Source organism: Prevotella sp. C561 (genome assembly GCF_000224595.1).
GTDB lineage: Bacteria > Bacteroidota > Bacteroidia > Bacteroidales > Bacteroidaceae > Prevotella > Prevotella jejuni.
In genome coordinates, this window is sequence record NZ_JH114144.1 from 16760 (window position 1) to 74430 (window position 57671).

Here is a 57671-nt window from a genome sequence, read left to right on the forward strand (position 1 = left end):
CATCCTTGGCCAATACACCAGATATTTGTTCTGGAGACCATTGCTCAGTAATAAGAAGGCGCTTCGCCTCTTCCATGACATCCTTGTCGACTGAACGATTGCCTGGCTTTCTGCGCCTTGTTTGTACTGCATTTGCTTGGGCAGTTTCCCAATTATAGTGTCTTCGGACTCCGCTATTACGTCTTATTTCACGAGACACTGTACTTGCACTTACATTTATCGCCTTGGCAATATCTTTTTGTTTCGTTCTATTTTGGAGTAGCACAGAAATTGTGTACCTTTGCTCCGAGGTTAATTGTTTGTACATTGCAATGCAAAATTAATTAATCTTTGGGAGACAGAGGTCTCCCTTTCTTATTTTTATGCATTGCTTGTTGATTTTCTTCTCATGGGGGCTTCTCGCCCCCAAACCCCTCGGTGTTTTCAGGTATAGATTATTAAGCTACACCAGCACTTGGGATTGCAGTTCTATGTTGAACTTGCGTCAGCGAATTTTTACCACAAATCCTCGACAAATTCATAACTGGGAATATTCTGCAGAGACACAAGGTTATTTCATCTTGATGGAAACTTCTTTTGCTCAACAGTATAATATTGATTTTTCTACTCCCTATCAGGATATTGACAAAGAGGAAATCTCTTTTGTGGAGACTGTTTTGAAGAAAATGCTTGTGGAAGAGGATAAGCAAAAGCAAGAGATAGCCATTTCCTATTTTATTTCTTTGCTTAAGAAAGGGAGAACTATTTATAGGAGTCAGGACACCTTGATTTTTAAGTACAAAAAACTACTTATGGAAAATATCCATACGAATCTACCCATAACAGCCTATGCCGAACGATTGAAAACAACTCCTGAGACACTCAGTGAATTATGCAAAGTGCAAACGGGGCTTTCAGCTAAGCAGTTGCAGTTGGATATGAAAATAACCGAAGCCAAAAGATTATTGTTATACACCACTCTGAACATCAATGAAATCGCTTTTAAATTAGGATTTGAAGACAACTCTTATTTTGCAAAAATATTCCGACAGAAAACATCTTTCTCACCGACTGCTTTCCAAAAGAAATATCTAAAAAAGTCTTAAAAGCACCCAAATAAAGGAGAAAAATCCTATCCGAATGCATTCTTGCCGAATTATCTTTGCTCCAAAAAGATGAAACCGATAATTGGTATTTTGTCTTTATTTATTTCAGTATGTGCAACAGCACAAATAAAAGAAAGAAATATGGAGTCAGAACGTTTTAATAGAGGCTGGGAAAAGCTTAAAGAAATTGATGATGAGGCTGGCAAGAAAGTAATTGAAAGTCTCAAAGAGATTTCTCCCGATTTGGGAAGATTCATTATAGAGTATTCGTTTGGAGATATTTATTCTCGTGACGGATTGGATTTGAAATCGAAAGAAATTGCGGTAGTCGCTGCACTTACAGCCTTGGGCAATGCCCGACCGCAACTGAAGGTTCATCTCAACGGAGCGCTCAATACAGGAAACTCTGTCGATGAGCTGAAAGAGGTTGTTTTACAAATGTCTGTTTATGCCGGATTCCCTTCAGCCATCAACGGGATGAATGCATTAAAAGAAGTCTTGCAGGAACGAAAACAGCATGGTGTTTCTGACAATGAGGGTTTTGAAGAAAGAAAAAACGCCCAAGACCGATTGCAGTTAGGAAAACAGCAATTGTCAGCGATAGCTCCAGGAATGGTGGAGCAACTGCAAAGCACTTACGATGGTTTTGCTCCTGAATTGACACAGTTCATACTCGAATACGGATATGGAGATATTTTCTCAAGAGAAAATTTGGATAGAAAATATCGTCAAATAGCCACCATTGCAGCGTTAACAGCCTTGGGCAATGCCCTACCTCAGTTGAAGTTTCATATCAGAGCAGGCTTGAATGTCGGACTTTCCGAAGAAAGCATCAAGGAAATTATGCTTTTGATGACTGTTTATTCGGGTTTCCCATCCGCCATCAACGGGATGAATGCATTAAAAGAAGTACTTGGCGAAGGTAAATGACCTGTTTCCGCATGGCATGCATATAGCAGAGAGTGCCATTAGAATATGATTCACAGATTTTCCATTCCGAATCTGGCAATTTCATCGATAATCAGCAGCACTTTCTCGCCCAATGGTGTAAGTGAATACTCCACACGTGGAGGCACTTCCGGGTATTGTTTCTTGGCAATCAATCCCTTTTCGCAGAGGAATTTCAATTCGTTTATGAGCATCTTCTCGCCACTAAAAATATAATGGATGCGAACGATAAATTCTTTCATTTTACTTTGTGTATTCTGCCTGTTCTGTCAGCCGACCTTTGCCCAGCGCAGGGTGCGGCTGGCAGACTTGCCACCTTTTGAGCGTGCGGTAGTTGTTGTGAAATATTTTGAGGGACTGCACGGCTGGAAGAATTATCCGTATGTTGGATATGGGCATCAGCTGCAACGGGGAGAGCATTTCACTGCAGATATGACGGAACGGCAGGCAGACTCCCTGCTCCGTGCCGACCTTTGGAAATGTTTTGAACACTTCAAAGGATATGGTAAGGATGCCCTACTACTCACATTGCTTGCCTACAATGTGGGTGTGGGGCGATTACTCGGTTGTGGTAAGCACCCTAAGAGTAGACTACTGCGAAAGATAGAAACTGGAGATAGGAACTTTTATCGGGAGTATGTTTCGTTTTGCCGATACAAGGGAAAAGTTTTGGGTGGGTTGGTCAAACGGCGAAAGGTTGAGTTTGCGTTGTTCTTTATCATCTGACTATATTAAACCAAGAATTATTCCTATGATGTTGTTTCTATTTTGCTGAAAAATTGTAACTTTGTATTACGATTAAATAGGATAAGCAATGAATAAAGAAACAAAAAAGGTACTCTTCGTCTTATTGAATGAGTACACAGATTGGGAAGGTGCTTTTCTCTCTACAGCCCTTCATGTTGGCGTAATACCAGGTAGTGAAATCAAGTACAGAGTGCATACAGTTGCTCCGACATTAGATGCAGTCTGTTCCATTGGTGGATTCAAAACGTTACCTGATTATTCTTTTGAGAATATGCCCAAAGACTATGCAGCCTTAGTCCTTATCGGTGGCAATCGATGGGATTCACCTGAAGCAGAACTTGTTGCGCCATTGGTACAAGAAGCATTGGATAAGGGTAAAATAGTAGGAGCGATATGCAACGGAGCATCGTTTCTGTGTGCTCATGGCTTCTTGAACAACGTAAAACATACGGGTAATGGTCTCGACCAACTTAAACAATGGGGTGGTGAAAGATACACGAACGAAACAAGATATGTGAACGCACAGGCTGTAAGTGATAAAAACATCGTTACAGCAAATATTACTGGTCACTTGGAGTTCACTCGTGAAATGCTCTTACTTCTGAAAGCCAATACCTCGGAAAAGATTGCAGCTTGGTATGACTTTTATAAGAATGGATTTGTAAAATAGTAGTCATACTACTAAATAAAATTGATGCGTGGAGTACATCGTCTCCACGCATCAATTTTATAGTTAGCAATCACACATACATCTTATTTTATGGATGCGGTTCTGGCTGAGGTCCTGGATAGGGATGTTCCTCACCAGACTTCTTGTCAGGTGCTGAAACACGTTCGTAGCTCACGCCAGTAAGTGTAAAATACTTCTTTGAAGGGGTGAGATGTACCACAGGTTTCGTAATATGAACCTTTGGGTTGAACTCCGTTTTTCCCTTCTCAACCAATTTACTCTGGAAAGAAGGTGTAAGTGTCCCGATGTCTCCGAAGTCTACAATGTCTCCGTTCTCAACGTGCTTCTTTGCTATCTCAGCTGCAAGTCTGAGAACAGCCTCGACTTCTGCACCTGTGAACGTTGTAGCGTGTGCCACTTCATCACAGAAACTACGATGATCAACTCTCTTTCGTCCTGTAGGATGAGCCTGCACAACGATTTTCCCTTTCAAATTTCCAACTGTTCCTTTACGCTCCTTTAGCGTATAAGCAATGGGTCTGTTCGCCATAGTCATTAGTGTTGCCCCCGATTGTTAAGCCTTTGGAGGCTGGGGCTTTATCCTCCTCAACTTGTTAATAGATTTATATCACAAAGGTAAGAAATTTCTTGATTATCTCCAAGAAAAGCACATATTTCTTTTGACACTTATCAACCCTTTTTCGCAAAGGGGTTCACCTAAATGAGTAAAACTATCTACCTATTATCAGAAAAGGGTCTACCTTTTTCGTCAAAAGGGTCTACCTTTTCAATTAAAAAGGTCTACCTTTTTTGCCGAAAAGGTAGACCCTTTTTGAAGAAACAGACAAACCTCTTCTGTAGATTTGGATATGGTTAATTAATAACCCTAATGAGAATATGCGGTATTTGGTTTTCACTTTGTCCGCCGATTTTCAATTCGTCCGTATAGTTATAGATGATGTTTTCAATCTCTGTCTTCATATCTCTGATAATTTAATGGTTCATACTTTATGCTGTCGCTTTCATTCTTCGGCTTATAAGACCTCGATTAGCGTTGACAAGGTTTACTATCTGCTCGTGGTATTCTGTGTTCTTGTTGCATACCCCACGACTTTGCACCACCTCCAAAGTTCTTAACGACACTTCAATGGTTTCTATTCGCTTGCCTTCAATGGTAGCCGAAAGGATAAGGGAGTCCTCCTTGAGGTAATAGGCGTTGGAAAATACGCAATGGTGCATTGATACACCTTCTTCCAAATGTTCTTGCACGCTCTCCAATACGTGGACTTGGATAGTGCCGTCCGTGAAACAGATACCGAAAAATTTGGATTTTAGTTCCTTGAAACGTTTTTCGTCTTCCATTGCCTTCTTTTGCTTCTGTCTTATCTCCACCTGTTCACGCTGTCTGAGAAGTTCCTCGTGGCTGCGGTCGTGTTCGCCTTTAAGGTCTGTGGGGCATAAATATTTTGGATTATGAATATCCTTACCTAATCTTCTAAGTGTATCTACATAATCACTCCAAAGGGAAATATCTGTAATATCATAACCCTTACGGACTGCAATCTTGTAGGACTGCCATAGTTCCTCAAAAGTTCTCTTGTTGCCAAGAAAGTAACGTAAGTGGTCTGTGTGACCTGCTTTTAACAATGTTTCCACACGGCTGTCTGTAAGCAATGCAGGAATAAGCTGGGTAGGCACGATGCCATAGAAATTATCCTTAAAACCATTTCTGCGAAGTATGTCTGTAACCTTGAACTTCGGATATATCGGTGAGTAGGCAATATGCTGATAGGCTTCATTATCGTTGCGTATTGCCATAGGACTATAATAGGAAAAGGTATCAACATAGTGTCCCAATACTCTCTGTATGGCAACCACAGTTTTTCGTCCCTGCATATTCCACCAATATTGCCCAATCTCAATTATGGAGGTCTGAGCTTCGTAACCTTTCTCCATACCCACAATAAGCAGGAACATACGTAATACTTGAAATTCTCCGCAAGTGGTAAGTAGGGTGAAATACTGCTTCTGCTGCAACTTGCGTTCGTTGGTTTCCTTGACCTGCAACTTTGCCCTGCAATGAGGGCAAGTGCAAGTTTCTCTATGTTTATTCATTACCCAACTATGCCCACAATCCATACAAGTGGTGCGACCTTTTGGCAAGCGGTAGGCGAAGTGGTCTATGCACTCACGAAATACCCACTTACTTTGTGTCTTAGTTATCGGGCGAAGATGCTTGCTTTGTTCCAAAACCTCCTTTTCAAATTTGTTTCTCGGTTTCATAGGCTTAAAAATCGAATAGTGATGGTTGTACTTGGGTTGCTACATTCTCGGTCTTTTTCACTCGTGCGTTACGGCTCTGTAACTTGGCAAGTTCCTCACGCTGATATTGCTTAATGGCTTCCTGCCTTGCTTCGGCTTTTTCTTCCTCTGTGAGTTCTACAATGTGATTAACGGCAACTTGGCAAGAAATAGCCTTACCCACCTCTATATCGTCCTCATCGTAGTAGTGAACAGCCATAGAGAAGATTTTTTCGAGCTAAGCTCTCAACAACTCGTCATCATCATCAAAGCCGTTGCAACCGCTTTTCTGCACCTCATTAAGAATGTAGGTGATGCACTCCTCGATATTCTTGTTCGGTTTCATCAAGTTAGGGGCAAACAAGGAGTCTGTCATAGCACGCTGATTGAGATACTCGGCTATTGTCCGTGTGAAATGTTCTGTTCCTTTCATTGTCGTATATGTTTTGATGTTGTTAATACTTGGGAATTTCTACTATTTGATTGATGCGCCCATATAGGTAGGCTCTTAGGCTTGTTCTGTCGGGTGCGTAATACCCTGTCCATTGTCCGTACTGATTGACAAGGTATTTCTTCAGTACATCAAAGAAGTCAAAGCGATAGCCTTGTAGTGGAACGGCTGTGCGGAAATAGGTGTTTGAGTTCACTGCTTCACATAGCCAGTTCTTTTCTTCACGGCTCATACACTTGCCACGATTGAGTTTCACACGCAGGAGATATACTTTGCTATTACAAAGGCTCTCCAAAGGGGGAACGTCCCATTGTACAAACTTAATTGCCAACACTTGCTCACTCTTTTCAGCCGTAGGGTTAATGCGGTAATGAGAGGAGGAGCTATATCCTTTTCTGTTCATCGAAGATGTTGTATTTATTTTTTGCTTATCCATAGCGACATTTTTTTTATGCGTCCAAAGATCGGAGTATGCTGATTCCTTTTTGTAGCAAAAAAAGAGGTAGCGGGGCAGGCTTGCACAAGGTTTTGGCGGAAAATACTACCCGTAGGTGTGGAGATTTTCCAGACAAACCAAGCGGCTTAGGACCTTGGGAAAGCCACAAGACCCGTACTACCTTTGCGAATAAAAAGGGAACAGCATCCGTCTCCTTGTCATCGCATATCGTGGAGCATAGGAAAAGAAGCAAAAGTGCAACAGCCGTAGTGGAAAATAGAAAAGGTGGCTATCTCGAAATGTGAGATAACCACCTAATGAAATAACATGAAAGGTATTACAGAGCCGTGCTTTTCAAAGCACGCATAGCAGGATGGCACAGAGTATCGCCAGCCAGAAGAGAATGCTCAGCAGCGTAAACGTCACTTTTAGAATTACCCTGACTATAAAGCGTAGTATCAGAAAACCTGCAATGACAGACACGATAGTTACGACTTGCGGCGTTACTATCTTCGAGATAAGCCAAATGGCACCGATAACGACGGAAAGCAGGATAGCGAGTTCGATGAAGCGTGTCCAAGAGAAGCGGCGGACTTGCTTGAGAGAAGTCGGCTGCTGCTTGTTCTTATCGGTTTTGTTCGATGCGTCTGCCTTGATGAAGGCAGGTGTGTGAACATCTTGATTCATGATGATTGTATTCATATCGGAGCTTTTAATAGTTCAAGAGCAATATCAAGATGCGCAGGCTACACAAAGACAAGTGTTTGCAAAACTCTTGTCGTGTGAAGTGGAGCGTTTATCTTGGCTCTTGACACTACAAAAGCTCCCGATGGTGCTACATCATGTCATGTTCTCACTATCGACGGTTGGCAGACCATTAACCTCGATGATCAGAACGATTGTCCCTGTCAGTTCGGTGTAGAGTTTCTCATACTCTGGACTTGCACCAAAGTCGTCCGTCAGTTCATACTTATCGAAAACGCTTTGCACAGCCTTATTCTTCAAAAGTATCGGTGTTAGTCTTTCAGGAAGAGGAGAAGGGAGTTCTTTCTCGAACTCATTCTCTAAGACAGATACAAGCGTGTCATACTTGGAAAAGTGCAAACCTTGGTATAAGACTTCACTTGCCATTGTCTCCGCCTCTGGGTGAGAAAAACCTTGTGCTATAGCATCGCAGTAAGAAGTTAGGGCTTCATCAGCTCTTGCCGTTATGAATGGTTTGTCACTCAGCATTTCGGAGAAATGCTCACTGAGATAATTCTCTAATTTCAATCGGAAGTAAGATAATTCTTTCTTTGTTTCCATAATCATCTATTATTTTAGGGTTGTACATTAATATATTATATGCCATGGCTGTATTAAACTTACTGAGCTTTCCAGCCAGTTCTTCCATGTCACGTTCAACTTTCTTATTTGTTATTCGTGCATAAATCTGAGTTATTCTGATATTTGTATGTCCAAGCATCTTTGATACAGACTCCATTGGTACCCCTTTGGATATAGACATAGTGGCGAAAGTATGCCTTGCCATGTGGAAGGTCAGATTCTTTTTTATGCCACAAAGGTCGGCAATTTCTTTCAAATATGAGTTGATACGCTGGTTGCTCAACATAGGAAAGACTTTCCCCCCTTTTCTATTGATGTCGTAGTACCTTCTTATAATGGCAAGTGGAATGTCCAGTAACATGACGTTTTCATCTACGCTTGTTTTGTATCTCTTGGTGATAAGCCATTGTCTGTCTTCTACGGTAACAATTTTATCGTAGGTAAGATTATATACGTCAATGTAGGCTAATCCCGTGAAGCAGGAAAAAATAAAAATATTCTTTACTAACTCCAGCCGTTCTATGTCAAAGAGCTTCTTCATAATACGGAGTACCTCTTCTTCTGTGAGGTAGCCACGATCTACCAATTCATAGCGCAGCTTGTGATTCGCAAATGGATCATGCATGATAAGTCCTCTGTTTCTCGCATAGTTCACGACCGTTTTCAGGTTTCTCAATTTTTTGGTGGTTGTGTTATGCACACCACCTACAACAGATGTAAGGTATAATTCGAAGTCCTGAACAACGGCACTTGTCAGTTCTGTCAGTCCAATATCCTTGCGATGATACTTTTCTTGTAGAAAATCCTGAAAGTTCTGCCTCACCACCTTATACTTATAATAAGTACCCTTTGTTAATGTCTTACCAACTTGTTGTGTGATGGAGTCTATATACTTGTCAAAGACTGGCAGAAAAGTGGTATATTCTTTGTCTGTACCAAGGAATACTGACCTGATAAGGTCTATGGAAAGTTCCTCTGATGTTTCATATTTCCTGTAAATCTGCATCAGTGTTGTTGTCAGTGCATCTATAGAAGCATTAATGGAGAGTGCTTCTGCTGTTCTGCCAATCATTCTGCTGGTTTTGTTACTCCACTTGGATTTATCCACAAAAATTTTAGTGGATCCAAGATTTGCCTTTTCGCCACCGAGATATATTCGGAGCATTACAGGTGATTTTCCTTCTTTGTTCTCATAGTTGGAACGTAGGTAGTAGGATACCTTGAAAGTCGTTTTCATAACGCATCATTTTAGTGTAGCTTTTTGGCTACAAAGTTCGACATAAGTTCTTGAAAACGAAAGTTTTGCATGCCGTCAATTTAATAGTCATTTTCCATTCATTGCTACATTTTTTTGAGAGTCTGCTTTTGTGTAGCAATTTCTGTAGCAGAAAATGACCGAATGATGACTATCAAAAGGTATAGTTTGGCAGTCAAACGGATATGGATAAAAACAAAAAATCGCTGTAAAACCTTGATTTTACAGCGATTATCCTTGTTTTGAAGGCTAAAATGACGTGTTGTTTGACATCTTTTTGAAACCTATTTGTGGACCAGCCTGGGCTTGAACCAGGGACCTCCAGATTATGAGTCTGTTGCTCTAACCAACTGAGCTACAAGTCCTGAATTTCGTGAATTCGGCTGCAAAGGTAATCAATTAAATGGAAAAAGGAGAATAGATGATAAAGAAATTTAATGTTTTAACACATTTTGAGTGAGTCGAGGTCGGTTTATGACCGATTTGGTGTATCTTTGCATAAACGTAGAACGATTTTGGAGGGCATGGTTTTTATTGCTTTCATGATTTCGTAGTAGGAACGGGAATGTCGTTTAGATGGATTTACCATTAGGCGATTATATAAGATAAAAAGGATTGAACATTATATATATAAATAAAGGTGAGGCACGAGAGATGCCTGAATTGGTGGCTACCATAGGCTTCTTTGATGGCGTACACCGTGGTCATCGGTTTCTGATAGACCGTGTTATTGAGGAGGCACAACGGTCGGGAATGTCGTCAGCAGTTATCACCTTTGATCGACACCCACGTGAGGTGTTACAGACTGATTATCAGCCTGATTTGCTGTCGACGCTCAACGAGAAACTGCTGTTGCTCTCCAAGACCCATGTCGACAATACTGTTGTATTGCATTTCGATGCTTCTTTAGCCGCACTCACGGCCCATGACTTTATGCGAGACGTCCTACAAGGGCAGTTAAAGGTAAGGAAACTCATCATAGGATACGACAATCGTTTCGGACACAACCGTTCGGAATGTTTTGACGACTATGTGCGCTATGGTAAGGAGTTAGGGATTGAGGTCATCCGTGCCGATGCCTTCCTGCCTGACGACGTTCGTGTAAGCTCTTCAGTCATAAGGACTTGCCTCCGAGAGGGTAGGGTTGAGGATGCTAATCGCCTATTGGGATATGATTACACGATAGAGAGTCGCATCGTCAGTGGCTATCAGAACGGGCGTAAGATGGGTTTCCCAACCGCCAATCTCGATGTTACTCGTTGCCAGCAGCTCCTCCCTGCGTCAGGCGTTTATGCCATTTTGGTGCGTTTGAAGGATTCTGTTGGTTGGAAGCGAGGAATGATGAACATAGGACATCGCCCCACCTTCAACGGCACAACCACCTCGATGGAGGTCAACCTCTTCAACTTCTCTGGCGATCTCTATGGCCAGGAGCTCCTCGTCAGTTTTATCAGTAAGATAAGAGACGAGCGTAAGTTCGATTCTATCGACGCCTTAGCCGAACAGTTGCAGCACGATAAAGTTCAGATTAACAAGCTCTTCGATACGACTTATCATATCGACAACAACCTCATTAATATCCAATAAGATAATGCAAAAGAATACTAAAAACGTGTGGAGCGCAGTATTATATATCATACTGTTTATATCACTTTTCATCTTTATTCAGTCTATCTCTTTGTTAGGAAGCGGCTATGTTTTCAATTTGCTAAGCGGTAATGGAAAAGTTCATAGCGTCATTCCTAATAATTCTGGAGAGTGTATTGCAGTATCAGCAGTCCTAAGTAGTTTTATGACAATTGTCCTTTTCGTTGCAATGCGATGGGCACCTGTCTCCCGCAACTACCTTAAGAGCCGTCCTTGGGGCGTCTTCGTCTGGGCCGCACTATTAGGTTTAGGTTCCATCCTCCCGACGGAGTACCTTGTAGAAAAGATTAATCTGACCATGCCAGACACTACGAGAATGATGTTCGAAGAAGTCATGAAGGTATCTTGGGGCTATGTCGCCATAGGTCTGATGGTACCGATAGCCGAAGAGATAGTCTTTCGTGGTGCCATACAGCACACGCTGCAAGTGGCGTTAGGCAAGCGTTATCCTTGGATAGCCATCGTCATTTCAGCTTTGATCTTTGGTTTTATTCATCTCAATTTAGCACAGGGTGTCCACGCCTTTGTGATAGGTTTGCTCTTAGGATGGATGTATTACCGTACGGGAAGCATACTACCAGGATTCGTTTTCCACTGGGTCAACAACAGTGTAGGCTATCTCATGTTTAACCTACTACCAGAGATGAACGACGGAAAGCTCATCGATTTATTCCATGGCGACGACCGAATGATGTATGGAGGACTGTTTTTCTCACTCTGCATCTTCGTTCCTTCGTTGTTGCAGTTGATGAGGCGGATGACAAGCGGACAGCGATAAGCTCCCACACACTTGTCTTTATGTAAACATTTTTCGTCCCTCACGGACGTAACACATGCCCTTCTTGCATATAGAAGAGGCCTTTCAACATTCCAAAACATGCCCTTCTTGCATGTAGAAGACGCCCTTCTTGAAGCAAGAAGGGTGTCTTCTTTATTGCTATTCGTAACACTTTGATTTCTTGTGGGTTATCCGCTCGGTTTGAGTGGTTGCCATGCTCTTGCTTAGAGGGCGTTTAGCTTGAGTATATGTAATGATTTTTTTCTCACAGAAAAGCACAGATGAACAGAACACACAGCATTCCACAGAGACATTAAGTCAACCGATTTCACAGAACGTTACAGCCAACGTTAGCTAATCATCAACACCTACCACTCATCACCCCACAGCCTTCTTTGGCTATAACGTTCTGTGAATTCTGTATGCCGGAGGCGTTCTGTGAGTTCGAAACTGTGCGCAAAAAGATTCTGTTTAATCTGTGAGTTCTGTGAGAGAAAGAAATATCCTTCGTGAAAGAAGGAACTCCCCACGACAATTCTCCAATATTCTTTTTCTCACAGATAACACAGAAGAACAGAACACACAGCATTCCACAGAGACATTAAGTCAACCGATTTCACAGAACCTTACAGCCAACGTTAGCTAATCATCAGCACCTAACACTCATCACCCAACACCCATCTATAGCAGTAACGTTCTGTGAAATCTGTATGCCGGAGGCCTTCTGTGGGATCGAAACGTTGGTGGAAAAGTTCTGTTAAATCTGTGAGTTCTGTGAGAGAAAGAAATATCCTCTGTGAGAGAAGGAAATATCCTTCATAAGAAAAAGATATACCCTCTGTGAGGGAGAAAGCTCTCACCTTCTGCCCCCTCACCCCCTCCCCCTACACAAATCGACCATTACACCGACTGATGAAAGTCGTGTAATGGTCGATAGATAACGCTTGTTAGGGCGGCAGAAGGCATACTGTTAGGACGACTTTAGCCCTAACAAGTAAACGCAGATAGCCCTTACAATCAATTACTTAGAGGCCGTTTAGCTGATTACATATTGTCGCACTCCTCATTCTCGTGCACAGGAATCTTAGCTTCCTTAGTCGTTTTCTCAGCTTTATAACCAAACTTTTCAAAGTACTTCTTAATCTGCTCCTCGTTAGTCTTCTGTGCATCGTAAGTAACATAGACCTTCTGTTCGTTTACATCAGTCTTGATCTCCTTCACACCCTTAGCGAATCTGAGGTTGTTCTTGACCTTAGCTTCACAGTTAGCGCAGTGCATCTGTGGTGTTGTCGTGTAGATAACGGTCTTAAGATTCTTAGCAGTTGCGATCATGGCAGTCATGACCAACAACATTGTGAAAATAGTTTTCTTCATATCCGAATTGTTTTTATGAATTAATAATATGTGTTCTAATATCCTTATTGTTGATGTTTTCCGAGATTGAGACGAATGCCCACGTATGCCATAGCACCCTGAATAGGTCCGTAGACCATTGTTGGCTCAAAGCTGTTATCCCATGGGTTTTGATAGCCAATGATAGGGTTTTTCTGCTTGAAGTTCGTAAGGTTCTCTCCACCGAGGTAGAGTGAGAAGTTACGGAAGTATCTTGTTATCTGTGCGTTAACCTGTCCGTAAGCCTTATAGTTGCGTTCCCAAGAGAGGTTACCAGTAGCGAGAGTGTAAGGCTCAGGCATACGTCCGCCCCCATTCAAGGCCAAGGTAGCATCAAACTGCCACAGACCTAATGGCGTCTTATAGCTTGCTGTGAGCAGTCCCTTGTATCTACTCTGCAGCGGTTTCCACATCAGTCTACCGCCGTAGGTGGTTTTCACGAGGTTATAACGGTAGGCTGCTGTCAGTTCAAAGCCCTTAAAGAGCGGATAAGACGCATCAATCTGGAACGTATGCGAGTAGCTCTTACCATCGAGATTAGTAACATGAATCTCCTGCGGGTTCGTATCGTAGTCGATAACTGTCTGTGAAAGGAAATCGGTGTAATAGTACTCTGCGTTCAACTTCAGCATCTTCTGTGCGATAGGGATGAGGAAAGCGAAGCTTGCCCCATAGTTCCATGCTGCCTCCTGATTGAGCTTGTCGATGATAAGACGTCTACCAGAAGCCATGAGATAGTTGTTCTCAGCCAGTGCGTGAGGACTCCTGTAGCCCTTACCAGCCGATAGACGAAGGGTGAGGAAATCGGTCGGAACCCACTTTAAGTGAAACCTTGGAGAGGCGAAGGTGCCGTAGACATTACTATGGTCGATGCGTAATCCTGCCATAGCGATGAGCTTATTATGCAGGTTATAAGTGTATTGCACGTATGCGCCCGGTGTTGTCTCGCTCTCAATACCCCGTGTGAGCGGGTAGAGATTACCGTAGTTAGCAGGCACAGCAGAGGTTGGCAGGGTCAGACTCTGGTGCAGGTAGTCATGGTTAAGACTCAGTCCAGCAGAGAGGTTATGCTCATCAGTGAAGTTAGTCTCAAAGATCAACGATGCGTAAGCAGTCTTTTCATTGACGTAATAGTCCTTGATACCATACGAAGCGTTCTGCTGGTGCATAGAAACATTACCCATTAAGGCAATGTTCGTACCGTGTGCTGGGTCTAAGATAAAGGCATTCTTCATGTAAGCCTCATATCTGTTCGTACCGATATTGATGCGATAAGGCGTCATGCCTGCCGTCATAGAGCCATGATGGTCGACCTGTCCGCTCGTGCGATCTTCCTTTAATAGCGACAAGCCAGCGTGCAACATGTAGCTACCCGACTTCCAATACCATCGGTTCTGAAGGTTATATTGCCTTACACGAGGGTCGTCTTGGAAGCCATCCCCATTACCATCATGCTTGCTCCAGTTGTTCTCGAAGTGGGCAAGAATCCCCGTACTAAGGTTCTTATTACCGTTGATATGGATGTTACCATCGGCATTTGCCTCGAATTTACCCATCGTACTACCATAGAGATTGAGCGTTACTCCCTCCGGATCTTCGGGCTTTAAGTATTCAACATTAATCTGTCCGGCCATTGCTTCATAGCCGTTTTTGACAGAGGAGTTGCCCTTACTGACCTGAAGACTCTTCATCCAGCTACCAGGAACATAGCCGAGACCGTAGGGGAGGGCCGCTCCACGGAAGTTAGGAAGGTTCTCTGTAAGCATCTGAACATACGTACCACTGAGTCCAAGCAGCTTCACCTGCTTTGCACCAGTGGCCGCATCAGAGTAGTTAACATCGACTGCAGGGTTGTTTACGAAGCTCTCACCAAGGTTGCAGCAAGCGGCTTTGAAGAGTTCATCTCGTAGGATGTCTTTCCCGTTGATAGCACCTGCGAGCGATCTCACTGACGCCCTTCTTGCGGTGACAGTCACGTCAGAGAGCGTCTGATCTTTAAGTGTTGCGGTAGAGTCGGGGGCAGTCTGCTGTGCTGCAGCTGGTAGGACAGACAATAGGGTCAGTCCTGCTAAATATATAATCTTATTCATTATTGTTTGATTACTTGATGTTTTAGAATTTGTGAATAGATGGGCAATATCAGCATACGGCGTAGACTGATACGGCCTTAGCACCTGTAATCACTTGAGATACAGGTAAGAAGAATCTTCTGTCACCCCATTCTGCGGGCAACAGACACATCAAGAAATCAAATTAAAAGCGTGGTGAGGATACGAAGATATTGTCGTGGCGGACTATGCCAAAGCAACGACAACACCCTCTCTGGTGCCTTTGTCAGAACGGGCAAAGGCAGAAGCTGATTGCAGCTAACCATCTGTGGGAGAAGAGACAACTGTAAGGGTTGGAGCTTAAAGAAGCTACTCTGTGCCGTATTCGTAGGCGATAGCGTCTTTACAGTATACTTCATGCAATGGTCGGCCTTGCTCTCATTGCAGTGTCTCTTAGTCTCCGTCTTGGCAACAGACACATTCCCTGTATGCCCGCACACCATTACCATGATGCCCGAACCAATCCAAAGTATCATGACAGATAGCAGGATTGAGAGTGATATGTTGGCCAATTTCTTCATAAATAGGCTGCAAAGATAGAAAAAATCATTAACTTTGCAAAGTTTTTAAAGGTTTTTTTAATGTTTAGTACGAGCCGTCAGAGGCGAATAAAGTATGTAGGAACTGGTATTTTACTAGCTCTCCTATTTATATATATCATCTTTCGTTGTCTGCCTCCTTCAGTGGAAGAGGTAGATAAATGCGGTGTATCCGTTAGTCAAGAGACGTATTATGCTGTCGAAGCAGACGGCAAGAACGTGGCTTACTTTGCCGATTATACTGACTCATCATTTGTCAGTGGTTCGGTGAACAAGGACTCTATTCCAACACGTAGCGTCCGACAACAAGGCTATTGGGTCAACCGTTGGCCCCTCATACCGTCTTGTCGGGGTCGTATTCTTATCCGATGGGACTATCGACCATCAACGATAGTCAACTTGAAGGGCGTCGGCGTGCAGCAACTCCTGCGTCAGACGGTGGCAAAGATGGACGGAGAGTTAGACGGACTACAGACCAAACGCAACGAGATGGGCTATTATCTGCGTGTTCATAGTGTGCAGGATTATGGCTACAACAAGGTTGCCGACTATAATGCGGAGGTCGTACATGCGATGGACTCACTACGAAGAATTATCAAGGTGTTGGACTCCACGCTCGCTACCTCAGCCCGTCTGCGTATTCTTCAGCTCAATCGTTACACCCTTCTGCCGTCATCAAAGAAAGAGAAAGGCATTGCTTGCAACCGACTTGAGACTGATAAGGAGCAAGGAAGTGTACTCTTACAGACGGAGGATGCGTCAACACCGCTCGGTGTCTTCACTCCTTTGCAGAAAGCGGGCGGTTTAGCGGCATTGAAGCGATACTATACTCGTCACCGCCTGTCAGTCGGCAATCTCTTAGTAGGCGTTCGTTTTGAAGGCGGCCGATACGTGGGCGAGATGGAGAAGGGTGTGCCCAACGGTTATGGAAAGTATTTTGGCGACGATGGAAGCTACTACGACGGTCATTGGACAGGTGGAAAACGGAACGGATTTGGCATCTATGTGGCCCCACATGAGTATCTACAAGTGGGCGAATGGAAAGCGAATGTGTTTAAGGGCGAGCGACTTACGTATAATCCCGACCGTGTCTATGGCATCGACCTGTCGCGCTATCAGCACGAAGACCATGGTAAGGTCTATAAGATACATTGGGACAGACTGCGCATCACCGACCTCGGTACGCTGAGTACGAAGACTATTAAGGGGAGGGTAGACTATCCTGTTTCGTTCGCTTATGTCAAGTCAACAGAGGGTTGTACGGTGTTGAATGCCTACTACGGAGCCGACTACAAGGCTGCACGTGCGCATGGTATTCGTACAGGAACCTACCATTTCTTCTCAACGAAGTCGGCTGGTACGGCACAAGCTAAGTATTTCTTAAAGTACAGTAGGTTCTTGAAAGGCGACCTACCACCAGTCTTAGATGTCGAACCGTCTGATGCGCAGATTGCAGCAATGGGTGGTGCGGCTGTGATGTTCCATCATATTCGAGCGTGGATGAGCTATGTCTATAAGCATACGGGTAGGCGTCCGATACTCTATATCAGCCAAGTATTCGCTAACACCTATATGCCCTTAGCCCCCGACTTAGGTGATAACTATCACGTTTGGATAGCTCGTTATGGCGAGTATAAGCCGAATTTCAAACTTGCCTACTGGCAGTTGAGTCCTGACGGGACGGTGCGTGGCATCCATGGTGGGGTAGACATCAATGTCTTCAACGGCTATCGCAATCAGTATGAGGAGTTCCTTAAACGCCATTGCTTCTAATACAGTCGTACGATAAACCGCTTGTTTACTGCGTGTTGGCAGTGTTGAACTATCTTACTGACGGATGGGTGCAGACAGAGAGATACCTCTGTTCCCTCTATGTTTACGCCTTCTATTGTAAAGAAAATTCCTCTCTTGATTTTAGAAGAGGCTTAACAAGCTTGAAGAAGACGCTCCTCTTGCTCGTAGAAGACGCCCTTCTTGCCCCTTGAAGAGCATGTTCTCGACCCTTGAAGAAGCCCTTCTTTTTTGCAGTTGTGTAACTTGTTGATAACAAAACACTTGTGTGTGGTGTGAAAGAAGAGGTTATAACCCCTTTTTTCAAGTTTTCTCTTGTGTGTTTTGTAATGATATTTCAATAAGGGAGGATATTGAATACAAAGCTAAAACAGCATAGTTAATAGTAGAAAACGATAGGATAAGATTTATTACTCCTATCTGTCCTCGTGGTTAATGAGGTCGCTATCTAATCGACAAACAGTCTGTTAGTAAACAAAAAGAAAGCCGACAAGATATGGGGAGAGCCCCCACACCCTGTCAGCAGAATCTATTGTAAAACTTAAAACACGAATTAGATGATATTAAAACACCATCGTAATTACTTCTTTTCTTTGTAGAGATCTTGGCAAGTCTTCCATCCGAAGTGCTTGTAAAGCTCGTTCAAGCGGGTTTCACGGGTCTTGAAAGAAGCAAAGTCCTTCTTGTTATTCTCCGTCCAAGCCGTCTCTGCCATTGCAGCAACACGTGGGAGGAGCTGGAAGAAGGCGAGGTCGCGACCGATGATATACTCTGTCCATAGGTTAGCCTGAACTCCCTTAACATGCTTCTTCAACTCTGGTGCAGCGTCGTCAGGCACTGGGTTGTAGCTGTAAGTTGTCTCTACAGGGAGCATATTACCGATGAGAATCATGCGATTATCTGGCTTCTGATAGAAATCAAGGTAATAGTAAGTGGTTGGAGTCATGATGGCATCCAATCCACGCTTAGCCGCTTCAATACCGCCATTGACGCCACGCCAACTCATGACAGTTGTCCCCTTGTCTACATCACCCTCTAAGATCTCATCCCAACCGATGATGTTACGACCCTTAGACTCCAAGTGCTTGGCCACTTGATTCATGAAGTAAGCTTGCAACTGAGCCTCTGCAGAGAAACCATTAGAGCCTTTCAAGCCTAAACGCTTAATCTCAGCTTGGCAGCGAGGACAGTGTTGCCAACGCACACGTGGGGCCTCGTCGCCTCCAATATGGATATACTTAGATGGGAAAATATCAACGATTTCGTCTAAGACATTGTTTACGAACTCGTAAGTCTTAGGGTTTCCAGCACAGAGAATGTCTGGGAATACACCCCATTGCTCGGCTACCTTGTATGGACCACCCGTACATCCAAGCTCTGGATAGGCTGCCAATGCACCGAGCATGTGGCCTGGCATGTCGATTTCAGGGATGACTGTGATATATCGATCAGCAGCATATTTGACAACCTCACGCATCTCGTCCTTTGTATAATAGCCTCCGTAAGGTGTGTCATCATAGAGTCCTGTCATACGGCCGATGACAGTCTGCGCACGCTTTGAGCCTATCTCAGTCAACTTAGGATAGCGGTCAATCTGCACACGCCAGCCCTGGTCTTCTGTTAAATGCCAATGGAAGGTGTTGATATTGTGGAGGGCCAACATGTCTATGAACTCTTTGATAAAGTCCATCTTGAAGTAGTGACGAGCACAGTCGAGCATCGTACCGCGATAGCCGAAGCGTGGATAGTCAACGATACGGGCTGCAGGGAAGGTGACGCTCTTGGCCTTCTCTAATGGTAAAGACTTGCGAAGGGTCTGCACACCATAGAATACACCACGTGGCGTCTTGCCCTCTATGGTGATAGTGTTAGCCTTGATGGTGATGACATAACCCTCTTCATTCTCAATCTTTGGGTTGAGCTTTAAGGTTATAGTGTTCCCCTTCTTGTTCTGATCATCGAGAGTAATACCCGTAGCCTCCGTGATATACTGTTTCAAAAACTCACCATTACGGCGCATAGCATCATCTTTGCTGGCTACGTTGATAGAGGTGAAAACTTCTAAAACGAATGGTGCACCCTTCTCAGCAGTGACACTCTGTGGGAGAGGAACTACCTGATAGTTCGCATCTGTGGCATGAAGCGAGATGCTCGCTACCATCAATGCCACTGATAGTAAGATTTTCTTCATCTTGATAAAACGAATGTTTTGTATTTAGGTTTTTATATTCTGGATTCTAACTATCCACGGACAAAGATACAAAAAATATCTGATAAAAAGCTTAATGAGGGTGAAAAGTGTAGAAAAACTACTTATTTAACTAAAATAAGAAAGCCTTGTCCGCTTGGGACAAGGCTTTCTCTATGGTTTGGCGGGGCTATTCCTCTATTTCAGAAAGGCTTCTAACGAAGTTGCGAAAGAAGTTACTTGTCGTCTCGATGGGTGCATATTTAACGTAGCGAAGACTGCGTCGTACGTTGCGTTGGAGCACTGTGTTGTTGTTTTGAACAAACCCTGCAGCGTTTTGTTTGAAGTGCCATTCATGCGCAGTGTCCCTTGCCAAGTCTGAAATACTGCGTAGTGTGAGTCGATAAGCATTAGGGTCAGTCTTCGTGACAAAGGGTATCTCGTCTTCATCAAAGCCAAAGACGGAGATGAGTACATTGCCTTGTAGCTCTGCCATCGCACTTAGTTTCAAGGTGTTCAGCCAGTTCTCAAGCTTCACGAAGTCTACCTTGTTGCCACGTGTCCTTAGGTATTCGCCCATCGTGATGATACCTCCTAAGTTCATGCCACGTGTGAACATGGTCTCTGAATTAGACACAATGAGCTTTAAAAGGTCAAGGGCTTCGATGGAGGTATCGATACTGTGGATCTCATTATAGATGAGACTCTTTAGTCGTCGATTAAGTAGTGAGTTGCTAAGTCTGACGGTCTTCGGTATTCTTGCAGTCAGTGTCTTGCGCTCTTCTTGCTTTGCTTTGATGTCGGTAATGATGCTCTCTGGTAGGTTAAGGCCTTCGTCCATGGAGTGACGAGCGATACCATTAGTGAAGATGGGCATTACCTGTTGTGCTTCCACCATCTGTATGAGTCGTCTCCACTTGAAGGCTGACATCGGTTCGAGGCTCGACTGTGTGCCGAAAGCGCCTGAACAGAGGATACGAAAGAAATTGCGTTGGATGATGTCCATCCCAGATGATTCTATTGGTTGCATGGGATTGGGTGTTAGGTGATGAGTGTTGGGTGTTGATTGATGGGTGTTGATGCTATGTTATGAGTATCGTCGGGGGTAATGGAAGAGGATGGATAGTAGGGCGGTGATGCCTAATGCCATCGGATAATATAGGAAGGGAACGATGCTAACGGGGTTGATTTTGGCCAAGCCAGCCGCCATCAGTATCTGAGCACCGTAGGGTATCAGACCTTGAACACAGCAAGAAAAGGTGTCGAGGATGCTGGCTGCCTTGCGTTTATCTACTCCGTAACGGTCGCCAATCTGCTTGGCTATACCGCCAACGGTGAGGATTGCGACTGTATTATTAGCCGTACAGATATCTACTAAACTGACGAGGAAGGCTATTGTTAACTCTGCTCCACGCTTGCTACTGACGTGACGTGTGATCTTCTTGATGAGGTAGTCGATGCCACCATTCTCTCGGATGATCTCTAACATACCGCCTGCCATCATCGTGATGATTATTAGCTCGCCCATGCCGGTGATACCTTTGCCCATACTACCAAACCATCCGTAGAGGTCGTAACTGCCATCAATGATGCCAATAGCGCCTGTGAGGACAAGACCAATGGTCAGAACGGCCATCACATTCATACCGAAAACAGCACAGATAAGCACAGCCATGTAAGGAATAACCCTATAGAAATCGACGTGTGAGGCCTGTCCTACGGTGTGGATGTCCCTTCCCATGAATACATAACCTAATAGGATGAGGACGGCAGCAGGTGCTACAATGAAGAAGTTGACCTTGAACTTATCTGCCATCTTGCACTCTTGTGTCCTTGTAGCGACGACTGTTGTATCGCTGATGAACGATAGGTTGTCGCCAAAGAACGACCCTCCGACCACGATAGCGACCACGAAAGGCAGCGAGCTGTTGGTTGACGTGGCTATACCTGCGGCTATTGGCGTTAGTGCAACGATAGTTCCTACACTCGTTCCGATGCTTATCGAGATGAAGCAAGCCGCTAAGAAGAGTCCTGGAAGCAGCATGTTGTCGGGCAGAACAGAGAGAGTTAGGTTGACTGTAGCGTCGATGCTCCCCATATCCTTTGCCGAGTTAGCGAAGGCACCAGCAAGTACAAATATCCATAACATCATCATCATGTTGTCTGTGCTGGCTCCCTTAGAGTATATCTCAATACGTTTAGCGAGCGGAAAGCCCCCTGATATGGCGATAGCAAAGATACTCGATATCATGAAGGCAACGGTTATTGGCACCTTATAGAAGTCGCCTGAAATGATTGAGGTGACTAAGTATAGAACAATGAATACCAGCAATGGACTCAAAGCAAGGAGTCCTTTCTTATTTTCTGTCATGCTTTCTATTGCGTATTTAATGCTTTCTATAGAGGTTCTTGTGCCTCTATTGAATGATAGCGTGTCGTTGACTCGTGCCAACTGTCGCCTATTGATGTGTCATGTCTGGGCAGTCTTATATCCATGGTGATGGTCTTATAGTCTTATCAAAACCTTCGAAACGGCCCTAATCTGATGTCCCCTCCTTTCGTACTCGTGCTTAACAGCTTTCATACTCATGCTTAACACTTTTCGTACTCCTGCTTAACAGCTTTTGTACTCCTGCTTAACAGCTTTTGTACTCCTGCTTAACACTTTTCATACTCCTGCCTAACACTTTTCGTATTGGGTCTACGCTTTTCTCGTACTAAGCGTTACCATCTCTTGCATCAAGCGTTTACACTATCTTTTATTATATCTCCTTCCACCTTTCTCCACCCTCCTTTCAGTCTTTGGCAGGCTTGTTCTCCCCTCCTTCGGAGGGGTCGGGGAGGTCCCAACTTACCCCCATTCCCTATGATAGAAGTCTATGTTCTCCCTTGTCAACAGGTCGATAGGCATATAGTTGACTGGTTCAACCTTCTTCTTCAGCACCAACGCACGGAAAAGGGAGTCTACACTGAAGTAGCCTTGTTGGTAGGCATGCTGCGCAATAAGGAACGATATGGAACCATCTCGCAGACAGTCAGCATTCTTATGCACCACGTCATAGCCCATAATCTGCACGTTCTTGCGACGAGTCTTCAGTAGGAACTTACCGACGATATGTGCTTTAGAATTAAAGGTGATACAATGGTGCACCTCAGGATGCTCACTAAAGAATTTCTCTAAGATATGGTCATAACGCTTCCTCTCCTCATCCAAGGGTAGATTAACCTCCAGTATCTTAATGTCAGGATAGTTCTCTTGCATATAGTTGCGGAACCCCACCTCACGATTCGCCTGTTGTCTACTTGCCATTTTCCCATCTTTTGTCTGCTTCATGAGCATGATGCTCTTCTCTCTCTGTGCTATGAGCATAAGCATCTTGGCTGCGAAATGACCGCTCTGAATGGAGTCCTGCCCATAAAAGGACAGTGGTTGCAGCGATGGCATAAAGGAGTCAAGCAGAATGAAGGGTATGTTCCTATCGTGTAACTCCTCTGTGAACTGCCGTGTAAGTTCTAATGTTGTAGGCACGAGGATTACTCCGTCTGGGTTCTTCCTTAGGCATTTTTGATAGGTCTCGACAAACGAGTGGGAGTCAAGACGGCTGTAATACATAATCTCTAAGTCAACATAAAAGTCCCTGCGAGCCTCGACTGCCTTCATAGCCCCTATCTCTATCTCTTCCCAATAAGCCTCACTACTATGTTTGGGGATTAGACAATAGAACTTGTAACTCTTGTTGTAAGCGAGTGCACTTGCATATACATTCGGTTGGTAATTCATCTCCTTTAGCACCTTCTCTACCTTCTTCAGTGCTACTTCCGATACGTTCGGACGTTTATGTAATACCCTGTCAACCGTTCCTACACTTACTCCTGCGCGTTCTGCAATGTCCTTTATCCTAATCTTTTCTGCCATAAATAGGGGAAATGAATATATTACTTTTTACCGTGCAAATTTACTAATAATTGTTGGAATGTGCGAAAGCACAACTGTAGAAATTGTGCTTCTCTTCCCTTTTTTACTATATATAAGGATAGGTTTGGGGGTTATTAGGAAGATTTTACTTACTTTTGTAGCTTGAAATTTGTCCAAGTCTGTCAAGGTGGGGATTATCAGTAAGAGACGTGTTATGCGTTGTCTACTTTTGACAGAACGGTTTATATGGTTCGAGCAGAATATGTCTATTAAGAGTAAACTTCAACAACTATCGTTTCGCACAGGGGTTATCGTACTGCTGATGTGCCTTCCTTTCTATGCACTCTCCTTTGTGCAAGTGTTCTTCCCAGTGTCTACAGCGACAAAGGGCATACTCTTTACCGTGTTCTTCGGACTGGCGAAAACCTTTCAATACACTGGTGTTGCGATTCTTGGTAAGGAGGGTTATAAGCGGGTGAAGGACTATCTTAAAAGGAAGAGACTGACTAAGTCGAAGGCTGTTGAGGCTGTTGACGAAGCAAGGCCACGCTGTTGTCCAGACCTGTTCACGAACCCCAATATCCTTGCAGGTGTACGTCTTGTCATCTTCGACTTTGATGGTACGCTCGGAGACTCCCAACAGTTGATTACTGATACGATGCTTGCAACGATCGAGAAGTTACACCTTCCGAAGCGAACACGTGAGGAGTGTGCTCGAACCATTGGTCTTCCACTGAAAGAATGTTTCTCTTCTATCATCCCAATGACCGATGAGAAGGCGGAAGAGTGTGCCGAAGTGTATAGCGAAATATTCAATATAAAGAACGTGCCGGGCGCTGTCACGATTTTCCCGGGGGTCTTTGAAACGCTTGATAGGCTGATTGCTATGGGCATTAGGATGTCGGTAGCGAGTAGTCGTAACCGTAGTTCGCTTGTTAAACTGATGACTGATTTGAAGCTCACAAACTATATTAGCGCTCTTGTTGGTGCTGACAATGTGGTCAATAAGAAGCCCGCAGCCGAGCCAGTGCTCCTCACCTTGCGTTGTTTCAACGTCGAACCGCATGAGGCACTCGTGGTAGGTGATACTGAATTCGACATCCTTATGGGACGCAATGCTGGTACACATACGTGCGGAGTAACCTATGGAAATGGGAGTCGTGAGAGCCTTGAAGCGGCAGGGGCGGAGTGGATAGTATGTTAAATAATGTATAATTCTTTGGCAGTTTGGCATTAAATGCCTACCTTTGCACTCGCAATTCGGAAATACACTACGGTTTATTGAAGGATTGACAATGGTTAATATCGCGGGTTGGAGCAGTTGGTAGCTCGCCAGGCTCATAACCTGGAGGTCGCATGTTCGAGTCCTGCACCCGCAACTCACAGCTTAGAAACGCTTAGTAATAAGGTTTCTAAGCTTTTTTTTTGGTCCTTTGTTTGAGTCCTTGTAGGGGTCTCTTGATACCGAAAAGAGCTGGTCTGCCTCTCTACCCCAGCAGGTTCTTCTTCCTTCCCCAGCTGGCCCCTCCCCCTTCCCCTCCCCCGTAGGGAGGGGCGTAGTATGTGAGGTTACCCCTATTGGGCTGCTAACAAGGTTCTTGGGTTGTTCTTTCTCTCACTGAGGGTAGTTTTTTCTCTCACAGAGCGCACAGAGTTCACGGAGGTTTTTGGCGCACATTTCGAGCCCACAGAAGGCCTTCGGCATACAGAGTTCACAGAGCGTTACAGCCATTGTAGATATAAATAAGGTACAACATGAGGCCTACATCCTTCTTATAGGGGTATCTCGGTGATCACTCCCCTTCCCTTCGGGGGAGGGGATGGGGGAGGGGCCACTATCTTCTATGAGCCTGTGTGTTCTGTTCTTCTGTGTAATTCTGTGAGAAAAAGAAATGTCCTCCGTGGGAAAAGGAACTGTCCTCTGTGGGGGAAGAGACGCTAATCAAATAGATAGAAGCTGTCAAGATATTTCAGCAGCCACGCTTCTTTCTTTTCAAAGACACGCCCTTCTCCGTTGAAGAAGACGCCCTTCAATAATCGAGAACATGCTCTTCTTGCCCCAAGAAGGGCATGTTCTACAAGCAAGAAGAGCATGTCCTTAAACGATGAATGTAATGAACTGATTTCGTGAAGGTTATGGTGAGTGTTGTGGCGGATGTGTTCCTTTCGTGTAGGGGGTGGAATGCTCGATGGAATGTAAGGATTTTTCGTTTTCTTACTGATGATTTAGAATAGAGGAGGGCATCCTCTTAACGTAACGACAGAAGGGGTGGAGCGCAAATTGCGTGTACATCTTGTTGAGGCTTAAAAAGGGCAGCTTGGCTGTCAGATTTTGGCATTTAGAAAGTTTTTTGTATATTTGTACGATAAATGATAGGGCACCCCTCCACACCTTATAATATATAGGTAGGGGGATGAAAGGTAAAGGAACGCTATCAAACAAGGTTATGTAGTAATAACAGGAAACAACAACTATGGCAAAATTAACAGTTAACAATTACGAAGAGCTTGCTGCCCGACTGGGCGAGAAGCTTGGTGAAAGCGAGTGGTTACTCGTCGATCAGGAGAGAATTAACCTCTTTGCTGATGCAACACTCGACCATCAATGGATTCATGTCGACACTGAGAGGGCTGCTGTCGAGAGCCAATACAAGAGCACAATAGCCCATGGCTACCTGACACTGTCGCTTCTTCCGCACATGTGGCAGGAGATTATCGAGGTTAACAACCTAAAGATGATGGTCAACTACGGTATGGATAAGATGCGCTTCGGCCGTCCTGTCCTCGTGAACTCACGTATCCGTCTTGTCGCTTCACTCGATAGTATCGAAAATCTAAGGGGTATTTGTAAGGCTGGAATCAAGTTCCAAATAGAGATAGAGGGCGAGCGCAAGCCTGCTCTTGAGGGTATTGCTACCTTCCTTTATTACTTTGAATAAACGGCCTTCGGCATTTAGAATAATCGTAGGTGACCATGGATGAGTGCTGCTTGTCTGTGGTCACCTCTTTTGTTGATGGTTGGCAGTGGGGTAGGCGAGGGTTGCGAGAGGAATAGACAATGTCGCTTTGACCTTGACTATAAGTGGGTTATGTTCGGAGAAGATAAGAGGAAAGATTAGAAGAAAAAGTCAAAAGAAGCCTTAAAACTATCGTGTTTCAACGTAATTAATGTTAAATAAGATGCAAGACAATTAACGAAAAATATAATTTATTGTACCTTTGTACACCGAAAAAGATTATTTTAGGAAACATTAGAACTCAAGACCAAAAAAGGGATTTGACGTTTAACAGAACATTATTAAGTAAATAAAGTATGGTATATAACCAACTCAAATTGCAGAGTCAACTCTGTTTTAGATTGTACACAGCGAGCAGACTTGTTACACAAACTTACTATCCATTGCTTGACGAGTTAGGTCTCACCTATCCTCAGTACCTCGTTTTGATGGCTCTTTGGGAAGAGGATCATCAGAAGGTGATGGCACTTGCCCACCGACTCTACCTTGATTCCAACACGATGACGCCACTTCTTCAGCGCATGGCTCAGCTCGGTTTGGTTGAACGTGTCAAAGGTGAACGCGACGGAAGAGAGACTTTTGTGTCGCTGACTGAGCATGGTAAGGAACTACAAGAGAAGGCTAAGGATATCCCTTCTTGTATGGTCAATAAATTGTTTGAGGATGAGGAGGAGTTGAATAGATTTAAGGAAATAGCCTTAGACCTCGACCGCTTGATCGCTCATCTGGCTGAACAGCGTGCGAAAGAGAAGGAGGCTGTGATGGAGAAGATGCGCGAAGAGCGTTTAGCCTCTAAAAGACGTAGATGGTAAAGTGCGTTAATAGTTTATTAGAATATATGCCGAAGGTGTATCATGGATGGTTTTCTCCGTCCTGATACACCTTTGTTGTGTATCTACCCTTTGCCCCCTTGCTGTGTCGGGGATGGTTTTTTCTCTGTCCGATACACCTTTGTTGTGTTTCGTTCGTTGGGTCTGTTACGTTGTTATGGGGCGGTAGATACTGTCGGTAAAGGGCTGATTTCTAATAGAATACAAGTTCAAGAAAGGTGGTGAACGACATCGTGTATCGTTGAGGTAAGTGTTTTCTCTCGATTTATATTGTTTTCTGAGGGATGTCCTACACAGTCCTCATTTTTATAGCGTCAGTTTCGCTATCCGTCTTATTCGTATTTGTAATGCTATGAAAAACCTTTACATGCGATAGAACTAATGCTCTATGAAATAGAAGTATATTCTCCTCTCTCTTCGAGTTTGTAACCCGCAAGTAATCAGAATTTTACGAATAGCGTTCGAGAACATGCCTTTCTTGCCTCAAGAGGGGCATGTTCTTGTCCCTTGAAAGGCCTCTTCTCGATTGCAGAAAGGCGTCTTCTTCAATGGAGAAGGGCGTGTCCTCGAAAAGAGAGGGGTGTAGCTGCTGAAATATCTTGACAATCTCTGTTCGATTGGTTAGCGTTTCTTCCTTCACATAGGATATTTCTGTTTCTCACAGAGGACTTTTCTTTTTCTCACAGAGAACACAGAAGAACAGAACACACAGCATTCCACAGAGACATTAAGTCAACCGATTTCACAGAACCTTACAGCCAACGTTAGCTAATCATCAGTACCTAACACTCATCACCCGACACCCTTCTTTGGCTATAACGTTCTGTGATATCTGTATGCCGGAGGCCTTCTGTGGGATCGAAACGTTGGTGGAAATGTTCTGTTAAATCTGTGAGATCTGTGAGAGAAAGAAATACCCTTTGTGAGAGAAAAGCTTCCCCAGCGAGTTGCTTGTGTGTCATCTCATAGGGTGGGTGCGTTCTATTTCTCACAGAAAAACACAGAAGAACAGAACACACAAGCTTTCACAGAGACATTAAGTCAACCGATTTCACAGAGCCTTACAACCAACAGAAGCCTCACCCCCAGCCCCTCTCCGAATGGAGAGGGGAGTGATCACCGAGATACCCCTACATGTCCTCCAGATGTTTAGCGGCCCATTTCCTATCAGTAGCAGGCCAATAGGGGTAACCTCACATACTACTCCCCTCTCTATTCGGAGAGGGGCTGGGGGTGAGGCCTCTGTGTTCTCTGTATGCCGAAGGCCTTCTGTGTGCTCGAAATGTGCGCCAAAAACCTCCGTGAACTCTGTGTGCTCTGTGAGAGAAAAACCTCCCCAGCGAGTTGTTTGTGTGTCATCTCATAGGGTGGGTGCGTTCTCTTTCTCACAGATTTACACAGAAGAACAGAACACACAAACTTTCACAGAGACATTAAGTCAACCGATAACACAGAACCTTACAGCTAATGTTAGTTGAAAGGCCTCTGTGTTCTCTGTATGCCGAAGGCCTTCTGTGGGCTCGAAACGTGCGCAAAAAGGCTCTGTTAGATCTGTGAGTTCTGTGAGAGAAAAACTACCCAAGAACCGTGTTAGCAGCCCAATAGGGGTAGCCTCACATACTAACTGCCAGCTGGCCCCTCCCCCTTCCCCTCCCCAAAAGGGAGGGGCGTGATCACCGAGATACCCCTATAGAGTGGATATTGGCTTCGTGATACCTCTTATTGGCAGTCTTGTAGGGGTAACCTCACATACTACGCCCCTCCCTGCGGGGGAGGGGTTGGGGAGGGGCCAGCTGGGGTTGGGGGTGAGGCTCTCTTGTTCTTTCTTCTTCCCCAACCTTTTTTCCCTCCTTTTCTTGCTCATTCTCCATATTTTTCATAATTTTGTAACGTGTCGGAGTGGGGCTGCGTCAAAACGAGGGTGGGCCCTATTGGTAAAGTATAAACGAACGAAGAAGAATGAAGAAAATACTCCTTTTACTCGCTATCTCCCTCTTTACGGTAGGTGCACATGCTCAGAAAGATGTTGTCTCGGTTGCTGATATGATTAAGATCTTCCAAGCCAAGACGCTACAGATGGGTAAACAGGTGCTTGAAAAACAAGGTTATGTCTATAAGGGTGTGTCGTCTGACGCTTACGGAAAGGACTATAACTGGGTGAAGAACATGAATTTAACGAGCGATTTCTTGCCTACTGCGATGGGACGTGGTAACTCAAGTATGGTCCTTCTGGCGCAAGATGGTAAGACGGTCTATGTCTATGTCTTTAATCGTACGGCCTTTGCAGGACTGCAGGCTCAGGTGAAGGCGATGGGTTACGACATGGGGTCGGCGGTGAAAGGGGATAAGAGTACGCTGATATGTACGAAGGACAATCAGCCCACCATCAGTTTCCTTACGCTCCAACAGCCGTTGCCTTACTGCCTGCAGATAACGGAGTAAGTGGATAAGGGATTGAATTAAAGGATAAGAAAGAAGCTAATGAAGAAGAAACCAACCTATAAAGTGCCAGTGTCTATCTGTGCTATTGTCTTGTTCGTCGGTGCTATTGTACTTGCTATTCTTATGGAAACGCGACAGATGGCACCCCCTCGTAAGTATGAGGTGGACATGTCTGGTGAGGTAATCGGTATTGATAATGGTCCGAAAATACCAGTGTTAACAAAGGAGGAGGTCAAAGACGAGGAGATAAAAGAGGAGAAGAAGAAGGATAGTGCTAAGCCTGAAGCGACTGAGACAGAGGAGTCTCAGGAGCCGGAGGAACCTGTCATCGTTCCTACTAACCCTGATGGGCAGTCGGAACCGGCTATTAAAGCTCCTGTGCCAGATATTAAGAAGCCTACTATCGACCAGATAGATAATTAGGGCTCGGCCTTTGCTTCATACGATATTACGATTGGGATATAGCAAGCATGCCTTGTTATATCCTTTTGTTTTTAGCCCTTTCGAGACGGAGAGGGACATAGGGTCTCTGATAGAAGAGGCGTTACACCTTATTATATAGTAGGCTTTATCTTTGTTGAGGGACAAAGGCTCTCTGGTAGAAGGGGACGTTACACCTTATTATATAGTAGGCTTTACCTTTGTTGTGGGACATGGGCTCTCTGATAGCGGAGGCGTTACACCTTATTATATAATAGGCTTTACCGCAGTTGTTGGACAATATTTTTTTGATAGAAGGGGACGTTACACCTTATTATATAGTAAGTCTTTTCTTTGTGGTAGTGCCACTCTTGATTGTTCACATGACTTTGTTGTAATAGAAAGTGTTATATGCTTGGAATGAGTGAGGGCCGAGGAGAAATAAACAAAAAGGTAGGAACCCCTCTAATAGTTGGTTCCTACAATCATTGTCCCTACTCATAAAGTGGGAAGAGGATAGTGGAGACAGGTCGCCTGCGGACTCTATAGGAGGGAAGGAAACGTTTTCGCCGCACTGTGACAGCTGTGAGAAATACGACAGCCAAAGCCTTTTAGAAGGATAGCCCATTCTATCCTTCCAACGAGGTCGGTGTTAAGACTAAATCTGATTCCAGTTGACTTGTGTGATTTGGCCGCCCTTTACGGTGGCAGAGATGACGTAACTACGTTTAGACTTACCCCCCTTACGATCGATGTCCAGTGTGGCAGGCACTTTAATACGTAGTTCTGCGTCATCATCATTACTGCTTTTCTTCACCTCAGCAGGTGAGCCAAGATGCCAGTTAATGGTCTTCACGTCAGCTTGATAGAGTTTGTCAGTCATGTAACGACGCACATCTTTCACCGTGGCACCGCTTGCCCCGAGGAAATTAAAGGATGAAGCAACAGCACCAGAAATCTTGTCAGTACTCTTACTGTTCATTCCCTGCAGCAGTTGACGCACCGCACTGACAGCTTTCGTCTTATCCCCCTCCGATACAGTTGGTACGAGGATTGTCTTCAGCTTCTCATCGGCTTCCTTACTGTGGAGGCCATTTGGGTGTTGAGCTTTGTATCCGAGGAAAGCATTCTCATCGTTTTTAGCCACGGCTTGCGCCCAGTCTATCTCGTCAATCTTAGCCTCTATCTCCCCTCGATGAGTAGAGTTAGGATACTTAGCGATGAACTGCTGTAACACATCCTTTGAATTGCTTGCTAAGGCAACAGCCAAGTCATTATTGGCTTGTTGGGCATTTGCCGTCGTTGTCGTCAGTGCTTTCAGTCGTGCAGCGATACTGTCACGATGCGCCTTCGGTGCTGATGGGTTCCCATCAAGGTAGTTCTTCAACACCGTAGCCTCGTTACTACTAATCGCTTGGGCGTAGGCGTCCTGCTCAGTATTAGTCTTGCTTGACCCTATCTCTTGGTTGTAAAGGAAGAGCAAGACGGCAGCTGTGATGGCAGCGATGAGCAAAGAGACAGCCAAAGAGAGGTGGTTATCCTTAGACGACTTGCTCTCCTCTTCCTCTTCAGTGGTCTCTGCGATTGCTTCGGCCTTTGCTATCACCTCCTCATCGGCCTCGTTGTCAATGATGAAATCGGCATCTACCGTCCCATCCTCAATCCCTTCGTCTTCGAAAGGCTGCTGTGGTTCAACGTTGTTATGGCTTGATTCCTCCTCAGCTGCAGGACGTTCAACCTCCTTCTCCTCGTTTGCTTCGTCCTTGTCGACAGCGACAACGACAGCAGGAGCGGCTGTAGCGTGTTCGTTAGAAAGTTTGTTTGATTTCTGTTCAGTAGTATTTACGGAAGGTTCAAAGTGACTTTCCGTATGATGACAATTAGGACATGACGTCTCTTCCTTGAGGTATAACTCACCACAATGAGAACATTTAATGATATGTCCAGCAATCTCTACACCGCAACTGGGGCATACGGGAGCCTTATCGCTCACTTGATGGCCACATTCAGGGCATTTGATGATCATTTATCTAACGTAAGATTATAGTAGTTTGGATAATTATCTTTTTCTTTTCTCTTTGTCGGCTATCTTCGTCGTCGTGGGAATCTTAGTTCGCGCATACTGTGTCTTCCCATCAAGCGCGACTTGTCGACATATCCGTTTACACCATTGATGCGCCCTTTACCAGTGTATTGCCAAGCGAAGATGTCCCTTCCGTCTTGCAGTACCGGCTCTCGTCCGTTATACTGTGCGATAAAGAGCTTATAGCCATCAAGGGCCCCACTGAGGTAGCGATCATAGAAGTTTGTGTAAGTGTAGACCAACGGTTTGACCCCATACTCCTTTGTCATGAGTACGAGGAAACGCTGAAGACTATCGCACAAAGCCTCTCGGCCCAGTCCACCAGTAGTCTCAATATCTACCATCGGAATGAGGTCTTGGTCCTGTGGGCGGCATTGCATGCGAAAGTTCCTAAGCTGTTCTTCTTGTGGGACAGTCGGACGATAGAAATGATATGAGCCTACGTTCATACCGTAGCGTTGTGCCGCTTCGATATTGTCAAGATAGCGTTGGTCGATACGTGAGCCTCCTTCAGTAGCTTTTAAGTACACGTAATTGAGTTTGTGATTACTGTTCTCGGCCACTGTCTCCCACCATACGTCACCTTGATAATGGCTCATATCGAGTCCGTGGATGTGCCTGCAGGTGTCTTCGCATTGTATAGTATATTGCGCCTTAGTACCTGCAAAAGAGAAGATGCAGGCTATGAGGAATATTACTCTTATTAACTTCATAGCTGCAAAGGTAACATTTTAAGTTGAGATAGCGGAGTGAAGGATGTATAAATATCTCTCTTTTAGTATTTCTTAATCCATAATTCGTATGTAATTGTCGGTCGTTACTTATCGTGTTAACTGTCCGTAGCGAATTATTTACACGATAATAATTATTTATTTTCACGACTGGAAATATTTTTCTTCACGACTGGAAATATTTCTTTTCACGTAAATAATTCGACAAGACAATGCTCCTCAATCTTACAGATAGAGCTTTGTTATTGGGCCTATTAGGCTCATTTATTGGCCTTATAGGCCTTATAGGGCCTATAAGGCTAATAGATTATTAGCCTTATTAGCCTTATTTATTGGGCCAATTGGGCCTTATAGGCCCTATAAGGCTAATAGATTATTAGTCCTATTAGCCCTAATAACGACCTAAGGGTAAGGCGTTTTCTATTCCTCGGCAGCCTTAAGATACTGTTCGTAGAGCCATTTCTTTTGTTCAGCAATCGTGAGATTACTATTATCGAGTTCGATGGCATCATCAGCTTTACGGAGTGGTGACGTGGCACGATGAGAGTCGATATAGTCGCGTTCCTCCACGTTCTTGAGTATATCGGCATAGTCGGCATCCATCCCCTTCGCCTTTAGTTCGTCGTAACGACGCTGTGCCCTCACCTCTGCAGAAGCGGTGACAAATATCTTTAATTCAGCCTTTGGAAACACTACCGTACCAATGTCTCGCCCATCCATGACGATACCCTTCTCTGCACCCATGCGTTGTTGTTGTGCTACAAGAGCCTCACGAACAAAGGCAAGGGTGGCGATAGGGCTCACATGAGACGATACCTCCATCGTTCGGATGTCGTTTTCAACGTTCTCACCATTGAGGTAAGTGTCTGGACGACCAGTCGTTTTATTAAGTTGGAAACTAATGTTTATATCCTTCATCTGCTCCTTCAGTTCCCGTTCACGGATAGTTCCGTCAGCGTTAAAGAGGTTATGACGGAGTGCATAAAGGGTTACAGAGCGATACATAGCCCCTGTGTCCACATAGATATAGCCAATCTCTTTGGCCAAGTCCTTTGCCATTGTACTCTTTCCACATGATGAAAAGCCGTCGATGGCGATAGTTATTTTCTTCATATACTTACTTTTCTCGTATTTATCATTACCTTATCTCGCTGCATCTACCTCCCTCGCAACCTATCAAAGCATCATCACCCAGCACCCAACACCCATCACCCAACATTCAACACCCATCACCCAATACCAAACACTCTACGCACATTCTCATTGGTTATCTGGGTAAACTCGGCCTCATCAAGGCCATAGCTTGCAGCAAGGGTACGCATCACTTCAACGATGAAAGCACTCTCGTTGCGTTTACCACGGTAGGGGACAGGTGCCATGTAAGGGCTATCTGTTTCGAGAACGATACGGTCGAGGGGTACTGCAGCAGGCAGGTCCTCACGAAGATGACTACTCTTAAACGTAGAGACACCGCCCACACCTAATACAAAACGGTCGAAGTGTAGGAACGCTTCAGCCTCTCGTTGATTGCCAGTGAAGCAATGGAAGACACCACCCGGCAGTTCCTTCTCATAGTGTCGCATGATATGTATCATCTCGTTCTGGGCCTTCCGGCAGTGAATCATCAGTGGTAAGCGTGTCTCCACACTCCATTTCACAGCCTCCTCAAAGGCCGCCAACTGTTCTTGTTCGTATTCTCTCGACCAATAGAAGTCAAGTCCTACCTCACCAATGGCGATGATTGTCTCACCAGGTAAGGCTGTCCCCTCCTCCTTCTGTTTGAGGGAAAGCATGATACGTTGGTGCATGGTGTCTAATACCTCACGCCAGTCTTTGCGCACCTCTTCGGGTTGTAATCCTATCATTGGGTAACAGGTGTCAGGGAACTGACGGCATACAGCCATCACAGTGTCCATTGACTTGAGGTCGATAGCTGGTATGAATATCTTTTCTACGCCCGCTTCACGAGCGCGACTGATTACCTCTGGGAGGTCGTCAGCAAATTCTTCTACATCTAAATGAGCGTGAGTGTCGATGATCATTGGGTGTTGGGGTGTTGGGTGTTGGGTGGTGAGAGTTGGGTGTTAGGTGATGAGTGTTGGGTGTTGATGGAGTGTTTATAGGGGTGATGGGTGATGAGTGTTGGGTGTTGATGGGGTGTTTATAAGGGTGTTGGGTGATGTCTGTTGGGGTGATGGGTGATAAGTGTTGGATGTTGATGGAGTGTTTATAGGATATTGAAGAAGCGTATATGAGCAGAGGAGTGATAGATGTTGAGAACAGTTACTCCACGTTTATTCCGCTTTTATCCAGCCTGTCCTGTTAGGGCTCCCCTCCTTCGGAGGGGCTGGGGGAGGTCCCCCGTTACCTCTTCCTATGCAGCATTCTCTGTGCGTATGCCACCAGTTCAGTTTTCCTGTCAGCGCTCACCTTCACCGCATCGAGGTATTTATTAGCCTCATCAAAATAGTAGTTGATACGTTCGATAGCCATCTTGTCGACCCCAATACTATTATAGAGTGCAGTGACGGCAGCCACCTTCTCGTTATGATTAAAGTTCTCACAGCCAATCCATCTCTCCAACTCTTTACGTTGGCGGACGTTCGCCTTGTTGAAAGCATTTATCAGCATGTAAGTCTTTTTATTACTGATAATATCGCCACCAATCTTCTTTCCGAACACTTTTGGGTCTCCATAGACATCGAGGTAGTCGTCTTGTAGCTGAAAGGCCAGTCCTATCTGTTCGCCAAACTTATAGAGGTTGTCTACGTCATTGGCTGGTGCATCAGCAAGGATAGCGCCAATCTTCATCGCACAAGCCAATAGTACACTTGTCTTCAGGCGTATCATCTCGATGTATTCGGCCTCCTTTACGTCATTGCGGTTCTCAAACTCCATGTCATACTGTTGACCCTCTCCTATCTCGAGGGCCGTTGTCGTGAAGAGACGCAACACCTCACGCAGGTGCTTACTGTCACACTGTTCCATGCGCTCGAAGGCCAATACGAGCATAGAGTCACCCGACAAGATAGCTGTGTTAGCATCCCAACGCACGTGGACCGTCTGCTGTCCGCGTCGAAGAGGTGCATCATCCATCAAGTCATCATGCAAGAGCGTATAGTTATGGTAGGTCTCCAAGGCACAAGCCGGTGATAGTATCGTCTCTGGATCGTCTTTGAAGAGATTATAGGCAAGGAGCATCAGCGTAGGACGGATGCGTTTCCCACCTAATGAGAGTACGTATTTAATAGGGTCATACAAGCTCTGTGGCTTGCGATCGTAGGTGAGATTGTTTATATACTCGTTAATTTTACATAGGATTTCGTCAGCAGTGTACATATAGAGTAGGTGTTAAAAGTTATGTTATAAATAATCGTTGTGACGGCAGACAGCCGTCGTGTGTGTTAAGAGAGTTGGAAGACAAAAGGTATCTCTACCAACGAGCGGCATGGTTTATTGCGTTCAATACCTGGCTTCCATTTGCCCATTGTCTTCAAGACACGCAGTGCCTCAGCATTAAGGACAGGTATCTTACCATTCTTAACAGTCACATCATGCACCGTACCATCGGCGTTGATGATAAAAGTAATATTCACTGTCCCTTGTAGATTATTGTCCTTAGCATCGGCAGGGTACTGTAATGTCTTCGTAAGCCACTTCATAAACTCCACCCAACCACCTGGGGGTGTAGGCGTCTGGGATAGGATTCGCTTGCTAACCTTATCGTCATAACGTTCTACAACCTTGTCGGAAGTATCGTCAGACATCTTCTCCATCTCCTTTTTAGCTTCTTCTTTCACCTTCGGAGGTTCGGGAGTTGTTGTCACCATAGGCATGACGATGGGTTCTTCACTTACTTGTGGAGCCCCCGTCTTCTTGTCGTTTGAGTTCATACTCCCCGCATCATGCGGTGTTACCTTATTAGGTACATCACGCCGTTTCAGGTTGAGTAAGTCCTCCATCGTGGGTTTCTTGTCCTCTTGTGTCTTAGCTAAATCTTGCTGGTCGATGGCCGGCAGCATATCCATGTCGTGTAGTGTGACATTCTTAATGGCCTTGGTATTGGCCGAGTCGTCCTCTGTTCCCGATGAATTAAACTCCATGGCAACAAAGAAAACAGACAGTGCAACGATGATTCCCAATAGGAAACCAACCCACCGTTTACTCTCTAAATCAGCTCTATTTGACTTCTTTATTTCCAATATAAGATATACTAAACGCTCGTTTCTGCCGTTATACAAACCATAGATGGCTAATTATTGCCATATAAAAGGTTGCAACGACAAAAGTAATAAGATATTCGGAAAAAGCTGTAACTTTGCCGAGAAATTAGTTTAGAACAGATGAAAAAAATCGTTTTCACCCTCCTATTAACACTTTTTGCGGCTGTTATGCGAGCGCAGGAGAGTCAAACTGAATACAACTTCTTGCGTCTTCCGGTCAGTGCCCATGCTGCTGCTTTAGGCGGAGAGAATATTTCAATTATCGAGGACGACCCCTCGTTGATGTTTTCTAATCCTGCCTTAGCTTCGTCAGTGAGCGACAAGACCGTTGGACTCAACTATATGAACTATATGCGAGGAGCCCATTTCATGAGTGCATCGTACACTAAAGCCTTAGGTGAGAAGGCTACCCTCGCTGGTGGTGTACTGTATATGAACTATGGGAAGATGAAGGAGGTCGATGCTAACAACGTACAGACAGGTACGTTCAATGCCAGCGACATTGCCGTTGAAGGTATCTTTTCCTACGAGTTAGCACGCAACCTTGTGGGAGGTATCACGGCAAAGTTTATCACATCCTACATCGGACAATACAACTCAATGGCTGTGGGTGTCGACCTCGGCCTTAACTGGTATGAGCCAGACCACCAATGGTCAGTGTCGTTAGTGGCTAAGAATCTCGGTGGACAGATAAAGGCCTACGAGGAAGACTATGGTAAGATGCCTATTGACGTACAGTTAGGTGTGAGCAAGACCTTCGTCGCCTTACCCGTAAGAGTGTCTGCCACGCTTGTCGATATGACCCATTATGACTATCGGTTCATCAATCATTTAAATCTTGGAGCAGACATTCTGCTATCGGAAAGTATATGGATTGGGGGCGGATATAACTTTCGCAAGGCAGACGAGATGACCATCGGAACGGCTGAGAACGCCAGTGCACATGGCGCAGGGTTCAGTGTAGGAGCGGGAATCAACCTCGAGCAGTTCAAACTGAACCTCGCTTACGGCAAGTATCATGCTGCCAGCAACTCCATAATGGTCAACCTCGGCTACTCGTTCTAAGTCGAATTAACGCCTTACAACACATAAATAATATCGTTTTTTGCGGTTGTTTCAACATTTTTTTATACTTTTGTCCCCATCATGAGATATACTGTCAAATGTAATAACTGCGGTCGCGACTTTGTGGCCGAGACCGAGAAGTATGGGACAATGAAGTATCGTTGCCCCTATTGTGGTAATGTGTTGACTTGTAGGTTTGATGAACCGCAACCTATCCGTACGCATGCTCGCTCCGTTATTCCATTGGCTGAGGCCTCACCTATCGTCGTTAAGAAGGCTAAAAACTTACCGACTGTACCGACGCACCTCCTCCACACGCCTTCAAAAGAGAAGCTTGCGGAGATGAGACAGAAGCTTGTTGAAGCGTCTCAACGAGCTGGTGAGACCTTGAAGAACGCAACTGAGACCACAACCGAGTTTGTTAATAAGTCGTCTTCGCGCCTGCGTCGTTTTCAAGAGAAGTACGCTGACGGTGATCTCTGGATATTCTTCGGGTTCAGTATAGCGTTTGTTCTTTCGGTCCTTATCGGTCTCTTCGTTTGTGCTGAGCTTGTTAAGGTTATTGCTGAGGGCAATTCTTGGCTGTTTAAGAACTATATTGAGATACGTAACGCTATCTAAAAGCACACATCTTATTACTTACTATCTCCACAGACTACACCCGTTTGTGTCAACACGACGTATGTCCTCCCTCCGTCCTGAGGCACGTCATGCACCCATCTTCGTGTCTTTATGTCAATATTTTTCGCCCCTCTTGGATGGAGTATGTGCTCTTCAAGATAGAAGAAGACGCCCTTCAACGTTTAAGAACATGCCTTTCTTGGCCCAAGAAGGGCATGTTCTTCATGCAAGAAAGGCATGTTCTTGAATGGTGTTTGTAATCGTTTGATTTCTTGTGGGTTATAGTGTCGATGAAAAGCTGTGTTGTTCTCCTATATTGAGCGTCCTTAACTTGATGAGATGTAATGATTTTTTACATCCTTGTTGACTACTCTAAAGTGTGTTTGAATTAGTAAATTACTCGTGTGATGGGTGTTTGTTAAGGTCGTTGGGGGCTTTTCCTCTCACAGAGGATATATTTTTCTCTCACAGAGCGCACAGAGTTCACGGAGGTTTTTGGCGCACATTTCGAGCCCACAGAAGGCCTTCGGCATACAGAGGTCACAGAGGCCTTTCAACTAACATTAGCTATAACGCTCTGTGATATCGGTTGACTTAATGTCTCTGTGGGCCTTTGTGTGTTCTGTTCTTCTGTGTTATCTGTGAGAAATAGAACAACTGCGAAACTCACTGGGGAGTTTTTTCTCTCACAGAGCTCACAGATTTAACAGAACTTTTCAACCAACGTTTCGAGCCCACAGAAGGCCTCCGGCATACAGAATTCACAGAACGTTACTGCTAATGAAGATACCAATAAGAAGGTAAAAAGCAGCCTACATCCAGCCTATAGGGGTATCTCGGTGATCACTCCCCTCCCTTTGGGGGAGGGGAAGGGGGAGGGGCCACCATCTTCTATGAGCTTGTGTGTTCTGTTCTTCTGTGTAAATCTGTGAGAAAGAGAACGCACCCACTCTATGAGATGATACATAAGCAACTCGCTGGGGAGTATTATCTCTCAAGAAGGACATTTCTTTCTCTCACAGAGCTCACAGATTTAACAGAACCTTTTTAGCGCATGCGTTTGTTCATTTGAAGCTTTTTCTCTCACAGAGCACACAGAGTTCACGGAGTTTTTGGGTACATGTTTCGATTCCACAAGAGGAGGGGACAGCGTCTACTTAGTACTTGCCAAGAGGCGTGTGAATGGGAGGGTCATGGGCAGTTGTGGGCAAAAAAACAGGATAAAGTCGTGTTAAAGAAACTGAAATAGGCTACAATTAAAAAAAATACTATAAATTTGCAGATAGCTAACCTACGACAAGTTAAACAGCACACATGTGTTGTGAGATGTGAAAACAATATAAGTAAAAACCTATAAAAACATGAGAACTATGAGAAAAACTAACCTTGGACGATCGCTGCTCTTGGTGGTCCCTCTTATGTGTAGCCCTTACGTGGTGCAGAAAGCATGCGCTACACATGCGGTGACGATACAAGCGCAGACCTCTATTATCAAAGGTAAAGTTGTTGATTCACAGTCAGGTGAACCGCTTATCAGTGCCAGTATTACCGTAAATGGTACTAAGAAGATGACCATAACGAACATTGATGGAGAGTTCTCTATCGATGCACAAGTTGGTGATGAGCTGGTTGTCACTTCGTTAGGCTATGAGAAGAAGACGGTGAGGGCTGCTGAGAATATGACAATTAGCCTTGTCGCTACCTCCACAATGCTTAGTGAAACGGTCGTGGTGGGCTATAGCACGCAGAAACGCAACAGTCTGACGGGTTCGCTGAAGAGTATTGACAATAAGGAACTGACGAATGTAACGACCGCAAACGTCACTAACATGCTCACAGGAAAGATACCTGGCATGAACGTTATGCCTGGTTCTGGCAAGCCAGGGTCGTTTGGTGCGATCATTGTACGTGGTAAGTCTACTATCAATGGTAGTACGGCTCCACTCTGGGTTATCGATGGTGTCATCGTTGGAAAGGACCCTGGCGATATCAATCCAAACGATATTGAGTCGCTCACCGTACTGAAAGATGCTGCTTCTACAGCCATCTATGGTTCGCAAGGAGCTAATGGTGTTATCGTGGTGACGACCAAAAGCGCACGAGCTGGTAAAACGTCAATTACCTTCTCAGCCAAGATGGGCCTCTCAACCTTGAATAATGGAAAGGTCAAGATGATGGATGGTGCCGAGCTATACGACTACTATAAGTCGTTTACCAACGCTGCTGAGATAGCTTTCCCACGATGGAATGAACAACTGAGAGATAGTAACTTCGACTGGTGGAAACTGGCTACTCACACGGGAAACGTACAGAACTACGACCTTACTATTAATAGTGGTGGAGATAAGTTGAGTGCTGTCTTCACAGGTGGAGTCTATAAGGAAGATGGTGCAGTACGTGGATATGACTTCACGAGATATAACACCATGATGAAACTAAACTTCAAACCATTCTCATGGATAGCTATTCGTCCGTCCTTGAATGGTAGTAAGGGAGTTATTGACGACCGCCAACGCTCCACCTATTCTATGTATTCTATGCTGCCATGGGATAGCCCTTACGATGAGAATGGGAATATTGTCGGCAATAGATCATCGGCTTGGGTGAACAGTAACTCTACTAACTATCTCTATGAGTTACAGTATAATTGGAGTAAGTATGACTCCTATTCATTTAATGGAAACTTCGATTTCGATATCTATCTGGCTGACTGGCTGACCTTCTCATCAGTGAACAGTTATCGTTGGAGTACCCACCTTGACAAGAGCTATGTAGACCCTCGTACGTCGGGAGCGGAGGACAAGGGTCGTGTGAGCGAGAGTACCAGTACGAACACACGCCGTTATACGAACCAGTTAATCAAAGCGACACGTAGTTTCGGGGATTATCATGGCTTCTTAATGCTTGGTTATGAGTTTAATGATGGCGAGTATCGTTATCATAATGGTAGTGGGACAGGACTTGTTCCAGGCTTTGCACAACTCGACATCACGTCGACGCCTGAGTCGGTGGGAGGTAATAAATACGAGTGGGCAGTACAGTCTTTCTTCGCTAACCTCAATGCTGACTATGCTAATAAATACCTCCTTCAACTGTCATTGAGAACAGACGGCGCAAGTAACTTTGGTTCGGATGCCGCCTACGGTACGTTCTTCTCGGTCAGTGGGGGCTGGGTAGCTACGGCAGAAAAGTGGTTTAAGGTGCCTTGCATAGATTATCTGAAGGTGCGCGCATCCTATGGCTCTGTCGGTAGTCGACCTAACAGCCTCTATCCACAATATGGGTTATACAGCTTAGGAGCCAACTATAACGAGAAACCGGGTGCTGTCATCGCTCAGTTAGCGAACAGGAAACTGACGTGGGAGAAGAGCTTTACGACAGGTGTAGGTATCGACCTTAATATGTTCCGCCGCCTTCGTATGACCTTCGACTTCTATCACAAGCGCACGAGTAACCTCCTTTTCGCTGTGCCTATATCAGGAGTTATCGGTGTGACAAGCATCTGGCAGAATATTGGTGAGCTGACAAATACTGGCTTTGAGACAACGCTTTCGGCCGACATCATCAAGGGGAAGGACCTTACATGGACTGTTGATGCTAACCTGTCGACCAACTCTAACAAGATTAAGAAGCTGTATAGCGGTAGAGACCAAATCATTGTTGGCGATGGTATAGCGGGTTCTGCTAACACGTTGTTACGTCCCGGACTGAGTGTCGACACTTACTACCTGCGCGAATGGGCTGGTGTTGACCCAGAGACGGGTGCTCCACAGTGGTACACAACAGATGCTAATGGCGAGCGGGTCATCACGAAGAGTTATGCTAAAGCCGACCAGATAGCCCTCGACAAACGTGCTACACCAAGCGTGTTCGGTAGCTTCTCTACCACACTTACCTATAAGAACTTCGACTTTAATGCCGTGTTTGGCTATTCTTTGGGTGCTTCTATCTATAACTACTCACGACAGGAGTACGACTCAGATGGTGCCTATACCGACCGTAACCAGTTCAGTCTGCAGAAAGGATGGAAGCGTTGGAGACAGAAGGGAGACATTGCTACTCACCCAGCAGCCGCATACAATAACCCTTCTAATGCTAACAAGGCTTCTACAAGATACTTAGAAAGCTCCGACTTCTTAAAGCTTCGCTCTCTAACCTTGGGTTATAACTTCCATCTTAAGAGTGATGTTGTTAAGGCTTTACGTGTGTATGTAAGCGGAGAAAACCTCTTCTGCATTACTGACTACTCTGGTGTTGATCCAGAACTGCCTGCTGCTGACAGTGGCCGCAATGCCTCTGGCGAGCGTTCGACAGCTCTCTCTATCTCTACTGGCGCTGGTGTCTATCCTTCCGTACGTAAGTTTATGCTTGGCGTTAATGTTACATTCTAAACAAAAGAGTCTATCATGAAGAAAATATATCTGCTGCTTTTGGCAGCTATCACAATGGTTTCGTGTAGTGTTGAGCGTCATCCTGAATATATGATGGATGAGGATGCCATGACAAAGAACATCGATGAGAGTTTTCCAGCACTACTGAAGGGATGCTATGGATACCTAAAAACATGGTCGGACCCTATGTATAGATGTGGTGAATACGCTGGAGATAATATCATGATACGTGGTACTTCTACCGATGCTTTCTATGAGTTTATCTCTTACTCACGCACTCCTAACAACTACAGGCTACAGAACTTCTGGGATTTCAGCTATAAGGTCGTTGCTCAAGCATCTAATATTATTAAGGCAATCCCCGAAGGTAAGAATACTACTACAGATACTCAGTTGGGCGAATGTTACTATTTACGAGGCATGATCTACTTCTATCTCTGTCGTGCATACGGTAGACCGTACGCCCAGAACCCTGAGAAGAACCTCGGTATGCCGATTGTCAACGGTACTCCTGACGACCCTGCTAATGCTGTCTTACCTAATCGTTCTACCGTGAAGGAGACCTACGAGCAGGCTATTAGCGACTTGGAGAAGGCGGCTTCGCTGATGACTGAGGACATACATGGCGAGGAGCACTGTATATTTGCATCTAAGGAAGCTGCTTGGGCAATGTTGAGTAGGGTCTACCTCTATATGAGTGGCACCTATGAAAACCCTAACACGGCCTACGCACAGAAGAGTGTTGAATATGCAACGAAGGTGATTGACTCTGGTAAGTTTAGTCTGCTAAGTCGTAAAGACTATGGTGTTAGCAACACGCTGGAGCCTGAGAACAACCCTGAAAACATCTTTGTGGTGAAGAGGGTAGACTCTGAATTTCCTGGTTGGGACTATTATTACACCATCGGCGGTATGTATTCGAATATTGGCGGTATGGGTTGGGGAGAGATGTATGCCTCGGCTAAATATCTCGACTTGCTCAATGAGACGGGTCAGAACGATTGGTTTAATAAGAAATATACTGATATTCGTGCGCAATTCATTGAGCCTCAGTATGTAAAGGATAAGACTGATAAGTACGTCCCAGTGTTCCGTTTCATCAAGAACGTCTATGATGCGAGCGGTAATCAGGTGAACTTCAACTACGTGCAACTGCGTTATACACGACAGCCAGACAATAGTCTGACATGCGATACGACGGGGACAGGACACACCACACCGCTTGTTCTGACACCTATCGACCCTGCGCAACGCCTCTACTCGATAAACTATCAGGGGCATACCTACCGTGGTGTGCTTGATTATCAGATGAAGCTTAACCGCGTTTATCCTATGTTTTACGTGGTGAAATGCTCTCGTCAGGGTGGTAAGGAGAACCAGTTGTACTCGCCTGTCATCTCTCGTCTTGATGAGATGTACCTCAATCGTGCTGAAGCTAACGTGAAATTGGGTAACATCAGTAGTGCGATGGCCGACGTGAACACCATTCGTGAGCGTGCTATCGTGGGTGGTAGCTATACGAGTGCACAGTTTACAGCCGCTACGGCAAAGACCTTAGTGGACAAAGAACGCCAATTGGAACTTGCCTTTGAGGCTGAGCGTAGCTACGACGTGTTCCGTAATGGTGATACACTAACACGTCGCTTCCCTGGTCCACATCAGCCAATGGTTGACATACCAGCGACCGACTACCGTGTAATCTATTTCATTCCGCAGTCGGCTATCAATGCTTATAAGGGCAACTTAGAGCAGAACCCAAGAAGTAACTAACGTGCTCTTTTGGCACACGAACAATGTGTATAGTGGCTGGAGGGCCTTTCTTCAGCCCCTATATGCCCTGCTTATGTTATTAATGGAGAGGGGTCTAAGAGGATGGAGTGACTTTTTTCTGTCCTCGTATGCCCTGTTCTCCTTGATAGGATAGGGGGGGCTACGAGGCAGGGGTGGCTTTCTTCAATCCCTACATGGCGCATTCTCTTTGATAAAGGAGAGATCTCTAAGTGGATGGAGTGACCTTCTTAGTCCTCGTATGCCCTGTTCTCCTTGACAGGGGAGGGGGATTCTATGTGGCTGGGGTGGCTTTATTCAGTCCTTACATGCGCTGCTTACGATGATAAGGACGAGAAGGCAACGTGGCTGGGGTGGTTTCCTTCAATCCTTACATGGTGTGTTGTGTGTTCGCTTTCATTAGCCTAATAATTGGAGAGGCTATGTCGTTAGCCTTCAATATATCTTTTGTAATGTTATGCCAAAGGCTTGGTTAGAGTGCTGACCGAGCCTTTTATTAACTCTGCCGAACGAGGGAGGGGTGGGCCAACCATGGTAAGGAGGATTTCTATGTGCGTGAGCGAAGGATTTTCTTCTTGCTGTGTGGCATTGTAATCTGTTTACGAGTAGGAGTTACGGAGGTGTTGTAGCCAAGCAAAATCGTTGGTTGCTTTTGCCGATGTATGGCATTATTTTCTATGGACTCGGTTGTTTATACTGCTTTTCATGTGTTCTCTATGTGTGCGAAGAGTGTACTTGTATGTTCCGTGAAAAGCTACTTTGTCACGATAAAACTTCATGAATTTTGACGCATAGAGGCAAAGGGAGGAGGGCGAAAGGATGGGTTTAGGCGCAACGTAAAGCCTGTGCCTGACCAGTGGCTGCGGTTATAAAGAATGATGGGAACGTTATTTTGGCGAGTAGGATGAGGCTTAATGATGCCACATCTTACTGTCGAGTTGTTTTGAAATTACTTTACATGGTTCAGTGCTATACGTGTTGAAAATAAGAGAGAAACGTAGTCTTTAATGTTCTCGTAACTCTCTTGTTATTAAGAAATTATACAGTTGTAAAGTAAAAGATGCCTAATAAGGGTCGAGAAGGGCCCCTTCAAGGGTTAAGAAGGGCGTCTTCTCCCACGCAGAAAGGCCTCCTCTCAAACCCAATTAGGCCTCTGTTGGAGTTAAGAGCATCATTTTCTTTTACAAAAAAGTGTTTCGTTTTCATTCTTCTCACCCCTGTAACGTTTGTTTCTTTTTTATTTTTTTGCATAAACTCTGCTGTGTTTAATACTTTCTTTATATCTTTGTAAGCCAGATAGTCGTCCGTTCGATAGAATGTGATACGCTGTTATGCGGATGAATATAACCCCTTGAACGTGAGTGTGTTTTATCGTTTAGAGTCAGATAGTAATGCTTCATTATATAAACACAGATATTGTTTTTCAGGAGTTCCCCGACGAGGTGACCCTTGCCATTAACGTGTCTGGTTGTCCGTGTCACTGTCCTGGCTGTCATAGTCAGTTCCTGTGGGCGGATAGGGGACATGACCTGACGACAGAGGCCTTGTCTACATTGATTTATGAAGCGAAAGACACGATAACATGTGTGGGATTTATGGGGGGCGATGGCGACCCAGCTGAAGTCGACAGGCTCGCTGAACACGTGCGACAGAACCATGAAGGACTGAAAGTTGGCTGGTACACTGGGCGTACAGCAATCTCCCCACTTATCGACCAACAGCGTTTCGACTATATCAAAGTGGGTCCCTATCTCCGCCATCTCGGTGGCCTCGACTCCCCACGCACCAATCAGCGGATGTACCGCCGACGCCCAGATGGATCCTTCGAGGATATCACCTCCCGCTTCTGGAAACATCAGGTAGGAACGAACTTATAAGTTTTTCCGCTCCAGATTACTGTTATTTAACCCTGCGCTCCTTGACATTTTGCAAAAGAAATAACTACCTTTGCACCCGCTTAGAAAGTAGTTAATTTCTGTTAACAAACCCCGGATTTATAAGTCTTACTACTCTCCCCCTGCCTTAAACAAAGCCTTCACGCCCCTAACCCTCCGAGAGTATCTTCCATTAGAACAAGGATTAAGACCTGATTCTGGATTGATTTCAAATGTTTGTCCATTCTCCGAGAGTATCTTCCATTAGAACAAGGATTAAGACTATTTTACGCTTAACCATACTCCTTCGAGTTTAGCTCCGAGAGTATCTTCCATTAGAACAAGGATTAAGACCTATTGAAGCCTTCATATCTCTTATCATTTTAAATCTCCGAGAGTATCTTCCATTAGAACAAGGATTAAGACATATCTAAAACTCTGTAGAGCCGAATTTCAGTTGTCTCCGAGAGTATCTTCCATTAGAACAAGGATTAAGACACTTTCGCATTAACGGTAAAGCCTTCAGGGTTAGCGGCTCCGAGAGTATCTTCCATTAGAACAAGGATTAAGACTCCTCATGGCAAAGGATAAGAGGTTGACCCTTACTCCGAGAGTATCTTCCATTAGAACAAGGATTAAGACCAGTAAGCGTACTCTGGTACTTTTTCTGATACTCCTCCGAAAGTATCTTCCATTAGAACAAGGATTAAGACTCACGACCTTCTCCATTGAGAACTCGGTCGTTCTTTCTCCGAGAGTATCTTCCATTAGAACAAGGATTAAGACAGGTCTACAGAGCTGCGCTTGAAAGTAAGGGTGGTGTACTCCGAGAGTACCTTCCATTATAACAAGGATTAAGACACAACATCTGACATTCGATTTGACTTGAACGTAACACCTCCGAGACTATCTTCCATTATAACAAGGATTAGAGATATTAAATCAAGAAAATATAAACAACAATAACAATTATATTATGGGTGAACAATTAGATTATTCATTTCAACACTATGGTGATTTTGGATGGAGTTTTTTATTTTTAGTACCTTTATTAATAATAGTAGTATTAGTATTATATGTTATTATCTATTTAATTAATATAGGAGTTAAAAATAAATTACTCAAAAGAGGATTAATTACTATTTTACTAATAAGTTTGGTTATTCCTTTTCTTCGTTTGGGATTAGTAAAAAGCCATAATAGAGATGGTTCAATAACTATTCCAAAGTTTCAAAAAGAAATTATTAAGTCTAAGACAAAAAACATGTCTGAAGATGAAATAATTGATTATAGTGTTAAGCTAACTGCTGAGACATTAAAGTTTTCTGATAAATGTAGCCCAGTTACATTCAAGAAGGAAACTAATGCTCATTGTGTGTTGTATGCTAAAGTATTAGCTTCTGTATGTAATTATGCATTTCAAGTAAATCATATAGATGCAACAGCTTATCCTGTAGTTGGAGATGTAACTTTTGCTGGGATTAACTTATGTTCATTAGTTAGTAGTATTTTTAGTTTTAATAATAGATTAAAGAACTTCACTAAAGATCATGATTTCGTAGAGATTAAATCTCCAAACTCTGATATTTATGTAGATGCCTGTATATATGATTTATTAAATGTATCTATCAAACAACGAAATTAGAAATTATATGGTAAATATGTCTATGCCATAATAAATTAAATTTATAAGAACTCAATCAGGAACTCTGCGGGTATGTTCCATTAGAACAAGGACTAAGATAACAGCAAGTTCTGTGGTGCAAGATAGCAAATAATATAGTATGAATAAATTAGATTCAATTAAATAATGAAAAAGATTTTATCAATAGTAATTATTCTGATATCCGTTCTTGTTATATGGAGTAGAAATTTTAGTTATAATCCAGAGAAGACGGCTGTATATGTCACAAATAATGCACTAAGTAGATCACATACTTGTTGTGCATGGTTTGTTATGCGGGCTATGCAAGCAGGAGGATGTCCAATAGGAATTTATCCAGCGTATTATTATTCTAAAGTATTACCGAAATATGGTTTTAAGGTAATAGATACAAAAGATTATAAGAAAGGTGATATAATCGTATTTCCTGCTATTAAAAACCATATCTTTGGGCATATAGCAATATGGAATGGTGAACAATGGGTTTCTGATTTCAAGCAAAAATCGATGTTTCCTGCATCTGGATATAGATTTGCAAAATATAAAATATTTAGATATGAGAAAAATACCTAACATCTTAAGATGGGTATTTGTAGGATTATTTTCTATTCTATCTTGTCTCATTATATATATGGTAAACATGTCTATGCAAGAATAAATTAAATTTATAAGACCTCTATCAAGTACTCCGAGGGCATCTTCTATTAGAACAAGGATTAAGACACCTGCATACTGCCGAAGATTTGGAAAAATGTTCATAACGCCGAGCGTATCTTCCATTAGAACAAGGATAAAGACAGATTGATGATTGTGTCGTGTTCAAAAGTAGTAACTCTTAGAGCATTTTCCATTAAAACAAGGATTAAGATACATCGTTTTCCTCGTTGTTCATGACAATGTGGATTTAGGTAGTTGCTTTCCATTAGTACTCATGGCTCTTTGGGAGTAGAGTTCTTGGTGGTTAGGGTAGGGAAGTCTTGGGAATGAGTTGTTGGCAACATTATATTCCGAATGACATTCATTAGCGGAGATGAGGCATGAAGGGACTGATGGAGAATGCCCAAAATTGCAATTTTGAGGGTGGTTATCCCAAAGCTTGATTTCGGTGAAAAATAAATTTGCTGTCATTCCTGTCATGCAAATGTGGATGTTAACTGGTTAGTAAGTAATGACTTATACGAAATGTTAAAAGTGACAGCAACTATAAATAAAACTATTTTCGTGTTTTAAGAGGTAGATTGGCGTTGATATTTAGTGAGATGTAATTGCCTCGTTCGAGGGTGAAATGGTAGATGTGAATATAGTCTGTTTAGGTAGTATAGAAACCTTGAAGATGAAAGCAAAAAGGTTTCCTCACAGCTTAGACAGCATAAGGGTTAGGGACAACTTGGTTCTACGCGCAATATTCATAGGTTTAAGTATAACCTGCTTGGTATTGTCGATTCCTATTAGGATTACCTATAAAAGCAGCATTAACAAATAAAGAAAAGAATGAAGAAAAAGTTTAATACAATAATCATGTTACTACTCATTGCTATAGCAGTATATGCACAGCATACGCCACGGATAGTAAATGATTTCAAAGAGGGAGATTTAATCTTTCAAGTGTCACAAAGTAATCAGTCTCCTTTTATTCAGTTAGCGACTAATTCGCCGTGGTCACATTGTGGAGTTATAGTAGAAAAAGGCGGTAAAGTCTATGTGCTTGAAGCCTCTAATGTCGTTAAGCTCACTCCACTTAAGAAATGGATTAGTAGAGGAAAGTTTGGTAAGTATAAGAGGAGACGAGTACTTAACAAACCCGTTAAGATTAGGTATGCTAAATATCTTGGTAAGAAGTATGATTTAGCCTTTAAGTTCAATAATAATAAATATTATTGTTCAGAACTTATATACGATATTTACAAGGACCAATTTGGTATTCAACTCGCTACGCCCAAACCGATTAAGTCTTACCATGTGTTTGGACTTGGAAAGTTAATGAAAAGGCGAGGTATGGATCCAAATCAGAAGGTGGTGGCTCCTTGTGATTTGTTATAGATAAAAGACATAATACCTGCTTGCAGGCGTTTGTGGGTTCTCCCTGTTCGCTGAAAGGTTTCTGTTCAATCTGTGAGAGGTACTCCTATGAGACTCTTGTGTTCTTTTTTCACAGAGCTACACAGATGAACAGATTTCACAAAGGTGCACAGATACATTAAGTCAACCGATAGCACAGAACGTTACAGCTAAAAGATGGGTGTTGGGTGATGGGTGTTAGGTGTTGATGAATAGACATAAATCTGTCGCCGTCAATCAGCGTTTGTGGGTCCTCCCTGTTCGCTGAAAGGCTTCTGTTTAATCTGTGAGTTCTGTGAGAGATAATATTCCCAACGAATCTCTTGTATTCTTTTTCTCACAGAGTTACACAGAAGAACAGATTTCATAAAGGGGGCACAGAGACATTAAGTCAACCGATAGCACAGAACGTTACAGCCAACATTAGCTATAACGCTCTGTGATATCTGTCGCCGTCAATCGGCGTTTGTGGATTTCCCCTGTTTGTTGAAAGGTTTCTGTTCAATCTGTGAGTTCTGTGAGAGATATAACCCCTAACGAATCTCTTGTTACTGTGCTGTGTTAAAAAAACTCCGTACTCTCCTTTTCTCTGTGTGAGACTTCATTAGAGACCAAAGGTTAGGCTACATCCTTATCATTCCAAATATCTGAAGAGCCAAAAAGGTTTGCAAACAGACAGCATCATACCCTCGCTGTCTGTTTGCAAACCAATAACAATCTACATGGAGTTTATAAGATGAATACATACCTTATCGACATATAGAGTTGAATGCCGACAACGTAGGTAGGAACGAGTCTTGAGCCTACCTCCAAACCACCAACAAGGACCTTGTGCATCTTTGCGACACTGTCAATCGTACCACTTGCCACACCGTAGGTAAGTGACATAATGATGATGATGAGTGATAAGGAAGGTATAAAACTGGACGAGAAGGAACTGGGGAATAGCTGTCCTGTCACACTTAGGAGGATAGCGTGGGGAATAGCAGTGAGGAGAACCATGATGATAACATAGACGATAAACTCGACCAAAGCTATGCGTAGACCAACTTTCTCACGATAATGGACTTTATGCTGATGGTTAGAAGATGTTGTTAGGCTACTTCTCGTGTTGGATAGTGTCTCACGTAACGCATCATAGAGGCGGCTACGAACACACGCACCCACTGCCATCACCGCCATAATAAAGTAGATAAGCAGTGGTGATAGTTGGTTGCTGACAAATGAGCCAAAGAACCATCTGATACCTTCACTACTCAATACAGACCGCATCGGGAGCTCAGGAAAAGCTGCCGTAACAAGCCATGAAAGCAGTATCAATGCCAGTTGGGAAACGAGAAGTACTAAGACAATATATCCTAACTTATTCCTCATCAGCGTGGAGATTGTCGATATCGATAATACGCAGTTCTAATGCCCTTACTACAAGGCGCGTAGCATTGACGCTCATCCCATTGTTACCATCAGGGAAGAGCTTCTGTACGAGTTCGTTCTGTCGTTTCTCCAAACTCTTTACACCAAAAGGCATACCACGCAGGTTGGTTATCTGCTCCTTAGTATAGCCGAGTGCAAGGTGGCGAAGGAAGCGTTCGTCATACTCATCAATCTCGTAGCTGACCATCGCCTCTTGGTGCATTAGCTGACCGCTCACGCTCATTTTGAATCGACCCACAATCTTTTCAAGGATAGGTTGATTGAACACCATTCGTTTACCTGACATGACACTTGCCACGTCACCACGTGTCAGTAGTTCGCCACTCTTCAAGCAGATGCCATCAGCACCAGCGTCAAGAACATCGACCCACAGCTTTTCATTCAGTATCTCACCCGTAAAGATAAGTACTTTCACGTTCGGATAGGTCTGCTTTGTTTGGCGACATATCTCTACGCCCACCGTTGTTGAACCACCCAATCCGAGGTCGAGTAGCACGAGGTCGGGTAGGTTCTGCTTAATTAGTTTCCAGTAGGCAACTTCGCTTTCAGCCGTTCCGATAATCTCCGCCTCCGGTATTTCGTTTCTAAAGATACCCTCCGTTCCTTTTAATTCCAAGGGTACGTCTTCAACGATAATGACTCTAAACTTCTCCATAGATATATTTTGTTTTATTTTGTTTCTTAATTTGCTTTTGCCAAGACCACATCTATTCTCACGCCCTCTGGTGTCTCGTTAGCTGAGATACCACAGCCACGTTTATTTGTAGCCTCGCCATTGTCGCGGGCAATCTGTCGGCAGATGAAGAACATCAAACGGTCGGCAGATGGTTGGAAGAGGTTGCGACAAGCATCATCAGAGAGTGACAGCGTAGACATGATGACGTGTAAGGTCACGTAACCAGGCTGATGCTCTTCGGCAGTGACCGTCAGTGGTTGGTTATTATTAATAAGGTATAAGATATCAAATAAGTAGGCAAGGAAGACAGGGTCACCATTGATAAGTGGTGACTCAAAGGCTGTCGTCAGTTTCGTAGGACTCACCAAAGTCGTGATATCCACAGGACGCGATACAAGTTTCACGGCCTCAATCTGGCTCATAGCCTGCTGACTAAGAATCTGATAGAGCTCCTTGTAGTAGATAGCCAACTCGTCAATCGCTTCAAGCTGACCGTCAGCTTCGTCGACAAGCTGGCGAATACGTGAAGGATAGTACATTGTCTCGTGTTTCAGCGTTGACAGACAGTTATCAAGAATACTATTACTAATGTGCAAACGCTCGTTCTCGTATTCCACACAACGCACCTCATCTTCGAGCAGTTCGATATCAGACTGGCTCTTCTGGTTCTCTTCCACCGATGCGACAAGTGCCTCCTTAATCTGGTTGACAATAGCCAATAATCGTTCAGGAAATCTGTCGCTCACTCCTTTCTCAACCTCTCTTAGTTTGTTCTCTTCGCTAACATCGCTAAGGAGGATAGTGTTTATCTGTCTTACACGTTCCAAACAGAACTGATAGACGAGGCGGTGACGATAATACATCACGTAATACACTGGTAGAATGGACAGTAGGAAGAGCACGAGAAGGGCAACAGCCACATTCTTATTGGTCTCCGACTTCATCATCATTCGGCAGTATTCGCCCAAAGAGTTATCGGCATAACGCTCCTTAAAGAGGTGGGTATAGACAGAGTTATTATATTTATAAAGGTCCCACTCATGCAAGGCAAGTGCCGCAACAGCACTCTCATTGCGTATATCGAGGATAATTCCATAGTTCATCGGGATACTATCATGATACCATTTAATCTCTGCTGGGACAATAGATAGACTCCCAAGTCGCTTCATCAGTTCCTTTCCTTTAGGCTGAAGCTGTAGATAGCGTTTATTAAGGTAGTATCGACAAGTATCCGCATAAGCCAACGTCTTACTATATGAACCATTGATATTAGAGAAGTAAGCCGAGTCGGCATAGATAGCCGCAAGGGTGGTGTAATCCTTCTTTACAAGTGCTGCAGCCTTATCATAGGTCCTTGTTGGTCGAGCCTGAGCAGTCAATAAGGAAGCAGTAGCAAGGAGGCAGGCCAACAAGACACGGCTGATACCCTTTGGCAGACGGAAGAAGAAGCGGCTACCCTTGCCTTTCTTACTCTCAACGCCAATCTCACAGATAGCGAATATCTGGCTAATCTTCTTATACTTATTGATGATACCCTTACAATTCATCAGTCCGAAGCCATGCGATGAACTGTCTTTCTGGTCATGAATAGGCTTATGGTCGAAGATATGTTGCTGTTCTTCTTCTGTGAGTCCACAGCCCGTATCGCTAACAGCTATCTCTACATAGTCTGGTGCTTCGGTAGATGTAATCGTCACCTTCCCGCCTTTCGCTGTAAACTTACGGGCGTTATCAGCTAAGGTGTTCACCATGAAAAGCGTCAGAACACGGTCGGCTTTGACAATAGCCTTGGTATGCTCTACACGTAGTTCTATACCTTTCATGTAGAAACCCATACGTCCTTTCTTTACGATATCGAACACCTGTTGCACAGGGAAGCTCTCGATGTGTAGCGACAGCCGCCCTTGTCTGAGTTGAATCCACTCTGTGAGTACAGCGTTTAATTCATTAATCTTATCCGTCAACTCCCGTATATAGGTGTAACGTTCAGCCTTTACAGTCTCACTTTCACCGCCCTTCTTGAGTCTTTCTATCTCATGTAACATACGGTCGATGAGTGGGATAACGCCGTTGACGAGTGATATCTTAGCCCTTTGTTCAAGGTTCTTACGTTTATTATCAGTGAGGTGTAACTTATTGATATCCAGTTGTTCGGATATCTCTTCATACTGTTCAGCCAATTCCGCCATGTGCTGTTCGTTGTGTTGTCGCCATTGTTCAAGTGGCTGAAGGAGGTCGTCTAACGCCCCTTGTGTATCTTTTCTTCTACGGAGGTAATGGAAGAGAACGAGCGACCCCAATACGATGATGATAGAAAGAGCCACAGCAATAATGATGAGATTGAGCTGCTGTGAGGTGTTTTCTAATTGTTCCGCACGTGAGGTGAGATACCTGTCTTGTCGTGTTTCGTCCTGTAAGTCAAGATAGATATTACGGTTGTAATCACTTTGTTGTTTGTTGTTAATCGCCGAATAAGTCACACTCAGCTGTTCACGGATAGACGCAACGAGGTCTGGAGCCTGCTTTATAGCAGGATTGTTGTTTAATGCCTTATTCAGACAAATGATTGCTGAACGATAGTCTTTAATCTGCCAATAGCATGAAGCCAAGGTTCGATAAGAGCCAGCCGTCTGATAGACATCTCCATAACGTTGGAAGATATGCAGCGAACGCTGTGCCAAGTTACCTGCAAGGAGGCTATCAGGCATATTATCAAGATTGATGTATTGGAACGAGGGGAGGTTATTGTGCATCAGTGTCTCCCGACTCTTATCGTTCACAATCAGCTCACTGATAGCCTGCAAGGAGTTTGCCTCCCAATAAGGGAAGTTGTGTTGTCGTGCAAGCATATAGCATCTTATGAGATACTCAAACTCCTTTTGTTCAATAGCTTTCTGTGTGTTCGTATTGATAATACCACCCGAGCCGATGTTATAGAAGTAGGCCAACAGCTGTGCTATGTCTGTTTGAATCTCTCCATCAGGGTTAATTTGGTGGATGGCTTTGATAGATGGCTGTTCCAAACCTACATAATAATAATAGGTGGAGGTAACGATAGCAAACTCAGAGCGGGCATAGACCATACGACGTCGCTGACGAGGAGAGAGCAGTGCTTCGTCTTCTTCAATACGATGAAGTCTTTTCTGTGCCTTTTCATAGTAGTCGTAGAACTCCTTATTGAGCGACTCACGCTGACAGAGACGCATCAACTGGATGTCAGCAACCAACAGTTCTACCTGGTTATCAGTAATCTTTAATACGGAATCGAGCTTAGCGTTAGCTGCCGTAAAGAGCATCTTCATCAAGTCGACAAAGGCAAGGTTGTTCAGTGCTTCTGCCTTTCCTGCGTCATAGTTCTTCGCTAAGTTATAGGCTTTATTAGCATAGATTGTGACAGAGTCGAGGTTGCGATAATGGAGAGCGTAGGCCTTGTCATTATAGAGGTCGACCTCTTTCTGATTGGGCGTACTACAAGCAACACACAACAGAAGGAGTAGGCAGGCTACCCATCCTTGTATTTTACCGTATGTTCTTGCTTTCTTCATCTATCTTATAGGGTCTTTGTCGCAGTCAATCTATAATCTAAAGGCAAATTTACAAAACTTTTCTCAAATAGGGGTTAAGCAACTACAGAATTATCTATCATCTTTATTTGACAACATGATTTAGTCGTTCAATGATGGAGACCGTTGCTTTCTTCTTTCTTTCTCGTGGATAATCAAAAAGAGTTGGGTGCATCAGATTGCTGATACACCCAACTCTTTTTGATTCTAAATAATGCTGTTCCCCATTTTAAGGATGGCAGAAGAAGAGTATTATCACTTGTGCCATAAATATTCTTAGGAACATACTGAGCGGATAAACAGTTGAGTATCCGACAGCTGGAGCCTCGCTTGAACAGATGGAGTTAGCGTACCCCAATGCTGGAGGGTCGGTATAGGTACCTGCCAACATACCCATGATTGTAAAGTAATTGAACTTATACTTCATTCGTGCGATGGTTCCTACGATAAGAATTGGGATGATGGTGATGAGGAAACCAGTGTAAACATACTTCAAACCGTCTCCTTGGATAACCGTATTCCAGAACCCTGCGCCAGCCTTGATGCCCACGGAGGCAAGGAAGAGGGCTAATCCCATCTCACGTAACATCAGGTTGGCTGATGTCGTTGTATAGGTGACAAGACCTATACGATGACCGAAGCGACCTAAGAGAATGGCTATGATCAGCGGACCACCGGCCAAGCCGAGCTTCATAGCTACAGGCATGTTAGGAATACTGATAGGTAGACTTCCAAAGAGAATACCTACCATGATACCGATAAAGATAGTTGCGATGTTTGGCGCATAGAGGCGTTTCTCGGAGTTACCCATCATCTCTGCTACACGGTTTACATTCTCTTCTGGACCAACAACCATGATGCGGTCGCCAACGATAAAGCGGTGGTTACGACCCGCAAAGAGGTCCATACCTTGGCGGATGATACGTGTCACGTTCACGCCATAGACTGAACGGAAATGTAGATTACCTAAAGTCTTACCGTTGATAGAGCTGTTGGTGATGATAATACGGCGACTAATGAGTGGTTGAGGCTGGTCTTCCTCGTGCCAGTCTACCTCAATCTCTGGACCAATGAAGGCTTGGATAGCCTGTGCGTCAACCTCTGCACTAACGATAAGTATCTCATCACCCAACTCAAAGACATTGTCTAAAGTAGGAACACTGAGTACGTTATTGTGCATAAGACGTGTACAAACGAAATCGCGGTTGAGGAAC

General features: G+C 44.2%; 44 protein-coding genes, 2 tRNA genes, 2 pseudogenes and 1 CRISPR repeat array (1 of these 49 cut by a window edge). Of the genes and pseudogenes, 21 read left to right on the plus strand and 27 right to left on the minus strand.

Annotated features, from left to right (window positions below; translation table 11 throughout):
• A partial coding sequence (locus HMPREF0666_RS18045; RefSeq protein ID WP_009011640.1) for a helix-turn-helix domain-containing protein occupies window positions 1-307 on the minus strand: 307 nt, incomplete at its 3' end.
• A 163-nt stretch (window positions 308-470) separates the two neighbouring features.
• Between HMPREF0666_RS18045 and HMPREF0666_RS06805 the strand changes: the two genes are divergently transcribed.
• Window positions 471-1085 (plus strand): AraC family transcriptional regulator, encoded by a 615-nt coding sequence (locus HMPREF0666_RS06805; RefSeq protein WP_009011641.1) that lies wholly within the window; start codon window positions 471-473, stop codon window positions 1083-1085.
• A gap of 69 nt (window positions 1086-1154) precedes the next feature.
• On the plus strand, window positions 1155-2015 hold the full coding sequence (locus HMPREF0666_RS06810) for a carboxymuconolactone decarboxylase family protein (protein WP_198010542.1): 861 nt from the start codon (window positions 1155-1157) through the stop codon (window positions 2013-2015).
• 50 nt (window positions 2016-2065) lie between these two features.
• On the opposite strand, the pseudogene HMPREF0666_RS06815 reads toward HMPREF0666_RS06810, so the two are convergent.
• Window positions 2066-2233: pseudogene (locus tag HMPREF0666_RS06815) on the minus strand (winged helix-turn-helix transcriptional regulator); the annotation flags it as partial.
• A gap of 19 nt (window positions 2234-2252) precedes the next feature.
• On the opposite strand from HMPREF0666_RS06815, the gene HMPREF0666_RS06820 reads away from it, so the two are divergent.
• Window positions 2253-2759: a lysozyme gene (locus HMPREF0666_RS06820; RefSeq protein WP_009011643.1), complete on the plus strand. Its 507-nt coding sequence runs from the start codon at window positions 2253-2255 to the stop codon at window positions 2757-2759.
• 88 nt (window positions 2760-2847) lie between these two features.
• Complete coding sequence (locus HMPREF0666_RS06825) at window positions 2848-3450, plus strand: type 1 glutamine amidotransferase family protein (RefSeq protein WP_009011644.1); 603 nt, start codon at window positions 2848-2850, stop codon at window positions 3448-3450.
• 88 nt (window positions 3451-3538) lie between these two features.
• Here HMPREF0666_RS06825 and HMPREF0666_RS06830 read toward each other — a convergent pair whose 3' ends face one another.
• The 8 genes and pseudogenes from HMPREF0666_RS06830 to HMPREF0666_RS06870 all read right to left on the minus strand — a co-directional run bounded on the left by HMPREF0666_RS06830 (window position 3539) and on the right by HMPREF0666_RS06870 (window position 9584).
• Window positions 3539-4000, minus strand: coding sequence for a histidinol phosphate phosphatase (locus HMPREF0666_RS06830; protein WP_042856156.1), 462 nt, complete (start codon window positions 3998-4000; stop codon window positions 3539-3541).
• 458 nt (window positions 4001-4458) lie between these two features.
• Window positions 4459-5733, minus strand: coding sequence for a PcfJ domain-containing protein (locus tag HMPREF0666_RS06835; protein ID WP_009011647.1), 1275 nt, complete (start codon window positions 5731-5733; stop codon window positions 4459-4461).
• 4 nt (window positions 5734-5737) lie between these two features.
• Window positions 5738-6184 (minus strand): annotated as a pseudogene (locus HMPREF0666_RS06840) (PcfK-like family protein).
• Window positions 6185-6206: 22 nt separating this feature from the next.
• Window positions 6207-6638, minus strand: a complete 432-nt coding sequence (locus HMPREF0666_RS06845; RefSeq protein WP_009011650.1) for a hypothetical protein — start codon at window positions 6636-6638, stop codon at window positions 6207-6209.
• Window positions 6639-6992: 354 nt separating this feature from the next.
• Window positions 6993-7340: a hypothetical protein gene (locus HMPREF0666_RS06855; RefSeq protein WP_009011651.1), complete on the minus strand. Its 348-nt coding sequence runs from the start codon at window positions 7338-7340 to the stop codon at window positions 6993-6995.
• A 138-nt stretch (window positions 7341-7478) separates the two neighbouring features.
• The gene (locus HMPREF0666_RS06860; RefSeq protein ID WP_009011652.1) at window positions 7479-7943 is read right to left on the minus strand and encodes a DUF1896 domain-containing protein; all 465 of its coding nucleotides are present in this window, start codon (window positions 7941-7943) and stop codon (window positions 7479-7481) included.
• Window positions 7885-9201, minus strand: coding sequence for a site-specific integrase (locus HMPREF0666_RS06865; RefSeq protein WP_009011653.1), 1317 nt, complete (start codon window positions 9199-9201; stop codon window positions 7885-7887). Before HMPREF0666_RS06865 ends, HMPREF0666_RS06860 begins: the two co-directional genes overlap by 59 nt.
• 309 nt (window positions 9202-9510) lie before the next feature.
• Window positions 9511-9584: transfer RNA gene (locus HMPREF0666_RS06870), tRNA-Ile, on the minus strand.
• Window positions 9585-9834: 250 nt separating this feature from the next.
• Here HMPREF0666_RS06870 and HMPREF0666_RS06875 point away from each other — a divergent pair.
• Together HMPREF0666_RS06875 and HMPREF0666_RS06880 are read left to right on the plus strand one after the other, a co-directional pair.
• Window positions 9835-10806 carry a bifunctional riboflavin kinase/FAD synthetase gene (locus HMPREF0666_RS06875; protein ID WP_042856132.1) on the plus strand — a complete coding sequence of 324 codons (972 nt, stop codon included), beginning with the start codon at window positions 9835-9837 and terminating at the stop codon, window positions 10804-10806.
• 4 nt (window positions 10807-10810) lie between these two features.
• Complete coding sequence (locus tag HMPREF0666_RS06880; protein ID WP_009011655.1) at window positions 10811-11644, plus strand: CPBP family intramembrane glutamic endopeptidase; 834 nt, start codon at window positions 10811-10813, stop codon at window positions 11642-11644.
• 1044 nt (window positions 11645-12688) lie between these two features.
• Here the strand turns inward: HMPREF0666_RS06880 and HMPREF0666_RS06885 are convergent.
• The 3 genes from HMPREF0666_RS06885 to HMPREF0666_RS06895 form a co-directional block, all read right to left on the minus strand.
• Window positions 12689-13018, minus strand: a complete 330-nt coding sequence (locus tag HMPREF0666_RS06885) for a heavy-metal-associated domain-containing protein (protein WP_009011656.1) — start codon at window positions 13016-13018, stop codon at window positions 12689-12691.
• Between the two features lie 44 nt (window positions 13019-13062).
• The gene (locus HMPREF0666_RS06890; RefSeq protein ID WP_009011657.1) at window positions 13063-15126 is read right to left on the minus strand and encodes a TonB-dependent siderophore receptor; all 2064 of its coding nucleotides are present in this window, start codon (window positions 15124-15126) and stop codon (window positions 13063-13065) included.
• A 158-nt stretch (window positions 15127-15284) separates the two neighbouring features.
• Window positions 15285-15665 carry a hypothetical protein gene (locus HMPREF0666_RS06895; protein ID WP_009011658.1) on the minus strand — a complete coding sequence of 127 codons (381 nt, stop codon included), beginning with the start codon at window positions 15663-15665 and terminating at the stop codon, window positions 15285-15287.
• Window positions 15666-15725: 60 nt separating this feature from the next.
• Between HMPREF0666_RS06895 and HMPREF0666_RS06900 the strand changes: the two genes are divergently transcribed.
• On the plus strand, window positions 15726-17456 hold the full coding sequence (locus HMPREF0666_RS06900; RefSeq protein ID WP_009011659.1) for a GH25 family lysozyme: 1731 nt from the start codon (window positions 15726-15728) through the stop codon (window positions 17454-17456).
• A 598-nt stretch (window positions 17457-18054) separates the two neighbouring features.
• On the opposite strand, the gene HMPREF0666_RS06905 is transcribed toward HMPREF0666_RS06900, so the two are convergent.
• The 4 genes from HMPREF0666_RS06905 to HMPREF0666_RS06920 all read right to left on the minus strand — a co-directional run bounded on the left by HMPREF0666_RS06905 (window position 18055) and on the right by HMPREF0666_RS06920 (window position 23578).
• Window positions 18055-19665, minus strand: coding sequence for a beta-N-acetylhexosaminidase (locus tag HMPREF0666_RS06905; RefSeq protein WP_009011660.1), 1611 nt, complete (start codon window positions 19663-19665; stop codon window positions 18055-18057).
• Window positions 19666-19852: 187 nt separating this feature from the next.
• Window positions 19853-20668 (minus strand): hypothetical protein, encoded by an 816-nt coding sequence (locus HMPREF0666_RS06910; RefSeq protein WP_042856133.1) that lies wholly within the window; start codon window positions 20666-20668, stop codon window positions 19853-19855.
• Window positions 20669-20749: 81 nt separating this feature from the next.
• Entirely contained in the window at window positions 20750-22033 is a 1284-nt protein-coding gene (locus HMPREF0666_RS06915) for a Na+/H+ antiporter NhaC family protein (RefSeq protein ID WP_009011662.1), read from the minus strand.
• A 480-nt stretch (window positions 22034-22513) separates the two neighbouring features.
• Window positions 22514-23578: a LacI family DNA-binding transcriptional regulator gene (locus HMPREF0666_RS06920; protein WP_009011663.1), complete on the minus strand. Its 1065-nt coding sequence runs from the start codon at window positions 23576-23578 to the stop codon at window positions 22514-22516.
• Between the two features lie 214 nt (window positions 23579-23792).
• Here HMPREF0666_RS06920 and HMPREF0666_RS06925 point away from each other — a divergent pair, with 214 nt between their 5' ends.
• From HMPREF0666_RS06925 to HMPREF0666_RS06950, 6 genes are all read left to right on the plus strand, one after another.
• Entirely contained in the window at window positions 23793-24782 is a 990-nt protein-coding gene (locus HMPREF0666_RS06925; protein WP_009011664.1) for an HAD hydrolase-like protein, read from the plus strand.
• A 102-nt stretch (window positions 24783-24884) separates the two neighbouring features.
• A tRNA-Met gene (locus HMPREF0666_RS06930) sits at window positions 24885-24957 on the plus strand.
• 1095 nt (window positions 24958-26052) lie between these two features.
• Window positions 26053-26517 (plus strand): MaoC family dehydratase, encoded by a 465-nt coding sequence (locus HMPREF0666_RS06935; protein ID WP_009011665.1) that lies wholly within the window; start codon window positions 26053-26055, stop codon window positions 26515-26517.
• Window positions 26518-26891: 374 nt separating this feature from the next.
• The gene (locus tag HMPREF0666_RS06940; RefSeq protein WP_009011666.1) at window positions 26892-27407 is read left to right on the plus strand and encodes a MarR family winged helix-turn-helix transcriptional regulator; all 516 of its coding nucleotides are present in this window, start codon (window positions 26892-26894) and stop codon (window positions 27405-27407) included.
• Window positions 27408-29384: 1977 nt separating this feature from the next.
• The gene (locus HMPREF0666_RS06945; protein WP_009011667.1) at window positions 29385-29867 is read left to right on the plus strand and encodes a hypothetical protein; all 483 of its coding nucleotides are present in this window, start codon (window positions 29385-29387) and stop codon (window positions 29865-29867) included.
• A gap of 39 nt (window positions 29868-29906) precedes the next feature.
• Window positions 29907-30290: a hypothetical protein gene (locus tag HMPREF0666_RS06950; protein WP_009011668.1), complete on the plus strand. Its 384-nt coding sequence runs from the start codon at window positions 29907-29909 to the stop codon at window positions 30288-30290.
• Between the two features lie 655 nt (window positions 30291-30945).
• On the opposite strand, the gene HMPREF0666_RS06955 is transcribed toward HMPREF0666_RS06950, so the two are convergent.
• The 6 genes from HMPREF0666_RS06955 to HMPREF0666_RS06980 all read right to left on the minus strand — a co-directional run bounded on the left by HMPREF0666_RS06955 (window position 30946) and on the right by HMPREF0666_RS06980 (window position 37303).
• The gene (locus tag HMPREF0666_RS06955) at window positions 30946-32313 is read right to left on the minus strand and encodes a zinc ribbon domain-containing protein (RefSeq protein ID WP_009011669.1); all 1368 of its coding nucleotides are present in this window, start codon (window positions 32311-32313) and stop codon (window positions 30946-30948) included.
• 59 nt (window positions 32314-32372) lie between these two features.
• Window positions 32373-33083, minus strand: a complete 711-nt coding sequence (locus HMPREF0666_RS06960; protein WP_009011670.1) for a glycoside hydrolase family 25 protein — start codon at window positions 33081-33083, stop codon at window positions 32373-32375.
• A gap of 438 nt (window positions 33084-33521) precedes the next feature.
• On the minus strand, window positions 33522-34214 hold the full coding sequence (cmk, locus tag HMPREF0666_RS06965; protein ID WP_009011671.1) for a (d)CMP kinase: 693 nt from the start codon (window positions 34212-34214) through the stop codon (window positions 33522-33524).
• Between the two features lie 116 nt (window positions 34215-34330).
• Entirely contained in the window at window positions 34331-35143 is an 813-nt protein-coding gene (locus HMPREF0666_RS06970; RefSeq protein ID WP_009011672.1) for a TatD family hydrolase, read from the minus strand.
• 322 nt (window positions 35144-35465) lie between these two features.
• Window positions 35466-36440: a polyprenyl synthetase family protein gene (locus HMPREF0666_RS06975; protein ID WP_009011673.1), complete on the minus strand. Its 975-nt coding sequence runs from the start codon at window positions 36438-36440 to the stop codon at window positions 35466-35468.
• 65 nt (window positions 36441-36505) lie between these two features.
• Window positions 36506-37303 (minus strand): energy transducer TonB, encoded by a 798-nt coding sequence (locus HMPREF0666_RS06980; protein WP_083822528.1) that lies wholly within the window; start codon window positions 37301-37303, stop codon window positions 36506-36508.
• Between the two features lie 141 nt (window positions 37304-37444).
• Between HMPREF0666_RS06980 and porQ the strand changes: the two genes are divergently transcribed.
• The 8 genes from porQ (at window position 37445) to HMPREF0666_RS07025 (ending at window position 50766) form a co-directional block, all read left to right on the plus strand.
• Entirely contained in the window at window positions 37445-38389 is a 945-nt protein-coding gene (gene porQ, locus HMPREF0666_RS06985; RefSeq protein WP_009011675.1) for a type IX secretion system protein PorQ, read from the plus strand.
• A gap of 81 nt (window positions 38390-38470) precedes the next feature.
• On the plus strand, window positions 38471-39010 hold the full coding sequence (locus tag HMPREF0666_RS06990) for a hypothetical protein (RefSeq protein WP_009011676.1): 540 nt from the start codon (window positions 38471-38473) through the stop codon (window positions 39008-39010).
• Between the two features lie 1361 nt (window positions 39011-40371).
• Window positions 40372-43401, plus strand: coding sequence for a TonB-dependent receptor (locus HMPREF0666_RS07000; RefSeq protein WP_042856135.1), 3030 nt, complete (start codon window positions 40372-40374; stop codon window positions 43399-43401).
• 15 nt (window positions 43402-43416) lie between these two features.
• Window positions 43417-45171 (plus strand): RagB/SusD family nutrient uptake outer membrane protein, encoded by a 1755-nt coding sequence (locus HMPREF0666_RS07005; RefSeq protein WP_009011678.1) that lies wholly within the window; start codon window positions 43417-43419, stop codon window positions 45169-45171.
• A 1409-nt stretch (window positions 45172-46580) separates the two neighbouring features.
• Window positions 46581-47066 carry an anaerobic ribonucleoside-triphosphate reductase activating protein gene (nrdG, locus tag HMPREF0666_RS07010; protein WP_009011680.1) on the plus strand — a complete coding sequence of 162 codons (486 nt, stop codon included), beginning with the start codon at window positions 46581-46583 and terminating at the stop codon, window positions 47064-47066.
• A 172-nt stretch (window positions 47067-47238) separates the two neighbouring features.
• Window positions 47239-47998: direct repeats of the CRISPR family, unit length 37 nt; unit sequence CTCCGAGAGTATCTTCCATTAGAACAAGGATTAAGAC.
• Between the two features lie 41 nt (window positions 47999-48039).
• Window positions 48040-48708, plus strand: coding sequence for a hypothetical protein (locus HMPREF0666_RS07015; RefSeq protein WP_009011681.1), 669 nt, complete (start codon window positions 48040-48042; stop codon window positions 48706-48708).
• Window positions 48709-48873: 165 nt separating this feature from the next.
• A complete protein-coding gene (locus HMPREF0666_RS07020; RefSeq protein ID WP_009011682.1) occupies window positions 48874-49299 on the plus strand; it encodes a CHAP domain-containing protein in 426 nt (141 codons plus the stop codon).
• Between the two features lie 918 nt (window positions 49300-50217).
• Window positions 50218-50766: a YiiX/YebB-like N1pC/P60 family cysteine hydrolase gene (locus HMPREF0666_RS07025; protein WP_009011683.1), complete on the plus strand. Its 549-nt coding sequence runs from the start codon at window positions 50218-50220 to the stop codon at window positions 50764-50766.
• A 747-nt stretch (window positions 50767-51513) separates the two neighbouring features.
• On the opposite strand, the gene HMPREF0666_RS07030 is transcribed toward HMPREF0666_RS07025, so the two are convergent.
• The 4 genes from HMPREF0666_RS07030 to HMPREF0666_RS07045 all read right to left on the minus strand — a co-directional run.
• Entirely contained in the window at window positions 51514-52158 is a 645-nt protein-coding gene (locus HMPREF0666_RS07030; protein ID WP_009011684.1) for an AbgT family transporter, read from the minus strand.
• Complete coding sequence (locus HMPREF0666_RS07035) at window positions 52148-52873, minus strand: DUF5932 domain-containing protein (protein ID WP_009011685.1); 726 nt, start codon at window positions 52871-52873, stop codon at window positions 52148-52150. The genes HMPREF0666_RS07030 and HMPREF0666_RS07035 overlap by 11 nt, the downstream gene beginning before the upstream one ends.
• A 26-nt stretch (window positions 52874-52899) precedes the next feature.
• Complete coding sequence (locus tag HMPREF0666_RS07040; protein WP_009011686.1) at window positions 52900-56439, minus strand: DUF5112 domain-containing protein; 3540 nt, start codon at window positions 56437-56439, stop codon at window positions 52900-52902.
• A 247-nt stretch (window positions 56440-56686) separates the two neighbouring features.
• Window positions 56687-57671, minus strand: partial view of a putative transporter gene (locus HMPREF0666_RS07045; protein WP_009011687.1) — the 3' portion only. Its footprint extends 716 nt past the window's final position; 985 of the gene's 1701 nt are visible here — the last part of the coding sequence; its start codon lies beyond the right edge, outside the window; its stop codon occupies window positions 56687-56689.

What these genes read in the sequence shown, in the direction of transcription:
- HMPREF0666_RS06940 (WP_009011666.1), top strand. Translation starts at nt 26,892, where the DNA reads ATGGTATATAACCAACTCAAATTGCAGAGTCAACTCTGTTTTAGATTG.
- HMPREF0666_RS06905 (WP_009011660.1), bottom strand. Translation starts at nt 19,665, where the DNA reads ATGAAGAAAATCTTACTATCAGTGGCATTGATGGTAGCGAGCATCTCG.
- HMPREF0666_RS07020 (WP_009011682.1), top strand. Translation starts at nt 48,874, where the DNA reads ATGAAAAAGATTTTATCAATAGTAATTATTCTGATATCCGTTCTTGTT.
- HMPREF0666_RS06945 (WP_009011667.1), top strand. Translation starts at nt 29,385, where the DNA reads ATGAAGAAAATACTCCTTTTACTCGCTATCTCCCTCTTTACGGTAGGT.
- HMPREF0666_RS07000 (WP_042856135.1), top strand. Translation starts at nt 40,372, where the DNA reads ATGAGAACTATGAGAAAAACTAACCTTGGACGATCGCTGCTCTTGGTG.
- HMPREF0666_RS06950 (WP_009011668.1), top strand. Translation starts at nt 29,907, where the DNA reads ATGAAGAAGAAACCAACCTATAAAGTGCCAGTGTCTATCTGTGCTATT.
- HMPREF0666_RS06825 (WP_009011644.1), top strand. Translation starts at nt 2,848, where the DNA reads ATGAATAAAGAAACAAAAAAGGTACTCTTCGTCTTATTGAATGAGTAC.
- HMPREF0666_RS06860 (WP_009011652.1), bottom strand. Translation starts at nt 7,943, where the DNA reads ATGGAAACAAAGAAAGAATTATCTTACTTCCGATTGAAATTAGAGAAT.
- HMPREF0666_RS06855 (WP_009011651.1), bottom strand. Translation starts at nt 7,340, where the DNA reads ATGAATACAATCATCATGAATCAAGATGTTCACACACCTGCCTTCATC.
- HMPREF0666_RS07025 (WP_009011683.1), top strand. Translation starts at nt 50,218, where the DNA reads ATGAAGAAAAAGTTTAATACAATAATCATGTTACTACTCATTGCTATA.
- HMPREF0666_RS06935 (WP_009011665.1), top strand. Translation starts at nt 26,053, where the DNA reads ATGGCAAAATTAACAGTTAACAATTACGAAGAGCTTGCTGCCCGACTG.
- HMPREF0666_RS07005 (WP_009011678.1), top strand. Translation starts at nt 43,417, where the DNA reads ATGAAGAAAATATATCTGCTGCTTTTGGCAGCTATCACAATGGTTTCG.
- HMPREF0666_RS06820 (WP_009011643.1), top strand. Translation starts at nt 2,253, where the DNA reads ATGCGAACGATAAATTCTTTCATTTTACTTTGTGTATTCTGCCTGTTC.
- HMPREF0666_RS07040 (WP_009011686.1), bottom strand. Translation starts at nt 56,439, where the DNA reads ATGAAGAAAGCAAGAACATACGGTAAAATACAAGGATGGGTAGCCTGC.
- HMPREF0666_RS06925 (WP_009011664.1), top strand. Translation starts at nt 23,793, where the DNA reads ATGCGTTGTCTACTTTTGACAGAACGGTTTATATGGTTCGAGCAGAAT.
- HMPREF0666_RS06910 (WP_042856133.1), bottom strand. Translation starts at nt 20,668, where the DNA reads ATGGACATCATCCAACGCAATTTCTTTCGTATCCTCTGTTCAGGCGCT.
- HMPREF0666_RS06845 (WP_009011650.1), bottom strand. Translation starts at nt 6,638, where the DNA reads ATGGATAAGCAAAAAATAAATACAACATCTTCGATGAACAGAAAAGGA.
- HMPREF0666_RS06865 (WP_009011653.1), bottom strand. Translation starts at nt 9,201, where the DNA reads ATGAAAACGACTTTCAAGGTATCCTACTACCTACGTTCCAACTATGAG.
- HMPREF0666_RS06810 (WP_198010542.1), top strand. Translation starts at nt 1,155, where the DNA reads ATGAAACCGATAATTGGTATTTTGTCTTTATTTATTTCAGTATGTGCA.
- HMPREF0666_RS06915 (WP_009011662.1), bottom strand. Translation starts at nt 22,033, where the DNA reads ATGACAGAAAATAAGAAAGGACTCCTTGCTTTGAGTCCATTGCTGGTA.
- HMPREF0666_RS06960 (WP_009011670.1), bottom strand. Translation starts at nt 33,083, where the DNA reads ATGAAGTTAATAAGAGTAATATTCCTCATAGCCTGCATCTTCTCTTTT.
- HMPREF0666_RS07015 (WP_009011681.1), top strand. Translation starts at nt 48,040, where the DNA reads ATGGGTGAACAATTAGATTATTCATTTCAACACTATGGTGATTTTGGA.
- nrdG (WP_009011680.1), top strand. Translation starts at nt 46,581, where the DNA reads ATGCTTCATTATATAAACACAGATATTGTTTTTCAGGAGTTCCCCGAC.
- HMPREF0666_RS06975 (WP_009011673.1), bottom strand. Translation starts at nt 36,440, where the DNA reads ATGTACACTGCTGACGAAATCCTATGTAAAATTAACGAGTATATAAAC.
- HMPREF0666_RS07030 (WP_009011684.1), bottom strand. Translation starts at nt 52,158, where the DNA reads ATGAGGAATAAGTTAGGATATATTGTCTTAGTACTTCTCGTTTCCCAA.
- HMPREF0666_RS06880 (WP_009011655.1), top strand. Translation starts at nt 10,811, where the DNA reads ATGCAAAAGAATACTAAAAACGTGTGGAGCGCAGTATTATATATCATA.
- HMPREF0666_RS06805 (WP_009011641.1), top strand. Translation starts at nt 471, where the DNA reads ATGTTGAACTTGCGTCAGCGAATTTTTACCACAAATCCTCGACAAATT.
- HMPREF0666_RS06970 (WP_009011672.1), bottom strand. Translation starts at nt 35,143, where the DNA reads ATGATCATCGACACTCACGCTCATTTAGATGTAGAAGAATTTGCTGAC.
- HMPREF0666_RS06835 (WP_009011647.1), bottom strand. Translation starts at nt 5,733, where the DNA reads ATGAAACCGAGAAACAAATTTGAAAAGGAGGTTTTGGAACAAAGCAAG.
- HMPREF0666_RS06900 (WP_009011659.1), top strand. Translation starts at nt 15,726, where the DNA reads ATGTTTAGTACGAGCCGTCAGAGGCGAATAAAGTATGTAGGAACTGGT.
- porQ (WP_009011675.1), top strand. Translation starts at nt 37,445, where the DNA reads ATGAAAAAAATCGTTTTCACCCTCCTATTAACACTTTTTGCGGCTGTT.
- HMPREF0666_RS07035 (WP_009011685.1), bottom strand. Translation starts at nt 52,873, where the DNA reads ATGGAGAAGTTTAGAGTCATTATCGTTGAAGACGTACCCTTGGAATTA.
- HMPREF0666_RS06920 (WP_009011663.1), bottom strand. Translation starts at nt 23,578, where the DNA reads ATGGCAGAAAAGATTAGGATAAAGGACATTGCAGAACGCGCAGGAGTA.
- HMPREF0666_RS06830 (WP_042856156.1), bottom strand. Translation starts at nt 4,000, where the DNA reads ATGGCGAACAGACCCATTGCTTATACGCTAAAGGAGCGTAAAGGAACA.
- HMPREF0666_RS06895 (WP_009011658.1), bottom strand. Translation starts at nt 15,665, where the DNA reads ATGAAGAAATTGGCCAACATATCACTCTCAATCCTGCTATCTGTCATG.
- HMPREF0666_RS06885 (WP_009011656.1), bottom strand. Translation starts at nt 13,018, where the DNA reads ATGAAGAAAACTATTTTCACAATGTTGTTGGTCATGACTGCCATGATC.
- HMPREF0666_RS06890 (WP_009011657.1), bottom strand. Translation starts at nt 15,126, where the DNA reads ATGAATAAGATTATATATTTAGCAGGACTGACCCTATTGTCTGTCCTA.
- cmk (WP_009011671.1), bottom strand. Translation starts at nt 34,214, where the DNA reads ATGAAGAAAATAACTATCGCCATCGACGGCTTTTCATCATGTGGAAAG.
- HMPREF0666_RS06955 (WP_009011669.1), bottom strand. Translation starts at nt 32,313, where the DNA reads ATGATCATCAAATGCCCTGAATGTGGCCATCAAGTGAGCGATAAGGCT.
- HMPREF0666_RS06990 (WP_009011676.1), top strand. Translation starts at nt 38,471, where the DNA reads ATGAGATATACTGTCAAATGTAATAACTGCGGTCGCGACTTTGTGGCC.